Below are 57,671 nucleotides of genomic sequence, written 5' to 3'. Positions count from 1 at the left end.
AGTAAGAGGCTATCATGACAACTGAGACTTTCCTCGTGGAAATCGGCACAGAAGAATTACCGCCGAAAGCGCTTCGTTCTTTAGCCGAATCTTTTGCTGCTAATTTTACTGCTGAACTGGATAACGCAAATATCACTCATGGTGATGTATCTTGGTTTGCAGCTCCTCGCCGTTTAGCCATTAAAGTGGCTAATATGGCAAAATCACAAGCAGATAGAACCATTGAAAAACGTGGTCCTGCGATTGCTCAAGCATTTGACGCTGAGGGTAAACCAACCAAAGCTGCAGAAGGTTGGGCTAGAGGTAATGGCATTACTGTTGACCAAGCAGAGCGTTTATCAACAGATAAAGGCGAATGGTTATTTTATCGTGCAGAAGTAAAAGGTGAAGCTGTTAACCAATTACTGATTGGCATGGTAAGCAATGCATTATCAAAATTACCAATTCCAAAATTAATGCGCTGGGGCGATAAAGAAACTCATTTTGTACGCCCTGTTCATACTGTCACCTTATTATTAGGTGATACTGTTATTGATGGTGAAATTTTAGGTATCCAAAGCGATCGCGTTATTCGTGGTCACCGCTTTATGGGTGAAGCTGAATTCACTATTGATAATGCGGATCAGTATCCTGAAATTCTTTATGAACGCGGAAAAGTAATTGCTGATTACGAAACTCGTAAATCAATTATTCTTCATGACGCTCGTCTTGCCGCTGAAAAACTTGGCGGTATCGCAGATTTAAGCGATAGCTTAGTCGAAGAAGTCACTTCATTGGTTGAATGGCCGGTTGTATTAACAGCTAAATTTGAGGAAAAATTCCTTGAAGTTCCTGCTGAAGCACTGGTTTATACCATGAAAGGTGACCAAAAATACTTCCCTGTTTATGACAAGCAAGGTAAGTTGTTACCTAATTTTATTTTCGTCACTAACATTGAATCTTCTGATCCACAGCAGATCATTAGTGGTAACGAAAAAGTAGTACGTCCTCGCTTAGCTGATGCCGAGTTCTTCTTTAAAACAGACCGTAAACAACGTTTAGAAGATAACTTACCACGCCTTGAAACCGTATTATTCCAGAAAGATTTAGGCACACTGCGTGATAAAACAGACCGTATTCAAGCATTAGCAGGCTTTATTGCGGGTAAAATGGGTGCTGATGTTAATAAAGCAACTCGTGCGGGTTTACTGTCAAAATGTGACTTGATGACCAATATGGTATTCGAATTCACAGATACCCAAGGTGTTATGGGTATGCATTATGCTCGTCATGATGGTGAAGCCGAAGAAGTCGCTGTTGCATTGAAAGAACAATATCAGCCTCGTTTCGCGGGTGATGAATTACCGTCTAATCCTGTTGCTAGCGCCCTCGCTATTGCAGAGAAGATGGATACTCTTGCGGGTATTTTCGGTATTGGTCAACATCCTAAAGGGGATAAAGACCCATTTGCTCTGCGTCGTGCATCACTGGGTGTTTTACGTATTATCGTCGAGCAAGATTTACCGTTAGATATTGAAGAGCTGACACAAGAAGCGGTTCGCCTTTACGGTGACAAACTGACTAATAAAAAGGTGGTCAGTGACGTGGTTGAATTTATGTTAGGTCGTTTCCGTTCTTGGTATCAAGAACTGGGCTACAGCATTGATACTATTCAAGCTGTATTAGCTCGTCGTCCAACACAACCCGCTGACTTCAATGCTCGCGTTAAAGCAGTAACTTATTTCCGCACATTAGAAGAAGCCTCTGCATTAGCAGAAGCTAATAAACGTGTTTCTAATATCTTAGCGAAATCAGCGGATGTAAAACTGAATGACACCGTTTTAGCTTCTGTCTTAAAAGCACCAGAAGAAGTTCAATTAGCGGCTAATCTTTCTGTATTACAAGATAAATTGGCACCATTATTTGCAGAGCGCAAATACCAAGAAGCATTAGTTGAATTGGCATCATTACGTGATGTGGTCAATAACTTCTTTGATAAAGTCATGGTAATGGATGAAGACGAAGCTGTTCGTATCAACCGCTTAACCATGTTAAGTCAATTGCGTGAACTATTCTTAAAAGTCGCGGATATTTCTGTTTTACAATAAATTGTAAACCCCAGAAAACATAAACCGGCATTGTGATAACAATGCCGGTTTTTTATCAAATATCATTATTGTTACTTGAGTTATCTTTTAGAGGATGATGAACAAGCTCCATAATCCTTATCGATTCTCTATCAATGATATTCACAATAATATGTAATAAATTATCAATATCTTCTGCATGAAAAGATTCAATTTCCGTTTCTATTTCAATAGGAAAGCCATTTATTTTACTAAAACTATAACCAAATAATATAAATCCAGACTCACCAATTACGTTTACGTTATCAATATAAATAAGTCTTTCACTATTAATAAACTTAGGGCAATAATGATGATTATCTTTAAATAATATTTTAATTTTATTATTAGTGATCATTTCTAGTTTTTCGATAACTATACTTATTTTATTTTCTATTTGTTTTTTTATATCAATGATAGATGATGCCCTATCCAATGAAGCCTTTATCTTTTCAAAAAAATTATTTTCATCGTTCATGTGAAATCCTACAAAATATTGGATAATGATCAAACTTTTTAAAGAAAATATCATCGAGACAGTGATTATCATCATTTAGTATCCGATAAAAATCAATCTGCTCGAGATCTAACTTAAAACAATCTTCTTTTCCATATAAAAATGAAGAAGAGAAGATCATTTGATCAAAAACATACCATCGACTCATTGAAGCTGAATTATAATAATACGTACCTAAATTATTTGTTTTCTTATCAGACAAAAGATACCAAAATGGATTAAATAATAACTCTCTTTTCTTTTTTATTATGTGGTAATCTCTCGTTGCATATAATGTATTAATCATCGCATCAGAATAAGGCTCTGTATTATAATCTCCCATACAAATAATTTGAGTATCTTTTCCTTGGTTTTCAAATAGCTTATCAATACTATTTCTCAGTTCTTGGGCTGCTATACGTCTGATTTTATCATCAGCACTGAGCACTGATGGCCAGTGTGATAAAAAGAATGTGATCATTTTTTGATTTTCAATTTCTTTAAATAGAACGCTTACGCCTACTCTTATTGTTCTATTATCAGGCTGAAGTTTAGTTAAAAACTTACTTGAGATAAATACTAATTTATTTATATTGTACATTATAGATATATCAATAAATATACGCCCTATTTTTCCTGATAAATCGATATACTCCATATTTAATTCGCAAGCTAATTGTTTAAAATCTAGACTTTCTCTTCCTGAAGTTTCACAAAGTGCAACTATATCCAGTGTTCTTTTTTTTATCATTTTTCCAAGGTATTGTTTTGCTAATACAATATCTTCTATATTTATTTTCTTATTTGATCCTATTGGTGGAGATAATCCCATATTCCACCAGCATAAATTCAATTCCATTTTTATATATTATTCCATTAATAATAAATCATTCCTAAATATTACTAGTTATTACCTCACTAAAGTTTATTAACTTATCACAATGAATAAAAATAGAAAAAACAATAAAATAAATCAAAACAAATAAATATTTTAATTCACATTTAAATTATTAGTTTTTTATTAAATGAGAAGGTATCTTATTATTTAAGATCCTTCTCAATATATTATAAAATTTTACAGCCCAGTCTCTACCGTAAATATCTGGCGATAACCATCAACATCACGCATAAATGCAATATATTGGTCATCTGGAGAGAATACGACAGCATCGCTACTTGGTGCTTGTGCTGTTTTTTCTGTTAATCGAGTTAACTCACCCGTTTTCACATTACATAGCATCACGCTATTATCACAAATAAAGGTGAGGTATTGCCCGTTACTATTCCACGTAAAGGCTGATTGAATATCCCAATCCTGCGAGGTGACTTGCTTTATTTCTTTCGTACTTGGCGATACGGTATATAACTGCACAATACCGTTGTCATCTTTCATTAAAAAAGCAATCGCATCGCCTTGTGGCGAGCTTCTTAACCAGTGACGAGGCTGATTTAAAACACCCGCATATTTTCTATTTGCTGTATTTGTTAGGCGAACTTGATGGATCCCTTTAGCCACTGCTGGCATTGCTATGTCGGTTCCTGCCAGTGGTTTATCACCTTCAATACTAAAAGCATGATTGTCATCAGGTAAATCCACTAAGAAAATATCAGAAACTTTATCGCCATTCTCACTCACGGTATCGCCGATAAATGCAATAGCCCAACGTTGTTGTGAACCATCAGCCTTTGTATAACCTTGAGTACCAACCCAACACTCTTCATAAGCTTTATTAATTTCGTCGCTTCCTTTATGTGGATGAGCCACGGTTTGGCTTATCACGGTGCAGAAGTATTCACCATCATATTCACGAGGATGTTTCTTAGTAACGTTAACCGCTTTGAGAGGTACAGCGACAGCCACATTACGTTGATCATATTCGCCACCAAGTTCGTGCATAATATGATCATTGTAAGTAAAGCTTAAACGAGTACCGTCAGGGCTAAAGACATGAACGTGCGTGCCACCACGTAATGCACCAGCTTGATAAGGTGAAGTCAATGAACACGCATCAATATTAAATGCACGATTGTTTTCTGACTCATCAACAATCACCCCACGACGATGATGAAAGTCATAATGCCATTCATTATCTGGATTCTCTGGTCCATGAATAAACGCATAACGCACAGGCTCTGTTGGGCTTACTGTCGCAACTCCTACATGTGCCCCTTGTGTTGCTGTGTAAATTTTCTGTTGCTGTTTTGTTTTCGCATGAATTTTTTCTATGGTTAGACCTGTAAAAGATCCCCCATTGGGACGTACATCATAGACTAACCACTGGCTATCTGGTGTCCAAACATTTATATTAGTTAGCTGATGATGACGGCTATCAAACGTAATCTGGTGTTCCTGAAAAGACATATTTATCCTTATCGGGAAATAAATTTCCACATTATAAAAACTAATTAATTTTACCTGGCACTAAAAAAATTCAGTCGAGACTTTTTCGCAAGGTAATTATTCTATCCTCACTAAATAGTCAGAAAATTAGAAAATCATGTTACTTAGTGTTCTCTATATTATTGGTATTACAGCAGAAGCCATGACTGGTGCACTCGCTGCTGGTCGTCGTAAAATGGATGTTTTTGGCGTTATTATTATCGCCTCTGCAACTGCCATTGGTGGTGGCTCTGTCAGAGACATTCTACTCGGCCATTACCCGTTGGGTTGGGTAAAACACCCCGAATATATCGTCACTGTTGCATGTGCTGCTGTTATCACCATGTGGGTTGCACCTATGATGAAACACTTACAGCGACTCTTTCTTATTTTAGATGCCATTGGTCTAATGGTTTTCTCTATTATCGGCGCACAAATCGCACTCGATATGGACTATGGCCCAATTATTGCTGCTATTGCCGCGGTGATTACGGGTGCTTTTGGTGGTGTATTAAGAGATATGCTTTGTAATACCATTCCTCTGGTTTTCCAAAAAGAAATTTATGCCGGTATCGCTTTTGGTGCTGCGTGGCTTTATATGGGATTACTGTTTTATACACCGTTACCAAGAGACGTCATTATCATCATTACCCTAATTGCTGGGTTAACAGCTCGACTTCTCGCTATTCGTTATAAATTGGGCTTACCTGTCTTTAATTACGAGAATCAAGATTAACGAATCGCTGTTTTAACGACAGCGGTTCTTTTTGATTCTGTGGGGTATCTCAAAATATAATCTCTTTTCGCTATTGTGATAAAAGGTAATTCCTATCACTGAGCCTTTAATTGTATGTTAATATTGACATAGTTTAATTTTTCTCTTGTTTCTATATTAAGAAAATAGAATGTAATAAGAAAAAAATGGCCCTGTATTAAACATGGGCACTGTATGTCATTCATTGTATGTGTATACTATATGGGGGATTTGCTCCCTAAACATGTATTTATACTTAATTCTCCAGTCAAATTCAGAAAGTCATCATGATCCAAGGAACACTTTATATTGTTTCCGCTCCAAGCGGTGCGGGTAAATCAAGTCTTATTCAAGCGCTGTTAAAAACACAGCCTTTATATGACACACAGGTTTCTGTCTCTCATACAACCCGCCCAATGCGACCGGGAGAGAACCATGGTGAACATTACTTCTTTGTCACTGAAGAAGAATTTAAAAGCATGATAGACAGCGGGGATTTCCTCGAACATGCTTGTGTTTTTGGTAATTATTACGGAACATCCGGCAAAGTTATCAAAGAAATCTTAGCCAGTGGTGTCGATGTCTTTTTAGATATTGACTGGCAAGGCGCACAGCAAGTGCGTAAAGCGATGCCAGAAGCTCGCAGTATTTTTATTCTGCCACCGTCAAAAGAAGAGCTTTACCGCCGACTTCGTGGACGTGGGCAAGATAGCGAAGAAGTGATTACAAAACGTATGTCACAAGCTGTATCGGAAATGGAACATTTTAATGAGTATGATTATTTGCTGATTAATGATGATTTCAATACTGCGCTTGCTGATTTACAATCAATTATTCGTTCAGAAAAATTACGCCTTGATCGTCAAACGCTACGACATGGTGATTTAATCAGCAAATTATTGGCAGACTGAGTTAACTTTCAGTATTATGCCCAGTCATTTCGTTAATGGTGGAGTAACACAAATATGGCACGCGTAACCGTTCAAGACGCTGTAGAGAAAATTGGTAACCGTTTTGACCTCGTTCTGGTCGCAGCACGTCGTGCGCGTCAGTTACAAGTTGGCGCTAAAGATCCTTTAGTTCCAGAAGAAAATGATAAAATGACTGTTGTCGCGCTACGTGAAATCGAAGAAGGCCTGATTAACGGTAAAATTCTTGATGCTCGTGAACGTCAAGAGCAGCAAGAGCAAGAAGCAGCAGAATTACAAGCTGTTTCAGCGATTGCGGAAGGTCGTCGTTAATCGTTTTATAAAATAGGGGTAGGTCTGCCTTGTACCTGTTTGAAAGCCTGAATCAAATCGTTCAAAAATACTTGCCATCGGAGCAAGTTGAACAACTTAAAAAAGCCTTTATCGTCGCCCGAAATGCCCACGAGGGGCAAACTCGTTCAAGTGGTGAGCCTTATATTACTCACCCTGTCGCGGTTGCGTGTATTCTTGCAGATATGCGATTAGACCACCAAACGCTGATGGCGGCGCTGTTGCATGATGTTATCGAAGATACACCTGCAACCTTCCAAGATATCGAAAACCTCTTTGGTAGTACGGTCGCCGATCTTGTTGAAGGCGTGTCTAAACTTGATAAATTGAAGTTTAGAGACAAAAAAGAGGCTCAGGCTGAAAACTTCCGTAAGATGATTATGGCGATGGTAAAAGATATCCGCGTCATTTTAATCAAGCTGGCAGACCGAACTCACAATATGCGCACACTGGGATCGTTACGCCCAGATAAACGTCGCCGTATTGCTCGCGAAACACTCGAAATTTACAGTCCTCTTGCACACCGTTTAGGTATACACCATATCAAAACAGAGCTTGAAGAGCTGGGTTTCGAGGCGCTACACCCTAATCGCTACCGTGTAATCAAAGAAGTCGTTAAAGCCGCTCGAGGCAACCGTAAAGAGATGATTAATAAAATCCTCTCTGAAATAGAAGGTCGCCTGACAGAAGCGCATATCGAATGCAAAGTTAACGGTCGCGAAAAACACCTTTACTCTATCTATCGGAAAATGTTGTTAAAAGAGCAACGTTTTCACTCGATCATGGATATTTACGCCTTTCGCGTTATCGTGAAAGAAGTCGATACCTGTTATCGCGTTTTAGGTCAAATGCACAGTCTTTATAAACCACGCCCCGGTCGAGTTAAAGACTATATTGCAATCCCAAAAGCCAACGGCTATCAATCTCTTCATACCTCACTAATTGGCCCTCATGGAGTGCCCGTTGAAGTACAAATTCGTACTGAAGATATGGATCAAATGGCAGAAATGGGGGTTGCTGCACATTGGGCTTATAAAGAGCAAGGTGAACAACCGGGCACAACTGCACAAGTTAGAGCCCAACGCTGGATGCAAAGTTTACTTGAATTGCAACAAAGCGCGGGTAGCTCATTTGAATTTATTGAGAACGTAAAATCAGATCTCTTTCCTGATGAAATCTACGTTTTCACGCCAGAAGGTCGCATTGTTGAATTACCAACAAGTGCTACTCCTGTCGATTTTGCTTATGCTGTACACACAGATATCGGTCATGCCTGTGTAGGTGCAAGGGTTGATAGACAACCTTACCCACTTTCACAATCACTACGCACAGGACAAACCGTTGAAATTATTACTGCTCCGGGTGCAAGACCGAATGCAGCTTGGCTAAACTTTGTCGTCAGTTCAAGAGCTCGCTCTAAAATTCGACAACTTCTGAAAAACCTAAAACGTGAAGACTCTATTAATTTAGGTCGTCGTTTACTCAATCACGCATTAGGTGAGCACAAGCTTGCTGATATTCCAGCTGAAAATATTGAGCGCGAGTTGAAGCGTATGAAGCTTCATTCAATTGACGACTTAATGGCTGAAATTGGTTTAGGTAATACTATGAGTGTTGTTGTTGCGCGTAATTTATTGATTGATAGCCAAAATCAAGATGAGAACGCACAAACAGAAACATCTAATGATGAAACACCTAAACTCCCAATTAAAGGCGCAGATGGTGTATTAATCTCCTTCGCTAAATGTTGTCGCCCTATTCCGGGTGATCCTATCATTGCACATATTAGCCCGGGTAAAGGTTTGGTTATTCACCATGAATCTTGTCGTAATATTCGTGGTTACCAAAAAGAGCCTGAAAAATTCATGCCTGTCGAGTGGGATAAAGAGATCAACAGCGATTTCATCACTGAAATTAAAGTTGATATGATTAACCACCAAGGCGCTTTAGCAAACTTAACCGCAGCTATTAATGATGCAAACTCAAGTATTCAAAGTATGAATACAGAAGAGAAAGATGGCCGCGTGTATTGTGCTTTTATTCGCTTAACTGCGAAAGACAGAATTCAATTAGCCAATATCATGCGTAAACTTCGCATCATGCCAGACGTTCTGCGCGTTAGCCGTAATAAAAACTAGTCATGAATTCAATTCGATATGCCCGCATCTGCCAAATGATGGCGATGCGGCAGCCTGATCTTACTGTTTGCCTTGAAGAAGTGCATAAATCCCATAATGTTGCTGCTGTTATAAGAACGGCTGATGCTGTGGGGATCCCTAAAATTCATGCTATTTGGCCTGAAGAAAAAATGCGGATGTTAGTTTCTCCCGCCGCAGGAAGTAACAGTTGGGTCAATGTAGAAACTCATCCTACTATTACCGATGCGGTTAGCGCCTTTCGCGCCCAAGGTATGCAAGTTCTTGCGACTCATCTCTCAGATAAAGCAGTGGATTTTCGTGAGATTGATTACACTCGCCCAACTTGTATTATTATGGGGCAAGAAAAAACGGGTATCTCACAAGATGCTATCGCGCTTGCAGATCAAGATATTATTGTGCCGATGATGGGAATGGTACAATCCCTAAATGTTTCTGTCGCCAGTGCACTAATTTTATATGAAGCACAACGCCAACGTCAGGCTGCGGGTATGTATAATCGAACCGAAAGCACCTTAACGGAAGAAGAACAACAAATTCTTCTCTTTGAAGGCGGGTACCCAGTATTGGCAGAAGTTTCTCGTCGAAAAGGACTGCCTCGCCCATATATTAATGGCAACGGTGAGATTGAAGCACCTGAGTCATGGTGGGCTGAAATGCAAATGACGCAAAAACAACTTAGGAAATTAAAAAAGACGGAGTATTGATCCCATGAAAGGAAAACTGCTTGATGCAATCCCCTTAACCACTCTTCACGGCGTAGGTGCAAGTCAGGCAGACAAGCTGGCAAAAATAGGGCTTGTGACTATTGAGGATTTGTTACTCCACCTTCCTTTGCGTTATGAAGATCAAACGCACCTCTATGCTATCAGCGATCTCCTTCCCGGTATTCCTGCTACTGTTTCTGGCGAAATATTAAGAACTGAAGTGAGTTTTGGTCGGCGTAAAATGATGACTTGCCAAATTTCTGATGGCTCTGGAATTTTAACACTTCGTTTTTTTAACTTTACAGCAGCAATGAAAAACAACCTTGCTCAAGGTAAACAAGTCACTGCTTATGGCGAAGTTAAACGCGGAAGCCGAGGCCCAGAAATTATTCACCCTGAATACAAAATCAAAGTTGCAGGCGCTGAAGTTAAACTACAAGAAACGCTCACTCCCATCTATTCAACAACAGAAGGCCTACGCCAAACATCACTACGTAAATTAATAGAGCAAGCGTTAGCATTACTTGATACCTGTGCGATTAACGAGTTATTACCCGAGCAGTTTATTCATGGTTTACCCCCGCTCGCGACAGCATTACGTACGCTGCATAATCCTCCACCTGATATCGCTTTTGCAGAACTTGAGAAAGGACAGCACCCTACACAAAAAAGGCTAATTATTGAAGAATTACTAGCCCACAATCTAGGTATGCTCAATGCAAGAGCGGGTGCACAATCTTATCGTGCAGAGCCATTGTTTATGCCAAATACGTCAACATTACGTCAGCAATTTCTCGCATCACTCCCTTTTACTCCCACGAATGCACAACAACGTGTCGTCAATGAGATAGAAACAGATTTAGAAAAAAACTATCCGATGATGCGATTGATCCAAGGGGATGTAGGTTCAGGTAAGACCTTAGTTGCAGCACTAAGTGCATTACGTGCCATTGCTAATGGCAAGCAAGTTGCTTTAATGGCACCAACTGAATTATTGGCAGAGCAACACGCATTAACCTTTAAAAAATGGTTTGAGCCTTTTGGTATCCAAGTAGGTTGGTTAGCAGGAAAACAGAAAGGAAAAGCGCGTGAAACACAGCAAAATGCCATTGCAAATGGTGAAGTATCAATCATTATTGGAACGCATGCTATTTTCCAAGAACAAGTTAAATTTCACTCTCTAGCCTTAGTCATTATTGATGAACAACACCGGTTTGGTGTACATCAACGTCTCGCACTATGGAAAAAGGGTGAAGAGCAAGGCTTTCATCCCCATCAATTGGTGATGACAGCAACGCCGATCCCTCGAACATTAGCGATGACCGCCTACGCTGATATGGACACGTCTATCATCGACGAATTACCTCCGGGGCGCACACCTGTTACCACTGTCGCTATCCCTGACACTCGCCGTAATGACATTATTGAACGCATCAGGCTGGCTTGCACAGAAGAAAAACGGCAAGCCTATTGGGTATGTACTTTAATTGAAGATTCTGATGTTCTTGAAGCGCAAGCAGCCCAAGTTATCTATGATGAACTGACAATTGCACTCCCTGAAATCAAAGTGGGATTAGTACATGGGCGAATGAAACCCGCAGAGAAACAGGCCGTAATGGCCGCATTTAAAGAAAATGAGCTCCAACTTTTAGTTGCGACAACAGTGATTGAAGTTGGCGTTGACGTACCTAATGCAAGTTTAATGATCATTGATAACCCAGAACGTCTGGGGCTTGCACAATTACACCAATTACGTGGACGTGTAGGCCGAGGCGCTATCGCCTCTCATTGTGTTTTGTTATATAAAACACCACTCACACAAACAGCACGTTTGCGATTGCAGGTATTAAGAGATAGCAATGATGGTTTTGTGATTGCACAAAAAGATCTCGAAATCCGTGGTCCTGGTGAGCTTTTAGGCACTAAGCAAACAGGTAATGCACAATTTAAAGTCGCTGATTTATTACGCGACCAAGGACTTGTTCCTGAAGTTCAGCGTATCGCTCGTTACCTGCATCAACACTATCCTAAGCATTCTCAAGCCTTAATCGAACGCTGGCTACCTGCCAAGATACAATACAGCCAAGCGTAAGGTTACTCTTTTGCATGGCTTAGCGTGCGTTTAAACTCGCTTTGGATTGATCTCGAAATATTCGTAAATTAAATACCACATAGAAAAACACCTCAATGTCGATATCCAACATTGAGGTGCTCTTTAACGTTTTTGAAACTATTTTAATTTATAGCAACCAAACTACCCTGCCACTATTGGCGTAAAAAACGGTAGCATCAGATACAGTTTGATCACTATTGCATTCACAATATCAATAAAGAATGCACCGACCATAGGTACGACTAAGAACGCAAGATGAGACGGTCCAAAACGGTCTGTTACAGCTTGCATATTCGCAATCGCCGTTGGTGTAGCACCTAAACCGAAACCACAGTGACCTGCTGCTAAAATCGCGGCATCGTAATTTTTACCCATGACACGGAAAGTCACAAAAATTGCATACAGTGCCATTACACCTGCTTGAACACCGAGGATAACCAACATTGGTATCGCCAGTGACGCAAGCTCCCATAATTTCAAGCTCATTAATGCCATCGCTAAGAATAACGATAAACTCACGTTACCTAAGACTGATACCGCTCTATCAAAAACACGGTAGAACCCAAGCATTGAAAGGCTATTACTTAAAATAACACCAATAAACAGAACACACACAAAGGTCGGTAATGAGAATGCCGTACCTTCTAACAATTGAGAAAGGAACGTACCTGCCATTAAACAGATAGAGATCATCGCAATAGTTTCTAATAAAACCATTGAAGTGATCATTCGACCTGTTGTCGGCTTCTCAAACGCAGTTGGCATTTCATGATCGTCGGCACCTAATCCCGGTGTTGGGATATTCTTGATTAAGTAGCGTGCAACTGGACCACCAATCAATCCACCTAAAACTAAACCAAAAGTAGCACAAGCCATCGCCACTTCAGATGCACTCATAAAACCATAATTTTCAACAAAGGTTTTACCCCAAGCAGCCCCTGTACCATGACCACCCGATAATGTAATCGAGCCAGCCAGTAATCCCATTAATGGATCAAGGCCTAACATTTTCGCTAATGCAATACCGACTGTGTTTTGTACTAACAACAGCCCAACAACAACAAAGATGAAAATAAAAAGCGCTTTTCCTCCCGCTTTTAAGCTTGCGAGGTTTGCGTTTAAACCAATTGTTGCAAAGAAGGCCAGCATTAATGGATCTTTAAGTGAGAGATCAAAACTCACTTCCCAGTCCATAAAAGATTTGAATGCTAATAGAAGAACGGCTACAAGTAGCCCACCTGCAACGGGTTCTGGGATCGTATACCGTTCTAAAAAAGGAACAGATTTCACTAACTTACGTCCGATCAAGAGAACCAAAGTGGCCGCAACCAGCGTGCCATAAACATCAAGATGATACATTTATGTACCCCGTCTTATTTGTTAATTTTATATAAAAATACTACGACGCTAAGTTCATCCATAAACAACGCCAAAAGCAGGTATCCCCGATTAGAAAAAAAAACGGAGACAAACACAAGTTAAAACATATAAAAATGTGAGCGCCTCTTATGCATTTTGATAACATCATTTTTACGCAAACGATTGCTTTTGTGGCGCAGATCATTAAAATACCGTTTTTGCCGAATAAGAAATTCACACCATGGTTACTTCAGAAAATCAAAATTTGCCTAAAAATAGTGACGTTTCAATTAAAAAAAATAGCGAACTTCTTTTTGCTTTAGAAGAAAAACCGCCATTACCACAAACACTCTTTGCTGCTTGTCAACATCTTTTAGCCATGTTTGTTGCGGTTATCACGCCGGCTATCCTCATTTGCCAAGCATTAGGATTACCTGCACACGATACCCAACGCATAATCAGTATGTCTTTATTTGCATCAGGCATTGCCTCTCTGATTCAAATTCGGGCATGGGGACCGATAGGTTCAGGATTGTTATCAATCCAAGGAACAAGCTTTAACTTTGTTGCTCCGCTTATTATGGGGGGATTAGCACTTAAAAATGGCGGTGCTGATATTCCAACAATGATGGCAGCCCTTTTTGGGACATTAATGGTCGCCTCATTAACCGAAATTATCCTTTCTCGTGTACTTCACTTAGCAAGACGTATCATTACACCGTTAGTTTCAGGTGTCGTAGTGATGATAATCGGCCTCTCTTTAATTCAAGTTGGATTGACTTCTATCGGCGGTGGTTATGCAGCTATAGAGAATAATACCTTCGGTTCACCACAAAACCTGTTATTAGCAGGTTCTGTTCTTATCGTTATTATTTTACTTAATCGACAAAAAAATCCTTATTTACGAGTTGCTTCTTTGGTCATTGCAATGGCGGTAGGTTATGTTCTTGCTTGGGCTTTAGATATGTTACCCACTCCAGCAGAACATCAAGAAACACCTTTTATGACTATTCCTGAGCCGTTTTATTATGGACTGTCATTTGATTGGCATTTGCTTATTCCTTTAATGCTGGTGTTTATGATCACATCACTAGAAACCATTGGGGATATTACAGCAACTTCAGATGTTTCAGAGCAACCCGTCAGTGGCCCTTTGTATATGAAACGCATTAAAGGGGGCGTATTGGCTAATGGAATTAACTCCATGGTTTCTGCATTTTTCAATACCTTCCCAAACTCTTGTTTTGGTCAAAATAATGGTGTGATCCAATTGACGGGTGTGGCTAGTCGCTACGTAGGTTATGTTGTTGCCGCAATGCTCGTTATCTTAGGCTTATTTCCATTCGTTGCAGAATTTGTGCAAAGAATTCCTGAGCCAGTATTAGGCGGAGCCACATTAGTTATGTTCGGTACGATAGCTGCATCTGGTGTACGCATTGTCTCTAAAGAGGCATTAAACCGCCGAGCTATCATGATCCTTGCGATTTCACTTGCAGTCGGATTAGGCGTTTCACAGCAGCCTCAAATCTTGCAGTTTGCACCTGATTGGTTAAAAACATTGCTGTCATCAGGTATTGCTGCTGGTGGTTTAACAGCCATTATTTTAAATCTGATTTTTCCTCAAGAAAAATAGTTTACTTAAATAATGCAGGTTAAATGAAAAAGTAAAATACCCATTTTATTATAAATGGGTGCTTTACTTTTAATTATCGTCCAATGGCTGTTTTTTTAAATAACTCTCTTCTTATATTCGTTATTTAGTTATTTAAATCCTATTTAAGAGAGAAAAAATATGTCGACACATGCTCCACTCCCACATACTGCATCCCTTACCTATTTAAAAATACACTCATCTACATCAGAGCATGAAATCACGGATATTCGAGCCTTTTTAGTTCGCTTAATTGATAAAATTCAAGCACTATTTAATTCTAACCATGTTTTTAAATCTTTAAATAATAAAACTATTCCTGAATATAATTTAGCAATGACAATCAACGATGCTGTTAAATTTATTCAAAATGAAGATCTGAACAATAAAAATAAGCAGAACACTATTGGTCACCTAAAATACTCTTTTAAATATGTCGCTGAGCAGGCAAGAATCTCAACAAATCTCCACAATATTTATAGTTCAGGTGATTTTGAACCCAATGATATGATAACTCAGTTAATTAACTTTGTTAGACATGAAAAACAAACACCATCTTATTCGAGTCATCTGCTTAGTATTGCAACTACAGGAATAAAAACGATAAAAACAGCGCTTCAAGAGGCAAAGCCTTTTATCCACGATGGAATCCATGACTCAAAAAAGATTTCTCAAATCACTACAGATTTTGATTCATTAATACAAAAGATAGATAATTTGAATATATCAAATAATCAATGAACACATACTCAGAGAGTACTTGAGCGCAAATGAATTTTCAGGCATAACTGTATAATGTTTTGATGGAGTATAAAACAGGAGAAAGGTTATGCGCTGGCTGATGAAAAGTTTGGTATCTCTGATACTTATCGTTATTTTATTTATTATTATAATTTACGCTTTTATTCAGACTCAGTGGGGCGCACAAAAAACCAGTGAATGGCTGACACAATACACTGACTATGATATTCGCTTTTCAGGTATTGAGCATGATCTTATGCAACCCGAGCAAGTCATTGTTCATGATCTCCTCGTTAATCCTAAACAAGATAAAGCCACGGTATCCGCAAAGTCAGCACAAATCCGGTTTAATTGGCAATTTTTTACCACTCCTTCTCATCTGCAAAAAATTACATTAGAAAATGGCAATATTGATTTTGCAGACAAAACACCTTCAATACCGTTAAGCGCCGACATCTTACAATTTAAAAATATGGCACTAAGCAGTGAAAAAACTGATTTTTCTTTTGATGCCAAGAAAGTAACGGGAGGGATCACACCATGGATCCCGACATCAACCGACTTGATCGGAGCGGGCCATTTCCAATTTTCCATTGCTAACGGCATGATAAATAATAATGAATTCAGTAACTTTATTATTTCTGGGCAATATCAGCCGAATAGTATTCAAATAGAAAAATTAGGTACTCGCCTACTTAATGGCTCACTCTCCTTGAGTGGACAATATCAAGATAATCAATGGAAATTTGATGAAATTTATATGAATGGCTTGCGCTGGCAATCCTCGCAAACCTTTGACGAATTAATTCAGTCGCTCTCTGAATACCCCCGCATTAGCATAAGAGCACTCAATATTGTTGACTTTACTGCTGAAGGAAAACAGTGGGCAATCAGTGGTTTTGATGGGCAATTTTCTCAGTTTAAATGGGATAACGTGCTTTCATTTACAACTGGCGAGCTCAATACAAATGACGTTGTTTTTCAAGATGAACACTTCACTGATCTTATCGCAAAACTTAACCAGCAGAACAATCAACTCACTCTAGATAACCTCAGCCTACGCTATGAAAAAGGCTTAATTAAGCTTGCTGGTCATTGGGATCAAGACAATAAAACCATCACCATCCAAGATGCCACACTATCAGGCATTTTATATACACTACCTGAAAATTGGCTCACTTTTTTAGCTAAACCAATAGATAACAAGAGTAATATTCAAAATATCATTATTGAACAGTTATCTATTAATCAATCTATCTTGATTGATATCACACCAGAATTTCCATTCCAATTCACTAACTTAACAGGAAAACTGCAAAATTTAGTGGTTGCAAAAGAAGGTGAATGGGGATTATGGCAAGGTTCAGCCATGTTAAATGCCGATAGTGGTACGTTAAATCGCATTGAATTACGTCGCCCTGATTTAAAAATTGTCACTCAACAAGATAACGCTATTGTTGAGCAATATTCAGCATTTATTGGTGATGGCATTGTTCGAGGTTCAGCGGGTTTAGTGCAATCTAACCAACAGCGCCAATTTTCACTTATTGCTAATGGCCTAAATGTACCTTTATCAACGCCTTATACATTGGGTTTAAAAACAACCTACTCTGATGAAATAGGCCAATTCACACTAAAATTGAAAGGTGATTTACGTGCAAGCCCAGTGGCATCAACACTTAATGGCACATTAACGGGAAGTAAAGGTGAGCAACAAATACTCAACTCAGTGATACAAAATGGCGAGATAATTAATCACCTATAATATTGATCTTTCGCAGGAGCACGGATTGCTCCCTTTATAAAAAGCGTTACAATGCGCTATTGCCCTTTTCTTTATTGTGGAGTTTTCATGTCTGACGAAGATTTTTCCCCTGAAAAAATATCTTTAAATGTGTTTCAACAATCTCCTTTAACTGCACTTGAAGATAACAGCACACTGCTTGTGTGTGATGACAACAAAACTCCGTTGTTCTATTGCCTTTCTAAAGAAGACTATGATGCCTTGATTGAGCGAGTTATGGATGCCGAACTTGCAGCGATTGTACTTGAACGTCGCCAAAATAAATTAGATGAGCTTGATTTAGACTAATTTTACCGATGCAATAATTTCTCTTAAATAGAACAAACAAAAAACACCCTTTCAGGTGTTTTTTTGTTTTTATCGCATTTTTACTGATGAAATTAACGTTTTTTCTTTTTACGACCAGGCTGAACAAAACGCTTACGGGAATTATTTTCCGTTTCTTTAGTTTTTGTTTGAGGAATATGAATACCCAATGCTTTCGCATTACTACTGATTTGTTTTTTCGGCTTATTTTGCTTTGGTTTTGGTGGTGCTTCGGAAGTCGATTTTTCAATCGCTTCAAATAAAGTAATTAGTTCATCATCAGTCAGATCACGCCATTCACCAACAGGTAATCCCGATAAGCTCACATTCATAATGCGAATGCGTTCAAGCTTAGTAACTTCATAGCCAAAATATTCACACATACGACGAATTTGGCGATTCAACCCTTGAACTAAGGTAATACGAAACACCATCGGCGCTTCTTTCTTGACCTTACATTTCTTGGTTTTTTGTCCCATGATAGGAACACCAGCACCCATTCCATGAATAAACTCATCTGTGATCGGCTTATTCACTGTCACAAGGTACTCTTTTTCGTGATCATTACCTGCACGTAGGATTTTATTGACTAAATCACCGTGGTTGGTCAGAAAAATTAATCCTTGTGAATCTTTATCTAAACGCCCAATTGGGAAAATACGGGTACTGTGGTTAACATAGTCAACAATATTATCTTTTTCGCCATCATCTGTGGTACTCACAATGCCCACAGGCTTATTCAGCGCAATCAAAACCAGCTCAGAGTTATCCTGTGCTTCAATCAATCGACCATTGACTTTGACTTCATCGCCGGCAAATACTTGATCGCCAATACCGGCGCGTTTGCCATTAATAAGGACAAGTCCTTGCTCAATATAGCGGTCAGCCTCACGACGTGAGCAGATCCCGCTTTCACTGATATATTTATTAAGACGAGTAGATAAATTGGTGTCCATGCTTCCCTCCGTAAACTGCGAAATATACATCAATTGGATAGCGATAGAAACTCTATAACACCAGCATTCAAGAATAGATTTTTTATACTCTGTTTTTTTAATAAAAAACGCAGAAAATAGAGAAGATAACCCAAAAGAAAATAGTAATTTCCCTTTAAGTTACTCTAAAGATAGATAGTTGGATTAGCACTGCTTATTTTGTGAAGGTAAAACAATATAAGTACCACTAAAAACAGCACCGACACCTTCATCACCACAAATATCAACATCTAGCTTAATTCGTGCCTTGCTCCCCTTTGCTAGTCGCCCTAAATCGCCGCTTAAATTTTCCATGTCAGCAACGGCGGCAGGACGCCCTGATACTGGTTTGCGATAACGAATATGCGCATCCACCAACACAATATCACCTTGCAGCTTATGTTCTTGCATTAATAACCAAATCAAACCCCAACCTGTTAATGTTGCGAGTGAAAATTGGCTGCCTGCAAAAATAGTGTGGTGGGGGTTTTGGTTTCCCGCTTCAGGGATAGTGGTATAAAAACGGGTTCCTGTATATTGAGTAATACGTAACCCCATTTTTTCACTTAAAGGGATATGTTGATGCCATTGTTTTTGTAATTCCGCACACCAATCAGGTCGATGAAGAATATCATCTAAAGACTCAATACTTTTTTTCATAAAAAAGTGCTTAATGGGTGTCGTTTGAGGACCTGTCACTAAACCACAATTTTCATAACCTAATTTTTCAAAGAAGCTTACAGACTCTTCTCGTGCACTACACACGATCCGTTTTATACCTTCTTGGCGAGCCAATGACTCTAGTGCCATAGCAACAAGAGTACCTAAGCCTTTGCCTTGTGCGTCTGTACGTACTGCCATAAAACGGATAGCACCTTCGTTATCCGCATTAATATAAAGTCGCCCAATTGCAACTGGTTGCCCTGTTTCATCGACAACCATTTGGTGATGTGCGAGGGTATCATAGCCGTCTTTTTCAGAGCCTTCAGGTTGATGTAGCGGTTTACGAAGCATTTCCCAGCGAAAAGCATAATAGGCATCAAATTCTGCCTCTGTTTTTGGGGTTCGTAAATGGTACATATCTGAGCTCCTTTTAACATCACTGTCTGTTCGACTTTATACCTGCAACCAAAAGGTGACTGGGCCGTCATTAGTCAGTGTGATTTGCATATCCGCGGCAAATTGGCCTGTTTGTGTTTCTAAACCTTGTTGCTGACATTGTTCAATAAAGTAGTGATAGAGATTTTTCGCTAATTCTGGGGGCGCACCGTTGGAAAATCCTGGACGCATTCCTTTTTGTGTTTCCGCGGCAAGTGTGAATTGAGATACAACTAATAGACTACCACCCGCTTGTTGCACATTTAGGTTCATTTTGTCGTTTTCATCACTAAATATGCGATAGCCACAGACTTTTTCACATAATCTTTTCGCTTTCTGTTCGTTGTCGTCTTTCTCTACACCTAATAAAACCAATAAGCCTTGATGAATAGCGCCGACTGTTTCACCTGCAATATCCACTTTTGCCTGTGTCACTCGTTGAATTAACGCGATCATACTCTCTCCAAAATAAATCAATAAAAAAGGATAACAAATTCAATCCATTGTTATCCTTACAATAGCATTATTCTTCTACTGGGAGAGAAAAATCATAATCTTTGAAGTAATCAATGACGGTCTGCTTATCAATGACATGTACACCCTTCATACCCACAGCAATGGCTGCATCAACATTGGCTTTTACATCATCAAAGAAAACGGCATCTTGAGCTTCAACATCTTCAGATTCTAAAACATACTTAAAGAGTTCAGGATCGGGTTTTCTCATGCCAAGATCTTGCGACAGGTAGAGAAAATCAGCAGAAGCTGCAATTTCAGGATAGTGTTCTGGCCAGTAATCTTGGTGTAAACGGTTAGTATTTGATAACACCACAACCCGATGTCCTTGCTCTCTTAGTTTATTCATTATATCAATGACTTCAGGTCGTACTGCGATAAAAATAGCCTGCCATCCTTCAGCGAATTGCTCAAAGCTTAAGCTCATGCCAAGTTCTGAGTTAATTTCTTCAGCAAATTCGATATCTGTAATATTACCGCGTTCATGTAATTTAAAAACTTCACCTGCTGTGAAGTTCTTTTTTATGCTTGCTAATGGAACACCGCTAAGCTTACTCCATACTGCGAATACTCGGTTAAAATCAATATCAATAATCACATTACCCATATCAAAGATATAAAGCATAAATCCTCTCCATAATAGAAAACTCATTTTACTTTAATCATAAATCGCTTTACTGAACAGGCTTAAACACCAAAAAAGTACAATAATCACACTTAATTTTTTTGTAAAACAGAAAAACAGAAGAGGAAAAGACAAAAATGAGACTAGAAGCATCGTTATCGAGAATGGAATTATGAAGTGATGATAAAACGTTCTTTCCTCATTTATGTTTATACGATTTTAAAATCATCATGCAACTGCGCCCAATGTAATATTAATTTCTCTTTATGCTCATCAAGCATTGGAAGTTGTTGTAATAATGAAGGCCACTGCTCTCTTGCTTTTATAACTACATCACGTAAATGGGGTTTAATTGCAACCCAAGGTAAATCAGCTTTTTTAGCCTAACGCTCAAAATATCCCATTGAAATATCAAACCATTGCTTTGTTCCTGCCATATTTAAAGCAAGTTTATCCTCTTTGATATAGGGTTCTGTAAATACAACATCATATAAAGGTGATAATCGAGGTGAAATACGATCACGATAAATTAATGTCCAATTTTTTAAATGGGCATCACCATTACCCAATAAAATATTAATAAGTAATCTTCTAGCCATTTGTTGAATATCTTTTAAGCGTTCCGAACTTGTTTCATAAATAATTCTACCTATTTGCTCATAGTTAATTTTTTGATATTTATCCAACGGGAATAACCCGAATACTTGAGCAAAATCTTCTGTATGAATGCGCCCTTTCTGACTACGATCAAAACGTTTAATGCCATAGGCATATGGCTCATTTGGTAATTGAATATCAGGTAAATTTTTTAACTTATTGAATGCAATAAGTCTTATTTCGGGAATGTCAGCGCCAACACTTTCCGCTAATTTCATACAAGTATATTCATTAGCAGTAACACCTTTATGAAGAGTAGAAGGTGTTTTTATAATCCACATATCTTGTGAAGTATCTTCATCAATATAGTATCGACCTTTAATGAAAGATGATGAGAATTTAACCTGTACTCCTACTAATGAAAATTTCTTATCAACATGTTTAACATCAATTTGTAAAGGTTCTGTTGATAAACGATATTCAAGCGCCCAATCGGGAACTTCCCCTGCTTTTATCGGGGTTGCTAAAATGGCTCCTGGCAAATTTGTCCCTAAATAAGCAAGAATGGCAAATTCATTATCAATGTGGCATTTCAATACATCCGTAGTGTATTCCCTTAATATACCTTCAGGTAACAAATTAGATAGTACAGGCGAGATTTTCTGTGTTCGAATTTGAGGCTTAGTTAAATATCCAGGATCAAATAACTGTCTTAGTGTGAAAGTCGGTCGATCTTCTTTTGGCATATCGACAAAATGAGGATTGAACGTCAGTATATTTTTTCCACCAGCATAATGTGCAATAATCGCAACATTAATTCCATGTAGCTGAATATTAAGCCCTTCCACTTTCTCAACCTGTTTAATCATTGGCTATTCCTTTGTTTTAAACCAGAAATCGAGGTCATCTACATCATCGTTCAAATCAACTTCCCTTTTATTCGCTATTGTAGTGCCTACAATAGCTGAATTTACATTAGAATTTTTCGCATTAATTGATAACTCTAAATCTAATCCTTCTAACACCCTTAATAAGGTAGAGAGTTTAATATCATTGCCTGATTCTATGCGTTGGTATTGTTGTTGCTTCATACCAATACGTAGATACATATCTTTTTGCTCAATGCCTAATTTTTTACGTTGCTCTGCTATTAAACTAGCAATTTCATCAATCGTTTTCATATGTGCTTCGGAACTGTATTGGTTACTTGTACAATACTTTAGTTGTATTTCCAGAAAATACAACTCATAAGTTGTATCTAAATTACCAAACAACGTTTAAGTTGTATTTTATGCAAAAACAACACTTAAGTTGTAAATAAAAAAAGTGGGATATAAAGGGGAAATAAGGGAGTGATTAAGGAAAAACTTATGCGGTGGAAAATCAACCACCGCATTCGTCTTATAGTACTACTAGTACCACATACTCTAAATAATTTGAGTAACAGATACCGAGTATAAACTCAGGGCGCTAAACGCGCCCTAAGAATTATGTTATCAGAATAACGAATTAGTCTTTGCTACGGTAAGCACGACGACGATCGTTTTCTGACAGATAACGCTTACGCAGACGAATAGACTGCGGAGTGACTTCAACTAACTCATCGTCATCAATAAATTCTAACGCTTGTTCTAATGTTTGTTTCAGGTGTGGAGTCAGCGTTGTCGCCTCATCTGTACCAGAAGCACGCATGTTAGTCAGCTTTTTACCTGTTAAACAGTTTACTGTTAAGTCATTAGAGCGAGTATGAATACCAATTACTTGGCCTTCGTAAACTTCTGCACCATGAGTAACAAATAATTTACCGCGGTCTTGTAAGCTATACAGTGCGTAAGCAACGGCTTTACCTTGGCCATTAGAGATCATAACACCGTTATTACGGCGACCGATTTCACCTGGACGAACATCATCATAGTGACTGAATGTTGCATACAGTAAACCTGTACCTGATGTCATGGTCATAAATTCAGTACGGAAACCAATCAGACCACGGCTAGGAATAATGTAGTCTAAACGTACACGCCCTTTACCATCTGGTTGCATATCACGCATTTCGCCTTTACGCTCACCCATCGCTTGCATCACATCACCTTGGTGTTGTTCTTCAATATCGATAGTCACTTGTTCGAAAGGCTCTTGTTTACGGCCGTCAATATCACGGAAGATAACTTTAGGACGAGATACACCTAATTCGTAACCTTCACGACGCATATTCTCAATCAGAACTGACAGGTGAAGCTCACCACGACCTGATACACGGAATGCATCTGGATCCTCAGTTTCTTCTACACGTAATGCTACGTTATGGACTAACTCTTTTTTCAGACGATCTAAAATCTGACGAGAAGTCACAAACTTACCTTCACGACCACAGAAAGGTGAAGTATTAACACAGAAATACATGCTAACAGTTGGTTCATCAACGGCTAATGCAGGTAATGCTTCAACAGCACCTGTTTCGCAGATCGTATCAGAAATATTCAGTTCGCCTAAGCCTGTGATTGCGATGATATCGCCAGCTTCTGCTACTTCAACTTCAATACGTTCTAAGCCTAAGTGACCTAACACTTTGCCGACTTTACCGTTACGAGTATTACCTTCGCTATCAATGATAGTCACTTGCTGGTTAGGTTTAACCTTACCACGCTTGATACGACCGATACCGATAACACCCATGTAGTTGTTGTAGTCCAACTGAGAAATTTGCATCTGGAATGTACCTTCCAGATCCACTTTTGGTGGCTCTACATATTTGACAATAGCTTCATATAACGGAGTCATATCTTCAGCCATGTCATTGTAATCTGTTCCCGCAATACCGTTTAATGCAGATGCATAGATAATTGGGAAATCAAGTTGTTCGTCAGTTGCGCCTAAGTTTACGAACAGGTCAAATACCTGATCAACAACCCAGTCTGGACGCGCACCAGGGCGGTCAACTTTATTGATAACAACAATTGGTTTTAAGTTGTTAGCAAACGCTTTTTGTGTCACAAAACGAGTTTGTGGCATTGGGCCATCCATCGCGTCAACCAGCAATAAAACGCAGTCTACCATAGACATAACGCGTTCTACCTCACCACCGAAGTCGGCGTGTCCTGGGGTATCTACGATATTGATACGATAGTCATTCCATTTAATCGCTGTATTTTTCGCAAGAATAGTAATTCCGCGCTCTCTTTCGAGATCATTTGAGTCCATCACGCGCTCAGCAACGGTTTCACGTTCGCCGAACGTACCAGATTGCTGTAGTAATTTATCGACGATAGTTGTTTTACCATGGTCAACGTGGGCGATGATGGCGATATTACGCAAGTTTTCGATCACAAAATTTGCCTCAGGCATTGTAGAAATAAGCGCAGTATTGTACACGCTTTAGACGAGAGACTAAACAAGATCACAATAATGATTGCTTAACAATATGCAATTAATTGAATTGTGATCCTTTTCACGCCTCAGAATTTAGTAGCATCCGTTCAGTTGCACCAAAATAGTGCATCTAATTAGGCTTAATTTGCACCAACTTTGTGCAATAATTAAAAAATCACAGGAGATATTCTACACTAAACTTCATCAATACAGTATATATCCCTTTTTAGATAAGTTGGCATGCTTTTCGCAATAGAATTTAGGTGAGCAAAAAATTCACCGAAAAATGTGTAAGGCCACTGCACTCAATAAAACCATTCGCCAGGAGAGTTCCTATGTCCCTTGAACATGTGTTATCCATGATTGAAGAACATAAAGTTAGATATATTGACTTACGTTTCACTGATACCCGCGGTAAAGAACAACATCTTACTATTCCGGCTCATCAGGTTAACGATGATTTCTTTGAAGAAGGAAAAATGTTCGATGGTTCTTCTATTGGTGGCTGGAAAGGCATTAACGAATCAGACATGGTGCTGATGCCAGATGCAACAACTGCAATGCTTGACCCATTTTTCCAAGATCCAACTCTGATTATTCGTTGTGACGTTTTAGAACCGGGCACAATGCAAGGTTACGATCGCGACCCTCGTTCTATCTCAAAACGTGCTGAAGACTATTTAAAATCCAGTGGTATCGCAGATACAGTGCTGTTTGGGCCAGAACCAGAATTCTTCCTATTTGATGATATTCGTTTCAAAAACGATATTTCAGGTGCTTCTTACGCTATCAATGATATTGAAGCAGCATGGAACACAAATACTAAATATGAAGATGGCAACAAAGGCCATCGCCCTATGGTGAAAGGCGGTTATTTCCCACTGCCACCAGTTGATTCATCACAAGATATTCGTTCTACCATGTGTAACATCATGGAAGAAATGGGCTTAGTTGTTGAAGCTCATCACCATGAAGTAGCAACTGCGGGTCAAAATGAAGTGGCTACTCGCTTTAATACCATGACCAAAAAAGCAGATGAAACCCAAATTTATAAATACGTGGTACAAAACGTGGCTCACGTATTTGGTAAAACAGCGACCTTTATGCCAAAACCATTAGTTGGTGATAACGGTTCAGGTATGCACTGCCATATGTCACTGTCTAAAAATGGGGTAAACCTGTTTGCAGGTGATAAATACGGCGGATTATCTGAAATGGCGCTGTATTACATCGGCGGTATTATCAAACATGCTCGTGCATTAAATGCGTTTACTAACCCAACCACTAACTCTTACAAGCGTTTAGTTCCGGGTTTTGAAGCACCTGTAATGCTGGCTTACTCTGCACGTAACCGTTCAGCGTCAATTCGTATCCCAGTGGTTGCTAGCATGAAAGCGCGCCGTATTGAAGTACGTTTCCCAGATCCTTTAGCAAACCCTTATCTTGCGTTTGCTGCGCAGTTAATGGCTGGCCTTGATGGAATTATCAATAAAATTCACCCTGGTGATGCTATGGATAAAAACCTCTATGACTTACCGCCAGAAGAAGCGAAAGAGATCCCAACTGTCGCAGGTTCATTAGAAGAAGCATTAAATACATTAAATGCAGATCGTGAATTCTTAACCCGCGGTGGTGTATTTACTGATGATGCTATTGATGCTTATTTAGAATTATTACGTGCTGATGTTCAACGTGTACGTATGGCTCCGCATCCTCTTGAATTTGAAATGTATTACAGCGCTTAAGACTATTTTTATTGATAAACACTTAAGCCTAGATGTAAAACTGTTTTTTTTGCCGTGAAGCTATTTTGCCCATCTTCGGATGGGCACTTTTCTCCCATTTAAGGAGTCAGTCTTTTCACTTACGCATTGGTTCATTAATGTAATAAAGGTAAGATGCACTAAAATGGTGCAATGAGGTATTCAATATGGAAACGGCAGACTTACCTGACAACACATTAATTTTAGACTCATTGATACACTCTGTATTGGTTATCAACAAAGAGTTTATTATTTGCTACGCAAATCATTCTGCGTTACAGGTTTTAGCACAAAGCCGTCGAAAACTATTTGAAACGCCTTTTACTGCCCTTTTCAGCTATTACTCTTTTGATGCTGATTTAATGCGTGAAACATTAGCGAATGGACAAAGCTTTACCGACAATGAAGTGATATTGGTTGTAAATAACCAATCACACACAATGTCGCTCAGTGCCCAACCTATTTCCGAACAACATATTTTGCTGGAACTGGCGCCTATGGATAGTCAACGCCGGTTAAGCCAAGAGCAGATACAACAAGCACAGCAAATGGCTGCTAGGGAATTGGTTAGGGGGCTGGCACATGAAATTAAAAATCCGTTAGGAGGATTACGGGGCGCGGCTCAATTGCTGGCAAAATCCTTACCTGATCCTGCTTTAACGGAATATACGCAAGTCATTATTGAACAAGCCGATCGCCTACGCGTGCTGGTGGACAGATTACTTGGCCCTCAGCATCCTGGAACAAAAACACATCAGAGTATTCACCATGTTGTTGAGCGCGTTGCTCAACTTATTTCGCTCGAATGCCCTGAAAATGTCACCTTGCTAAAAGATTACGATCCCAGCTTACCCGAGTTATCACATTACCCAGATCAAATAGAACAAGTACTCCTAAATATTACACGTAATGCATTACAAGCCGTTGAAAAAACAGGTGGAACGATTATTTTACGTACCCGTACTGCTTTTCAAATCACACTTCATGGCGAACGTCATCGCCTTGCGGCTCGCATAGATGTCATTGATACCGGTGATGGCATTCCTCCTCATCTACAAGATACACTTTTTTACCCCATGGTGAGTGGTAGAGAAGGAGGTAATGGATTAGGACTCTCTATTGCCCGTAATTTAGTGGATCAACATGCAGGTAAAATTGAATTTACCAGTTGGCCCGGAAATACTGAGTTTTCTATTTATTTACCAATTAAGTAGGAGATAGCCAATGCAAAAAGGAAATGTATGGGTTGTTGATGATGACAGCTCTATTCGCTGGGTACTTGAACGTGCTATTTCTCGTGAAGGCATGTCTTGTAAAGCCTTTGAACATGCGAATGATGTGCTTAATGCACTCAATACAGAAATACCTGATGTGTTGTTATCAGACATTCGTATGCCTGATATAGATGGTTTATCTCTTTTAAAAATAATTAAAGAACAATATCCAACTCTGCCCGTTATTATTATGACGGCACATTCTGATCTTGATGCTGCCGTTAATGCCTATCAACAAGGGGCTTTTGATTACTTACCAAAGCCGTTCGATATCGATGAAACATTGGCATTAATTGACCGTGCCATTACTCATTATCGCGAACAAAAACAACCGAATACCGATGAAACCTTGCTGCAATCAGTTACAGATATGATTGGTGAAGCACCTGCAATGCAAGAGGTTTACCGTATTATTGGTCGGCTTTCTCGCTCCTCAATTAGTGTACTCATTAATGGGGAATCGGGGACAGGAAAAGAGTTAGTAGCACATGCATTACATCGCCACAGTCCAAGAGCTTCCTCTCCTTTTATCGCTCTAAATATGGCGGCAATTCCTAAAGACTTAATTGAATCAGAGCTTTTTGGTCACGAAAAAGGCGCATTTACAGGAGCATCTCAAGTACGCCAAGGCCGATTTGAACAAGCGAATGGTGGTTCACTGTTTCTTGATGAAATTGGTGATATGCCTCTTGATATTCAAACACGTTTACTGCGAGTTCTGGCTGAAGGGCAATTTTATCGAGTAGGTGGTTATGCCCCTGTAAAAGTCGATGTGCGTATTATTGCTGCGACACATCAAGACTTAGAAAGGCGAGTTCAAGCCGGTGATTTTCGTGAAGATCTCTATCATCGCCTCAATGTAATACGCATTCAGTTACCACCATTACGCGATAGAACCGAAGATATTCCCAGCTTAGCGCGCTATTTTCTGCAAAAAACAGCAAAAGAATTGGGTGTTGAAGCCAAAATTCTTCATCAGCAAAGTTTACAAATAATGATGGAATACAACTGGTCAGGTAACGTCAGACAATTAGAAAATGTGTGTCGCTGGTTAACGGTAATGACGGCAAGCCAAGAGATTATGCCTCAAGATTTACCACAAGAAATTCGCCAACCTGATGAAAAAGCCAAAAACATCAATCGAATTGCTTCTTCTCAACATTGGTCACAACATCTTTCATTATGGGCAGATGAAGCATTAGGAGAAGGGAAAGAAAACATCTTAACAGATGCTCTCCCTCAATTTGAACGCACACTATTACTCAGTGCCTTGGCATATACGCAAGGGCATAAACAAGATGCAGCAAGATTATTAGGTTGGGGCAGAAATACGCTAACCCGTAAATTAAAAGAGTTAGGGATAGAGGAATATTGATCCTCCACCCCATCATCCATTAAATTACACGCGAGAATTGACGTTGACGCATTTGATTTCGTAAATAGGTATCAAAACACATACAAATATTGCGAATAAGCAAACGTCCTCGTGGCGTAACTTGAATGCCGTCTACTGTTATTTCAACTAAACCGTCATCCTTCATTGGCACAAGTAATTCTAGATCTTCTTTAAAATAGTCATGGAAGGCGATATTGTGCATTTTTTCAATATCAGAAAAACGCAGACTAAAATTACAAATTAAGGTCTTAATCACATCACGGCGAATACAATCATCATTAGTCAGAGATAAACCTCGCCATAGTGCATTTCCTTCGCTATTAACTCGCGCATAGTACTCTTTCAATACTTTTTCATTTTGCGCATAGTTATCGCCTAACATACTTATTGCAGAAACTCCCATGCCTAATAAATCACACTCTTCATGAGTGGTATAGCCTTGGAAATTACGGTGTAAAATACCTTTACGCTGAGCAACCGCTAATTCATCATCAGGTTTAGCAAAGTGATCCATACCAATAAACTGATAACCGTTTGTTGTCAGGGTAGAAATTGTCTCTTGTAATATTTCTAACTTTTCTTCTGCTAAAGGGAGATCTTCATCTTTAATTTTACGCTGAGCCGCAAATAAATTAGGTAAGTGCGCATAATTGAAAACACTCAATCTATCTGGTGATAATTCAATAACGCGTTTTAATGTAAAGGCAAAACTCTCTTTAGTTTGCTTAGGTAAACCATAAATTAAGTCAATGCTGGTGGAGTGAAAACCCACGTCACGCGCACGCTCTACCAATGCAAAAATAAACGCTTCATCTTGCTCACGATTTACTTTTTGCTGCACTTCTTTATTGAAATCTTGCACCCCCATACTCAGGCGATTAAATCCTTCATGACGTAGATGGTCGATAACATCTAACTCAATTTCACGAGGATCAATTTCAATAGAGAGTTCTGCATTATCAACAAAATGAAAATGGTGACGTAATAGCGAAACCAATCGGCTAATTTGTTGCTTATCCAGAAAAGTAGGTGTCCCCCCACCCCAATGCATTTGAGTCACTTTTCTGTCTTTAAAATAGCGTGCTCTGTTAATAATTTCTTTTTCTAAAACATCAAGATATTCATCTGCTTTATGTTTATGGCGCGTAATAATTTTATTACAGCCGCAGAAATAGCAAAGCTTATGGCAGAAAGGAATATGAATATAAAGCGATAAAGGGCGCTCAAGATAGCGTTGAGTCGCTTTGATAAAATCATCATCGCCATATTGCTGATTAAACTCTAATGCTGTTGGGTATGATGTATAGCGAGGACCTGAATAGTTATACTTATGGATCAGGTCAAGATCCCAAATAATTGTTTGTTCTGACATGCCTCTACCTTCCAAAAGTGAACCGCTGATATTTCATACCAGCAAACAGACATTATGAATATCTGAAAGAATAGTGTAACCAATAAATCGGGAACTGAATATGATCGAAAGAGGTATCGTATAAATCCTTATCTTTTTATTGATAGGCGATAACACTCAAATATATGGCGTGATGTAAATCACATTATGTAAAAATAGTCTTATCCATTAAAGATATTCATGAATAAATTAAGTTTATTCAATATGTTAGTAGTTTTAATTCATCGTGAAATATTAGAAGAACACTTTTACGCCGAGTTTAAAACGATATATTACTCAAAATACGATTTAAATTAATTAAATATCTCGTTATATTAGTTTTATTATTTTTTTATTCCTTCTTAATTCGATGATTACAATAATAGTAACAATTATATCTTTACCTAAATTATAATATTACATATCCTAGAGACAAACATTGATTAATATCCAACTAAGTCGTGTTTTGATTTAAATTTGAGGACTATTTAAAGAATAAAGGTCGCTATATTACAAGGAAAGATAGCATCCCCCATACCTTATCTTATTCTCTTTGACGTTTCTCTTATTTAATCAGTCTCTTTTATATACCCGAATTATGGATTATTAACCACGGAAGGAAACGGACTAGCAACCAAGGATGGTTTATCTTTTCAATAACAACTCCTCTTTTTTATTTACTCTCTATTTCATATTTACTCTGTGATGAATATAGATAGTATTACTCAACATCAAATAAGAATAATTATTATCTGTAAATAAAATAAGGCTCTGCTTATTTTAAACTAATTAAACAGAACCTTTTCATTATTATGCTTATTTATTGCATTTGCTTATTTTGCATCTTTACCATAACTAGGAGAACGAGGGCCATATAGAATACCGTTCGCATTTCCTGCTGAAAGTAAACGTACACTTGTTATGCCTGCAATTTGGTAGCTTTTGTCTGATACTGTATTCACAATTTGATTCACAACAGCTGAAACCAACATCCCAACTAAACTACCTGATGAACCATCTGTTTCGGTACTTGATGCCGTTGCAGAACTACTCCACAACAAGCCACCATTACGAAGGTCAACAAGTTTAGCAGTAACAGTAACTCGCGTATCACTAGAAATAATTTGATATGACGTTCCAAACTCTGTGATATCTAAGTATAAAACAGCATCAGCACCAAAGATTTCACGTAGCTTATTAGGACTTACTGCATGAATATCCCCAGCCATGGATAAACCATTGTGCTTAAATGTCTCTTCAACGACAGCAACTGGGAAAACATAATATCCCGCTTCTGCCAAAGGATATGTCACTTGAGATAAGAAACTGTGCCCTGCTCCAACTTCCGTTGTGTGGTTTTGAGGCACTAAGACTAAAATGCTTTTTGGTTTACTCTGTTTAAATGCAGTGTAATCTGTTTTAACAGGCTGGGCGCACCCCGTTAATACCAACGCAAAAGCCAAGCAAATTAAAGTGAATAAGCGACTCATTTTTGCATTCCTTTATTTTTCATCAGGCGATCCATAAATTCCGCTGATTCAGGGTAAAGTACTTTTTCTTCATTAAATTCTGCCATCGCTAAATCTAACGCGCCCGTCGCACCATACAACATGCCTAAATGCGCATGTAATCCTGGCGGAATACCTAATGATTTAGCACGAGAAAGCTCAATACTTTTCTTCAATGCATCAATTTGTGCTTGAGGATCACTTTCACTTTGTTGATAGTGCTGATATACCACTTGTTGATAACTATCCCAGTTATAAAGTGGTTTAGGGCCACTTGCACAGCCCGTCAGTAATAATGCCCCAAAAATAAGGCTTATTAATGATTTAGACATCGTTATATCCTTATAAAGGTGCATTATTTTGAAGGCTGCCAAGCATTGCTCTCAATACCTGCAACTAAGTTATTAACCGCTTCACGAATAGCTAAATCAAGCACTTTACCGTTCAGTGTTGAGTCATAGCTTGCTGTTCCACCAAATCCAATGATTTCACGGTTAGAAAGCTCGTATTCACCCGCACCTTGGGATGAGAACACCACTTCTGATGTATTCACATTCACAACGTTTAAATTCACTTTTGCGTAAGCAACTTGTGTTTTACCGCGACCTAAAATACCGAATAATTGACGATCACCGACTTCTTTACGGCCAAATTCTGTCACGTCACCAGTGATCACATAAGTAGCGCCTTTCAATTGTTGGCTTTGCCCTTTAATGCCGGCTTCTTCTTTTAATTCAGATAAATTAGCTCTATCTAATACATTAAAACGCCCTGTTTGTTGTAAGTGCGTCATTAAAATAGTTTTGGATTGATTTCCTAATCTATCAACTCCATCAGAGAATATTCCATTCATATAACTAGAACGGTTATCAAACTTACCGATAGAAATCGCGCTCTTAGCGCCTGTATAAGTTGTGTTATAGGTTGCTACTTTAGCCACTTCTAAAGAGCGTGAAGATTCTGATGCACACCCTGCTAGTAATGAAGCAGAAATCATGATCAAACCAAACGATAATTTATTTAAATTCATATTAATAACCCAATAAAGGTGAAATAAACCCATAGATATTCATTCTATTAATTGAAGTAGAGTTGATATAAACGGAAATAATGCTTTTCAGTTTTAGCTCGTGGGAGCCCCCTTAAAACCCCAATAATAATAAGGTTAAAAGGCTATCAACTCTTATTTGATAATATAAAGGCAATTGATGATAGGGAGAATAGAAGATGGATGATAAAAATAATAACAAATAAATATAGAGATAAAATAGAGAATGCTTTATCTATTATTTTTTCAATATCCCTTAAGTCAGTTTAAAATTAAACCTATAAAAAAATGGAAGATAATTTATATTACTTGGCTATTTAATTAGCTCTTATAAAGTTCTTTATCTAAAACAACATCTAAATAATGTGTCATAAAAAACGTGATATAACCAATATTGGCTATATCACGCTCATGATTTTCGTTCTTTTTACCAACGAATGCGGCGGCAATAAATACACTATTAGCGTTTTTTTCCAAATGCGGCGGCTAAAGCATCACCCATTGCACTATTGCCTGCATTATTACCATTATTCATTGACTGGCGGTTATTACGAGCTGGTTTTTGCCCTTTGTTATTTCTAGCAGAATTCGTGGTATTTGATGATGATGGTTTTTTATCACTATCACCCGCGACTTCATCTAAACGCATAGTCAGTGCGATGCGCTTACGAGCTAAATCAACCTCAAGAACTTTGACTTTAACAATATCTCCGGTTTTCACCACAGTATGTGGATCTTCAATAAATCGATCTGCTAAAGAAGATATATGAACCAAGCCATCTTGATGTACACCAATATCAACGAATGCACCGAAATTAGTCACATTAGTTACAGTTCCTTCAAGGATCATGCCACTCACTAAGTCATTCATCGTTTCAACACCTTCAGCAAAGGTCGCTGTTTTAAACTCTGGACGTGGGTCGCGCCCCGGTTTTGCTAACTCTTTTAAGATGTCATTAATTGTTGGCAGACCAAACTGCTCCGTAATAAATGCTCTTGCATCCACTTGTGAAATTAAAGCGCTATTACCCATTAAATCATCAATTTTTTGATGGGTAGATTGCAGGATATTTTCAACAACAGGATATGCTTCAGGGTGAACCGTTGAGGCATCAAGCGGGTTTTTACCATCTCGAATACGTAGGAAACCAGCACATTGTTCAAAAGCTTTTGGTCCTAAACGTGCCACTTTGAGTAACTGTTTCCTATCAACAAAACGACCGTTTTCATCGCGCCAGCTAATAATATTTTGAGCAATAGAGTGGCTAAGCCCTGCAACACGCGTTAATAACGGTACTGATGCTGTATTTAAATCAACACCAACGCCATTCACACAGTCCTCAACAACAGTATCAAGTTTTCTTGCTAATAATGTTTGGCTAACATCATGCTGATATTGACCAACACCAATTGATTTAGGATCAATTTTCACAAGTTCAGCCAGAGGATCTTGTAAGCGACGCGCGATAGAAACCGCACCACGGATAGAAACATCTAAATCAGGGAATTCATTAGCCGCAAGCTCTGATGCTGAATACACTGATGCCCCTGCTTCACTAACAATCACTTTTTGTGCTTTCACTTCTGGATAGCGTTTTACTGTTTCAGCAAAAAAGCGCTCTGTTTCACGAGAAGCCGTACCATTACCAATCGCGACCAACTCAACATTATGCTTAATACATAACGCTGCTACACTTGCTGCCGCTTTATCTGCTTGTCCTGTATGTGGATAAATTGTATCTGTGGCAATTAATTTACCCGTGCTATCAACAACCGCAACTTTAACACCAGTACGTAAACCAGGATCAAGCCCCATTGTGGCACGCATGCCGGCAGGTGCTGCCATCAATAGATCATTAAGGTTACGAGCAAAAACATTAATCGCTTCTTCTTCCGCTTTTTCTCGTAATTGGCTCATGAGTTCTGTTTCAATATGCATTAAAACTTTTATGCGCCAAGTCCAGCTTACAACGGCTTTACGCCAGCTATCTGCGGGTTGATTATTTAAACGTAATCCTAAATGCTCTGTAACCAGTTGTTCACCGTAGCTCTCTTTCGGTGCTTCTTCAAATTGTGGGTCGGGATTAAGCGATAATTGAAGAACTCCTTCATTTCGACCACGAAACATAGCTAATGCGCGGTGAGAGGGTACATTAGCAATAGGCTCATGGTGATCAAAATAATCACTAAACTTCGCGCCTTCAGCTTCTTTACCTTCAATCACTTTGGCAACAAGGTGCGCATTTTTCCATAGATATTGACGAACTTTCGCCAATAATCCGGCATCTTCTGAAAAACGCTCCATTAAAATATAACGCGCACCATCTAAAGCGGCTTTCGTATCATCAACACCTTTTTCTGTGTTGATATAAGCAGCCGCTGCTTCTTCTGGATTATTTTGTGGTTCATTCCACAGTAAATCTGCTAAGGGTTCTAATCCATTTTCAATCGCAATTTGACCACGAGTACGGCGCTTAGGCTTATAAGGAAGATAGAGATCTTCAAGTTCTGTTTTACTTTGAGTTTCATTAATTGAAGAACGCAGTTCTGGTGTCAGTTTCCCTTGTTCTTCAATTGATTTTAAAATTGTTTGGCGGCGATCGTTGAGTTCCCGTAAGTAACCGAGGCGAGTTTCTAATTGACGTAATTGCGTATCATCTAATCCGCCTGTGACCTCTTTACGATAACGGGCAACAAATGGCACCGTATTCCCTTCATCCAGTAACGTTATAGCCGAAAGGACTTGCTGGGGCTTAACAGAGAGCTCATCTGCAATAATTCGGCTTAATGATTCATTCATAAAATATTTACCTACCGAGAGGAATAGTTAAAAAAGATGGCTATTATACACGCAGAGCATTAAAAAAATTTGGCAAATTTCCTATCTAGCTCGACAATTATGAGGAAATTAACAGATTATTTTAACATTCACGCTATAGTACCTTTATGAAATTCAATGTTGATGATAGTTTTTATTCGTAATGGCAAAAAGTAACTATATTACTCGTGATGGCTGGTATGCCTTAGACAAAGAGCTAAAATATCTTTGGAAAGAAGAGCGCCCTCGTGTCACACAATCGGTTTCAGAAGCAGCGGCTCAAGGTGACCGTTCAGAAAATGCTGAATATATTTATGGAAAGAAGCGATTACGTGAAATTGATAGACGTGTTCGTTTTTTATCAAAACGTCTTGATGAACTAAAAATCGTTGACCCAGATCCTCGCCAAGAAGGAAAAGTCTATTTTGGTGCTTGGGTCACGCTTGAAGATGATGACGAAAATGTCAAAACCTTTAGGCTTGTAGGTCCCGATGAATTTGATCCAGCAAAACAGTGGATTTCTATTGATTCTCCTGTTGCCAGAGCGCTTATTGGTAAGCAAGTTGATGATGAAATTAGCGTGCAGACACCAGGTGGTGAAGTTAATTACTGCGTATTATCTATCAAATATCATTCGGAATAAGATAAATAAATAGTTTTATCCCCTTCGCTAGGGCTAATGAACAAGTTTTATCTATAAATTATTAACATTTATTCTTTGGTTTTGGTTTAATATTCTTATCAATGATAGAATTCGCTAATAAAAGCATTTGCACTTCGGGAGCTTAAAAAATGCAAGAAAGTTATAAAGTGCTAATCGTGGATGATGATTTACGTCTGCGTTCACTCTTAGAGCGCTATTTGACAGAGCAGGGTTTTCAAATCCGTACTGCTGCAAACGCTGATCAGATGGATCGTCTGCTCACTCGCGAATCTATCCATCTTATTGTGCTCGATTTAATGCTTCCTGGTGAAGATGGCTTATCTATTTGCCGTCGCTTAAGAAGCCAAAACAACCCTATCCCTATTATTATGGTTACTGCAAAAGGGGAAGAGGTTGATAGAATTGTCGGACTTGAAATCGGTGCTGATGATTACATCTCAAAACCCTTCAATCCAAGAGAATTACTGGCACGTATTCGCGCAGTTCTTCGTCGTCAAGCAAATGAATTGCCGGGCGCTCCTTCACAAGATAACGCCATTATCTCTTTTGGTAAGTTCAAGCTAAACCTTGGTACTCGTGAAATGTTCCACGAAGAAGAGCATATGCCTTTGACAAGTGGTGAATTCGCTGTACTGAAAGTACTGGTATCTCACCCTCGTGAACCACTTTCTCGTGATAAATTAATGAGCCTTGCTCGTGGTCGTGAATACAGTGCAATGGAGCGTTCAATCGATGTCCAAATTTCACGTTTACGTCGCATGATTGAAGAGGATCCAACACATCCTCGCTATATTCAAACAGTTTGGGGACTTGGTTACGTTTTCGTTCCTGATGGAACCAGCGTTCAATGAGAAGGCTGAGGCTTTCACCCCACAATAAACTGACACGCTCGTTATTTCTGGTTATCTCGCTACTTTTTTTTAGCTTGATAGCCAGTTATATCGTTGTGCAGCACCTTATTGTAGGGCCAAGCCTTCAGCAATTTAATAAAGTTTTAGCGTATGAAATACGCACATTAATGCCTGAAGAGCTTATTTTAGTTGATGGCACCCCACTTAAAATCTCTCCTGCTTTACGCAATAAAATTTATAACGAACTCGGTATCTCTTTTTTTGATAAAGATGCCGCAGTTGAAGAAGGGCTTCATTGGGCAAAAATCGATGACGACTTAAGTGAGCAGATGTCTGAACATCTGGGAGGAAAAACAGAGATCTGGATTGAAAATACGCTAGAATACCCTGTGTTATGGGTTAATACGCATATGTCTCCCTCACTTTGGATCCGTGTTCCACTCACTGAATTAGGGCAAAACTTCTTACTGCCAGTTTACCGACAAGCGATTATTTTTATTATTATCGTTGTCGCTTTTTTCTGGCTTTATAGCCGTTTTCAAAATCGCCCACTCAATGAAGTCGAGTACGCTGCCCGTCGCATCGGAAAAGGCGTTATTCCTCCTCCTATTCCTGAATCTGGCTCTTCTGAAATGCGCTCAATTATTCGTGCCTTTAACCAGATGTCATCAGGAATTCGCTCACTGGATAATGATAGAACGCTGGTTATGGCTGGTGTTAGCCATGACTTACGTACACCACTGACGCGAATTCGTCTAGCAACTGAAATGATGAGCCCCGAAGATAGTTACCTTGCAGATTCTATCAATAAAGACATCGAAGACTGTGATGCTATTATTGGGCAATTCTTAGACTATATGCGCACTGGTAAAGAAATGTCTTTAGAACTGTGTGATATGAATAATCTATTACAAGAAGTCATTTCAGCTGAATCTAATTCCGGAAAAATTAGTGAAGAGCATCTTCATCCTGAACCCATTAATATCACAGCTAACCCTATTGCTGTAAAACGAGCACTTGCCAATATGGTTGTAAATGCCACTCGCTATGGCAATGGCTGGATAAGTGTTTCAAGTGGAAAAAATGAAGAATATGCTTGGTTCCAAGTTGAAGATGATGGCCCCGGCATTCCACTAGAAGATAGACAACGCCTTTTCCAACCTTTTGTTCAAGGTGAACAAGCACGCAGCTCAACAGGTGCGGGTTTAGGATTATCCATTATTCGCCGTATCATGGATGCCCACGGTGGCTATGTTGAACTTGATGATAGCGTTAAAGGCGGATTATTAATTCGAGCTAACTTCCCATTAAAAGAACGCGAAGATGAGGATGATTAGTCCACTCTATTTCAAGTATTGAAGTGTATTTTATTACACCATTCCCATTCTAATTTCTCTCCTCCTATAAATATTTCATCATTTTTTCGCTTTGTCATAAAACTGTCACAATTAAGACATTTAATTGTCATCAAACTGACCTATTGTCTGTGCGTACCGTAACCGAAGTTGATAGATGTCGAAAATTATTCTACCTATCCCACAGGAGGGATTATGAAACTGATGCGTACCACCCTGACTAGTGTCATTGCCGCTGCGTTTTCAATGACCGCTCTTTCTGCGCAGGCAACGACCTCGCTGACTGGTGCTGGCGCAACGTTCCCTGCCCCAGTTTATGCTAAATGGGCAGATTCCTATCAGAAAGAAACGGGTAACAAAATTAACTACCAAGGCATTGGCTCCTCTGGTGGTGTTAAACAAATCATTGCAAATACTGTTGATTTTGGTGCTTCTGATGCGCCATTAGCAGATGAAAAATTACAAGCTGACGGTTTATTCCAATTCCCTACCGTGATTGGTGGCGTTGTTATGGCAGTAAATATTCCTGGTATCAAATCAGGTGAACTGACCTTAGATGGCGACACTATCGGTAATATCTATCTAGGCAAGATCCAAAAATGGAACGACCCTGCCATCACTAAACTTAATCCAGGCGTAAAATTACCAGAGCAAAATATTGCGGTTATTCGTCGTGCTGATGGTTCAGGAACATCTTTCGTTTTCACTAGTTACTTATCAAAAGTTAATAGCGCATGGAAAGATGAAGTTGGCGCTGGCTCTACCGTTAAATGGCCGACAGGCTTAGGTGGAAAAGGGAATGATGGTATCGCTGCATTCGTTCAACGTGTACCTGGTTCAATTGGTTATGTTGAATATGCTTACGCGAAACAAAATAATCTTGCTTATACTAAATTAGTCACAGCTGACGGCGAAGTAATCGCACCAACAGCTGACAGTTTCAGTGCTGCGGCAAGAAAAATTGATTGGAGCAAAAGCTTTGCACAAGACCTGACTAACCAGAAAGGTGAAAACGCATGGCCGATTACTTCAACCACCTTTATCTTAGTGCATCAGAAACAGCAAAATGCAGAAAAAGGTAAAGAGGTGCTGAATTTCTTCAACTGGGCTTACGACAAAGGTAATCAAGAAGCGAAAAACCTAGATTACGCCGTATTGCCAACCGAAGTTGTAGAACAAATTCGTGCAGCGTGGAAAACAAGCATCAAAGACAGTAATGGTAAACCGATTTACTAATAAAACGGCAACCATTAAGAGATAAGTTAACGTTCACCCCCTGCTAAAACAGGGGGTAATAAATTAAAAGAGGCTTTATGGCCGAGCACACAACGGTAATAAAGGCCCCTAGTAAACGAGGGGACGTTATTTTCAGCGCACTGGTTCGTCTAGCTGCGTTGATTACGCTTTTGCTTTTAACAGGTATCATTGTTTCACTGATTTTCGCCTCATGGCCAAGCATTCAACAATTCGGCCTTTCATTCTTATGGTCGAAAGAGTGGGATCCTCCGGCTCAGGAATTTGGTGCACTAGTGCCTATTTACGGCACCATTGTTACCTCAGTCATCGCACTGGTTATTGCTGTTCCTGTCAGCTTTGGTATCGCTCTTTTCTTAACTGAATTAGCCCCTAATTGGTTAAAACGCCCGTTAGGTATCGCTATTGAGTTACTCGCCGCTATTCCAAGTATTGTTTATGGTATGTGGGGACTATTTGTCTTCGCACCACTCTTTGCAACCTATTTCCAAGAGCCAGTAGGCAATGTGCTTTCTTCCATTCCTATCGTTGGCGAGCTTTTCTCTGGTCCCGCTTTTGGTATTGGTATTCTGGCAGCAGGGGTTATCCTTGCTATCATGATCATTCCTTATATCGCATCTGTCATGCGCGATGTATTTGAACAGACGCCTGTTATGATGAAAGAATCTGCATATGGCATCGGCTGTACAACCTGGGAAGTGATTTGGAATATCGTTCTACCTTATACCCGTAATGGGGTTATTGGTGGAGTGATGCTGGGATTAGGTCGCGCCTTAGGTGAAACCATGGCGGTAACCTTTATCATCGGTAATACCTACCAATTAGATTCTGCATCACTGTTTATGCCAGGTAACAGTATTACCTCTGCATTAGCCAATGAATTTGCAGAAGCAGAAACAGGGTTACATACTGCGGCATTAATGGAATTAGGGCTTATCCTGTTTGTCATCACCTTTATCGTCCTTGCGATTTCTAAGTTTATGACATTACGTTTAGCAAAAAATGAAGGAGCGCGCTGATATGTCAAAAACATCCTCTTCTTCATTACAAGTTCAAACAGAAAACGAACTGCGTGTACGCCATAAACGCCAGCTTTGGCGTCGTCAAAAAAACCGTATCGCACTGTTTTTATCTGTCTCTACTATGGCATTTGGTCTTTTCTGGTTAACGTGGATTTTATTCTCTACGTTCACCAAAGGCTTTGATGGCATGTCACTTGCACTTTTTACTGAAATGACACCTCCGCCAAATACTGATGGTGGTGGATTGGCGAACGCCATTGTCGGTAGTGGATTACTGATTTTATGGGCGACAGTGATTGGAACACCGTTAGGTATTCTTGCAGGGATTTATCTTGCTGAATATGGTCGTCGTTCATGGCTTGCTGAAACTACACGTTTTATTAACGATATTTTGCTGTCAGCACCATCCATCGTTGTCGGACTCTTTGTCTACACCATTGTTGTTGCACAGATGCAGCACTTTTCAGGATGGGCTGGAATTATCGCATTAGCGTTACTGCAAATTCCTATCGTGATTCGTACCACTGAAAATATGTTGAAGTTAGTACCAGATAGCTTACGTGAAGCCGCTTACGCACTAGGCACACCAAAGTGGAAGATGATCTCTAAAATCACCTTAAAAGCCTCGGTATCAGGCATTATCACAGGTGTTTTATTAGCGATTGCACGTATTGCCGGTGAAACTGCACCACTGTTATTTACTTCACTATCAAATCAATTCTGGAGCACAGACTTAAACGAACCGATAGCTAACTTACCTGTCACTATCTTTAAGTTCGCCATGAGTCCTTTTGCACAATGGCAAGAGCTTGCTTGGGCTGGCGTATTACTTATCACCCTCTGTGTTCTATTTATTAATATTATTGCGCGCGTGCTGTTTGCTAAACGCAAGCACGGTTAACGCAGAAAGTTAAGCAAGAGAGACGTTGAATGATTATGGCTAATGATAACGCAGGAAATAAAATTCAAGTTCGTGATTTGAACTTCTACTACGGTAAATTCCATGCGCTGAAAAATATCTCTTTAGATATTGCCAAAAATAAGGTAACTGCATTTATCGGCCCTTCTGGCTGTGGTAAATCGACCTTACTGCGTACTTTTAATAAAATGTATGAGCTTTATGGCGAACAACGTGCCGAAGGTGAAATTCTGTTAGATGGCAACAATATCCTGACAGATAAGCAAGATATCGCCCTATTACGCGCCAAAGTTGGGATGGTATTCCAAAAACCAACACCATTCCCGATGTCTATTTATGACAATATTGCCTTTGGTGTGCGCTTATTTGAAAAATTGTCTCGCGCTGATATGGACGAACGTGTTCAGTGGGCGTTGACTAAAGCCGCATTATGGAACGAAACCAAAGATAAATTACACCAGAGTGGATATAGTCTCTCTGGTGGTCAGCAACAGCGTTTATGCATCGCTCGTGGTATCGCAATCCGTCCTGAAGTTTTATTACTGGATGAACCTTGTTCTGCTCTCGACCCTATCTCTACTGGTCGTATTGAGGAGCTGATTAGCGAACTCAAATCAGAATATACCGTGGTTATCGTGACCCATAACATGCAACAAGCGGCACGTTGTTCTGATTACACTGCATTTATGTATTTAGGTGAGTTAATTGAATTTAGCGATACGGATACGTTATTTACGCGTCCTGCGAAAAAACAAACTGAAGATTACATCACTGGGCGTTATGGCTGATAACGAGGCAATAAATGGATAATTTAAATCACAATAAGCATATTTCTGGTCAATTTAATGCTGAGTTAGAGCATATCCGTACCGAGTTAATGGTTATGGGTGGGCTTGTTGAAGAGCAACTGAAAAAAGCCATTACAGCAATGCATAATCAAGACCAAGCATTGGCAAATGAGGTTATTCAAGGTGACCATAACGTCAATATGATGGAAGTCGCCATTGATGATGCGTGTATGCGAATAATTGCTAAACGCCAACCAACAGCAAGTGACTTACGTTTAATTATGGCGATATCAAAAACAATCGCTGAGCTAGAACGTATTGGTGATGTTGCTGAAAAAATCTGTAAAACGGCGCTTGAAAAGTTTTCACACCAGCATCAACCTCTGCTCGTAAGCTTAGAATCTTTAGGTCAACATGCCATACAAATGCTTCATGATGTTCTTGATGCGTTTGCGCGTATGGATTTGGATGAAGCTGTACGCATCTATCGTGAAGACGCTAAAATTGATAACGAATATGAGGGTATCGTCCGTCAATTAATGACTTACATGATGGAAGATCCTCGCACCATTCCAAGTGTGCTAACCGCACTATTTTGTGCGCGTTCAATTGAACGCATTGGCGACCGTTGCCAGAACATTTGTGAGTTTATTTTCTATTACGTAAAAGGTCATGATTTCCGCCATTTAGGGGGCGACCAAGTAGAAAAAATGCTCACAAAAAGTGACGACAACAACACCTCTAAATAAATTTCTCTCTCTTTTTCTTCTTTTCAAAACAGCGGCGCTTATGTCGCTGTTTTTTTTATTCACTCATAAATTAATACCATTCTAGCTCAACGCTTTTTCTCACCTTATTCCTTAAAAGCATATCCATATCAATTTTTATTATTTTATGAACTTAGATCAACTTGATAGCGTGATATCCAACATAACGATGATAATTCTTTTCTTTGGGGTGAATAATGAAATTACGTGTTTTGGCAACCGCATTAATTGCAGGCTCGGTGCTTTTCTCTGGTATTGCAAAAGCAGATAAACTCGATGATATAAAAAAAGCAGGTGTAGTACGTATCGCGATTTTTGATAGCAATCCTCCTTTTGGATTTATTGATCCTCAAACCAAAAAACTCGCAGGTTATGATGCTGATATCGCCAATGAGATCGCCAACGATTTAGGTGTAAAACTGGAACTACGTCCAACAAACCCAGCAAACCGTATTCCACTTTTAAGTTCTAAGAAAGTCGATTTAATCGCAGCTAACTTCACCATTACCGATGAACGCGCTAAGCAAGTTGACTTTTCTGTTCCTTACTTTGCAACCGGACAAAAATTTATTGCACGTAAAGGCGTTTTAACTAATCCAGAACAAATTCACTCACTGCGTATTGGTGCCGATAAAGGTACCGTTCAAGAAATCACTTTACGTGAACGCTATCCTGATACCAAAGTTATCTCTTATGACGATACACCACTCGCTTTCGCTGCATTACGTAACGGTAACGTACAAGCTATCACACAAGATGATGCAAAATTAGTGGGTTTATTAGCAAATCTTCCTGATGCCATTAAAGCAGACTTTGAAGTGTCATCATTTAGCATTACACGTGAATACCAAGCTGTTGCAGCAGCTAAAGGTGAAGAGCGTTTAATTAATGAAATCAATAAAACGCTATTAAGATTGGAAAAAGAAGGCAAAGCAGACGAGATCTACAATCGTTGGTTTGGTCCTGAAACAAAATCAGCACAACCTCGTGGCGACTTTAAATTTGCCCCATTATCAGAGCAAACACCACAATCTTGATCCTTAAAGCGTAATAACTTTCTTCTTTTAAAAACAAAGTTATTCCTTTATTAAAACACCTACCCCGCTTCTGCGGGGTTTGGTGTCTACAATAGGTCTATTATATGTTTGAGCAATTTCTTTCACATTACCTTCTTGAGCCACACTATTTAAGCTGGCTCTGGAGCGGTTTTCTAATCACCTTGCTTATCTCTTTTTGGACTATTGTCATTGCAACATTAATGAGCTTCGCCCTTAGTGCTGCAAGAGATAGCGCTTTTGCACCATTACGCTGGTTAGCCACAGCTTATACTTCACTGTTTCGTAATACTCCATTGTTAGTTCAGCTATTCTTTTGGTATTTCGCATCAGGAGAAATTCTGCCACAAAGCGCCATGATATGGTTAAACACACCTCATGAGATTGTATTCTTAGGTATAACGCTTGCTTGGCCTTCTTTTGAGTTTTTAGCTGGCATTGTGGGTCTGACATTTTATTCAACGCCATTTATTGCCGAAGAGCTAAGAGCCGGCATTCAAGGTGTTAAGCAAGGGCAAAAATATGCCTCTTTAGCTCTCGGCTTAACACAGTGGCAATCTATGCGTTATGTGATTTTACCTCAAGCTTTTCGTATTGCTCTGCCGCCTTTACTGGGTCAATACATGAATGTGATAAAAAACTCATCACTGACTATGGCTATTGGTGTTGCGGAGCTTTCTTATGCATCAAGACAAGTCGAAACAGAATCATTACGTACCTTTGAAGCCTTTGGTGTCGCAACCATTCTTTATATTGCGGCAATAGCCTTAATGGAAGCTTGGGGACAATGGCATCAGCAACGTAAATTAGCACAAGGGTATTAATATGGACTTTACTGTTATTGCTGATAACTGGCAGTACTTACTCTTTGGTACTTATCCTGACGGGCCTTTAGAAGGTGCCGCGCTAACCGTCTTTATCAGTATCATTGCTGGTATTGCATCTATTATTTTAGGCACATTAGGTGGTATTGCGCTGGCAATGCTCAGAGGTGTTTGGGTTAACCTTTTTGCGGCTTTTTTAGGCTTTTTCCGTGCTATTCCCGTCATTATGTTGATATTTTGGGTCTATTTTCTATTGCCCGTTGTATTGGGAATGGAAATACCTGAAATCACCACAGTCATTTGTGCACTCGCTTTAATTACATCATCTTATATTGCGCATGGTGTCAAAGCGGGTATTTTAGCGATTGGCAAAGGGCAATGGCAGGCTGGCTTATCTTTAGGATTTAACCGCTGGCAAGTGTTGTGGTACATCGTATTACCTCAAGCATTGCGAATGATGGTACCTTCATTTATTAATCAATGGATAGCCTTAATCAAAGATACCTCTTTAGCTTATGTTGTGGGTGTGGGTGAACTCTCTTTCTTAGCAACACAAGTTAATAATCGCAGCATGGTTTATCCAATGGAAGTCTTTCTATTTGTGGCTTTTATCTATTTTATTCTCTGTTTCTCATTAGAGATTATTGCAAATAGAGTAGCTAAATTATTCTCGACACAAAAAGAGAAACGCTCTTTTTGGCAAATGGTGTTACCGTTTAGAAAAAAATACTTCACTGCAAAAAGTTTAAGTTAATAATATAAGAGGCTAAAGAAATTTAGCCTCTTTATTATGTTTAATTTAAACAAAACCAAATTTATACTAATAACGACATAGCTTTGGTGATACCACATAAGTATTTGATTTAGCTGAAGGTCCCTTTTTACAAATAAAATATCCCTGAGAGACAAGATCGTATCTCACATAAAGATTAAAAAAAATGCCAAATGGAATACCAAAAATGAAGATTAACATGGTGACTATCGCAAATTTGTTATTAATTTTTATTATTTTTTCTTTTATAGCGGACATCAGCAATAGGTAAAATAGATAACAAAAAAAAGGTGATAGAAAAGGTATACTTGCAGTGACAAAAGAAAAATCTATTTTTTCTGCTAGAAAAAAATAATTAGCATAATCTCCTAATGAGGAAAAAACACAGAAAAGAAAGAGAGGGATAAAAATAAACGAAATTAAATATATTTTATCTTTAGTTTCAATATCCATAATTAATGACACCTATTTAATGATCTAACATAGAGATTAGATTCTGTAAAAGTGCTTTTCTCACAAATAAAATAACCTTTAGAAAGCAGATCTTTTTCAACATAGTGAGAAAAGAAAAAGCTAAAAAAAACACCAAAAATAAAAAATAAGAGAAAAGAGAGCATTATTTTTTTACTTCCTTTTATTGTCCTCTTTTTGGATGGTGGAAAAACCAATAAATAGAGAAGATAAAAAACTGCAGGTACCGTAAATAAAAAAACAGATATTTTGAATGAGGATCTAATCTCTTCAGCGAGAGAAAAATAATGAATATAACTTTCTATTGAAATAAATAGCTCAATAGAGAAAACAACGAACAAAAAGCCTGAAACTACATAGATTATCGTTATGATATTTTTACCTGACATTCCCTATCTCCTTTTCTATTCCTAAAAAAATCTCCGCGTATATCATTAAGTACTTATTTCTGTACTTAAATCACTAAATTGTGTATAATTCAACCAAAATAGATACAACTCACTGGATAATAAGATGAAAACGATAAATTATACAGAAGCAAGGCAGAACTTAACTTCAATTATGAATGAAACAATTGATGATAGAGTACCCATCATGATCACTAGACAAAAGGGTATTCCATGTGTTCTTTTATCTCTTGATGAATACCAAGCACTAGAAGAGACAGCTTATCTGTTACGATCTCCCGCGAATGCTCGTCATTTGCTCGATTCAATTGATGAACTGAACCAAGGTAAAGGTATAGAAAAGGATATAAAGGAATGAAATTAATTTTTTCTGAGCAATCATGGAGTGATTATCTTTATTGGCAACAAATAGACAAGAAAATAATTAAACGCATTAACGAACTCATAAAAGATATAAAAAGAACACCATTTAGCGGAATAGGTAAACCAGAACCATTAAAGCATAATTTAACTGGGTTTTGGTCAAGACGGATCACTGATGAACATCGACTTATCTATCGTGTTACAGATTCCGCTATAGAAATTGCATCATGCCGATACCATTATTAAATCCCTCACAAGTATCCAACTTTATCGCTAAAGGATCTCAATTTATTTTTCGGCTTCATGTTTAACTCCTTACGCAATCGATTACTTTTTTAGGTGCAGTTCTGGTTTTATTTGTGTAGGATAAAGCGAAAAACATTTTTTTTGGGATCTTTTGTCTATGAGCATGTCATCACCAAATTCTGATTCACAGGGTTTGCTCCAACGAGTGTTTAAGCTACAAGAACACGGTACAAACGCTCGCACTGAACTGATTGCGGGTATCACGACTTTCTTAACGATGGTTTATATTATCTTCGTTAACCCTCAAATCCTCGCTGCTGCCAATATGGATATCAAAGCCGTCTTCGTGACGACCTGCTTAATTGCGGCTTTTGGTAGTATTTTAATGGGACTAGTGGCAAATTTACCTATTGCGGTTGCCCCTGCAATGGGTCTAAACGCTTTCTTTGCCTTTGTCGTTGTTGGCGCAATGGGCTATTCATGGGAAGTCGCTATGGGTGCGATTTTCTGGGGTGCAGTAGGGCTATTTTTACTAACACTCTTTCGTATTCGTTATTGGATAATTGCCCACATTCCACTAAGTTTACGTGTTGGTATTACCAGTGGTATCGGGCTGTTTATCGCCATGATGGGGCTAAAAAACTCCGGTATTATTATTCCTAACAACGATACCATCGTCACTATTGGTAATTTTGCCTCTCATAACGTGTTATTAGGTGCATTAGGCTTTTTTATTATCGCCATTCTTGCCGCTCGTAATATTCATGCCGCAATTCTTATCTCAATTGTTATCACCACTGTCATTGGTCTTCTCTTAGGGGATGTTCAATATCAAGGTATCTTTGCAATGCCTCCTTCTATCACCACTGTTGTTGGTAAAGTGGATATTGTCGGCGCGTTAGATATCGGCCTTTCTGGTGTAATTTTTGCCTTTATGTTGGTTAACTTATTTGACTCATCAGGCACTTTAATTGGCGTCACTGATAAAGCAGGTTTAACTGATGACAAAGGCAAGTTTCCACGCATGAAACAAGCATTATATGTCGATAGCTTAAGCTCTGTTGCAGGCTCGGCAATGGGGACATCTTCTGTCACAGCCTTTATCGAAAGTACTTCAGGGGTTTCTGTTGGCGGTCGTACTGGTTTAACTGCGGTTGTTGTCGGTATTCTTTTCTTACTCGCGATCTTCTTATCACCACTTGCAGGCATGGTGCCAAGCTACGCAACGGCTGGCGCTTTAATTTATGTCGGTGTATTAATGACATCCAGTTTAACGCGCGTGAAATGGGATGACTTAACAGAATCTGTTCCAGCCTTTATCACCGCGGTAATGATGCCATTTAGCTTCTCAATTACCGAAGGTATTGCGCTTGGTTTTATTGCCTATTGTGTGATGAAAGTGGGTACATTCCGCTGGAAAGAAATTAACCTATGTGTTGTGATTGTTTCACTGCTGTTTATTTTAAAAATATTACTTATAGATACTCATGTTATTGATTTGAATAATTTATTCTAACACTCAATAAATTAAGATCATTATGATAATGACAAAACGGCACCAATAAAGTGCCGTTTTTTATAAAAAAAGAGGTGATTATGCACGTGCTTCTACAAGTAGATTTTCCGTATCATGGCCCTTTCGGTGATGAAATGACACAAGCAATGGATGCATTATCTGCATCAATCAACCAAGAGCCTGGCTTTATTTGGAAAATTTGGACTGAAAATAAAGAAACACAAAAAGCGGGAGGTATTTATCTTTTTGATTCAAAAGAAAACGCTCAAGCTTATTTAGATAAACATAGTGCTCGATTAAAATCTTTTGGTATTCCAGAAGTACGTGGCGATATATTTGCAGTAAATCAGGCGTTAAGCTTAAAAAATCAAGCCTCTTTTTTGGCTAAGTAGCTAAAAGCACAAGTGTTATATATCACTTGTGCCTTTCTATTTTCTGCAATTACTCTACTTTTGTGGGCAATAACAAACCAAAAATAGCAGAATCAGAGACTTCATCACCGACTATCCAACGCTGTTTAAGATATCCTTCTTGTTCAAAACCTAATTTCGCTAACAACGCAGCTGATGCTTTATTATCTGGGTGGATATCGGCTTCTAAACGGCGAACAGATAGATGTGTTTGAAGATACTCAATAAACGCAACCATAGCTTCTTTCATAACACCTTTGCCTTGATAAGCCGTATCAAGGCAATACCCTATTTCGCCACGTCGTGAATTAGGGTAATGATTAAAGAAAACACACATACCCATAAGCGCATTTGTTGTTTTATCTATCACTGCTAAGCGCAGATACTCTTTTCTTTCCATATGCGTGATATCTTGAATGATATCTTCCTGCGCTTCTTGCAGTGATTGCCAAGGGAGATGGCTCCAGTAGCGCGTCACTTCAGGTGAACTCATGATCTTAAACCAATTTTCAGCATCCCCCATTTCAAAAGGGCGCAATCTCAATCTTTCTGTTTCAACCTGAATATCAGCGTAACGCATCTCTACTTTTCCTTATGTGTTTTTGGAGCCACAAAAGCAATACAAACCGGCTCGGTAATGGCATCTGGTTCAGCACGAAACATTATCTCTTGAGTATCGGCTATTTTTAAACTCGGCCAGTGCTTTAATCCTTCATCAAAATGTGCTTTTTCACAGTAATAGCCAACTTCACTCACCAATACGACGCCTTTTTCTTCTAATTGTTGAAGTGTGATATGTCGATTATAAATATTAGGAGGTTGCACATTCTCTTCTAACACCCAAGGCTGCGAAGATAATGGTCTATCTTTGCCATAAAAAGTTACCCATTCATGCATATACTCGCCACCCACATACGCAAGTGGCGTGTGATAATGCTGATGCCAAGCTTGTTCAACATCTTGCACAAAGGTTTTTACGCCAATAAATTTTTGACCTGCATTACGCACATTAGCTGCTTGAACGACAGTATAACCAGAAACAACCAACATACCGAAAACACCTAAACCATACAGTGCACCACGTAATGAACGTTTAGGCATTACACTAATTGAGCCGACAAAAAGCGCAGTTGCAATAGACATAAAGGGTTGTAGCCACTCGCTAATACGACCCCCTTCATGAAAACTAAACCAAATAAAAATAATCGTTAATGGAAACAGCAAAATAAAATTGAGTAATTGGCTATCTTTAGAAGCAGACCAACTTACACGTCCACCATAAAAACGTAAAATTCCCCACATTAAAATCACAGGGTAAAAAACGGTCAGCGCAGCGCGAGTTGTACGTAAATTAAAACGGTTTTCAATTTGTGAGTCGACCCATTTAAACGCTGCAAAATCGGTTTGCCATAACCAAATAAAATTAGGAATAACAAAAGCAAGCCAAATAGCTAATGCTAAATAGAAATAAGGAGAGCGATAACTTGCTCGAACTTTAGGAACAAAAAGGCTTGATAAAAACACAGAACCAATAAAAGCTAATGATGAATATTTCCCCATTGTGGCAATACCCATCGTAATCGCGAAGCCAATCCAATATTTTTGATTGTCATTAATGGCACAAAGGAAAAAATAGAACGCCCATGCCCAACAACCAACTAGAATATAGTTATCGTTATAAGGGATAATATCAAAGTTGATAACGCCAGATAAATTAAGCGCCAACATAGCAAACCAAGCTAGGTTAGTATTTTGTGTCAACTTGTAGGCTAAGTTCCAAACACCTAGTAGCCCAACAGCAATGACAATAAAGTGGATAAAATACCAATAAAAGCTAAAATCGATACCGCCATAAATAGCGGGTGTCATTATAAAACCCACAAACCAAGGATTTTTGGGGGAACCCCACCCTCCGTTAGTGCCCCAATTGACAGCCTCAACGGCATCATAAGGCACAGTAGGGTCAAAAAGATAACTCACTAAGATCCAAAGGGTCGCATAACCAATAACCCACCAATATACTGGTTTACGTAATTGTGTAGATGATAATGTCATAATAAATAGAAATTTAAGTTAATTAATTTAATTTAGTCGTTAATTGACGCCACAACACAGTAAAGTATAGTGAAATGAACCGCACATTGTACGTGAGCAAAAATTAAATTGTCTTAAATTTGCGCTTTTATTGAAAATTTGTTTCTGATAGATTGCGCAACCAAGAAGATCACTATCGAGTTACCATTATGAATATGATTAAAAGAAAGCCCGCAGCTAAAGCACGTAAGAAATCGCGTGAAGAGCTGAACGCGGAAGGACGTGAACGTAAACGTCAAAAGAAACACCGTGGCAATCCTGCCGGTAACCGTCAGCAGGAAGCGGAAAACAAACAGCAAGCGAACAATACAGCGCCGAAAGATCCACGTATTGGTAGTAAAAAACCGATCCCTCTGATTGTGGGCGATGCACCAAAAGTTGCGAAGAAAAAACCTGCGCCAGTTAAAGTAAAACCAGTTCGTTTAACACCAGAGCAAGAGTTAGACCTATTAGAAAACGATGCACGTTTAGATGAACTACTGTCTCGTCTTGAAAACGGTGAAAAACTCAATGCAGAAGAACAGGCTTATACTGAGAAAACCCTTGATCGCATTGACGAATTAATGGTTGAGCTAGGTATTGAGTTTGAAGATGATGACGATGAAGAAAAAACTGAAGACATCATGCAATTACTGAAAGGTAAATAATCAAAAGGCTAATCATTTACCTTTATTACCTTACATCTAACGGATATCAATAACTTATTGATATCCGTTATTTTTTATAGCTCGATCTCTGTTTTACTTTTCATTAATACTGATTATTAACAATAGATTAAATAACCCTCTCAAGCTCAGATAACTCCATCTATTCCTCTCTGGTTATCCCTGATATCCTATTTTTCTATCTTTAATATACGAGTGATAAAAAATATGGATAACAGACAGCAGTACTTAGATATCGCAGCCGGGCAAGGAGAAAAAGTGCCCTCTCGTATAGTGGCCTTCCCTGCACAGCCACTAAACTATGCACTTATTGAACAACGCCTAGAAGAACAGACTGATTACACTGATGGTGAGATAAATTATCTAAGTGAAAATATTGACGATGGTTTTTTCTATCGTTGCCAACATGGTGACGACGAGTTACATTTTTTTGTCTGTCTTTATCCTCGTGATGAAGATTACGAAATACGTCCAATGTATTCGACTGACGAGCTTACACCACAACTACTCGCGCATGCGAATGCGACAACTCAAGATTTATTATTAGAAACACTTTTTACTGAAACCTTGCATCCTTTAGCAAGCTATCGCCATCAACTGAATTTTCTTAATATCATCGCACCTGAAATGGTCTTAGCGTTAGATGAATCTGCGGCAGGTAAAGCATTAACACCTGAGTGGATCCGCTTCCAATTAGAAACACCCGATCTCTATCCTGAAGTAGAAAGCTTATATGTTATTCATGCTGTCTATGACACAGAAAATGATCCACCAACCATGTTCTGGTTCCATACTCATGGATTAGCGCGTTGTGGCTTAACAGAAGTCGATTTAGTGATCCCAAGTATGCTTGAATCTTACTATGGTATTCCTGATCTCTTCCGCTGCTTTGTTAACAACAGTATTAATCATCGCCAAATTGAATTTGGTGAACCGATGCTTTGTGGTCAAACATCATCAGGCTTAGAGTATCTTGTCGCATTACCTTTTGAAGAAGGTATCCGCCATATTAATCAAGCAACACCTCTCGAAAACCTTAGACCTTTAGAAGAGATGCGTTATGACACGCAAGGTGCACCAAACGGCGTTTTCTTGGGTGATTTAGCCGATCGTGATGAATATCATCAACATCCTTCGTCTATGCTATTTAGAACCAATGAAGAAAATCCTGTTTTAGAAACCTTCTTTAAAGGTTATGAAGAGCAACAAGCGATGATGCTACTGCGTAGCAATGAAGAAACTTATGAGATGTCTGAAAAAGCCAAGCGACGTTGGGAATACTTCGTTTCTATGTTTGATAACTACAATCAACCACCTGTTGAGAAAAAAAGCGGTTTTCTCTCCAAGTTATTAGGAAAAGACAAACCCGAAGAAACCGAGAACCCGTGGCAGTTTATGATCAAGTTCGGCATTCCTTATGGTGAAGAGGAAGAAAAAGAGCTAGAGCATATGTGGTTTGTGCCACAATCTCGTGATGGAGACACGGTTTATGCAAAATTACTCAACGTGCCTTTTTATGTTGAGGATATGCAAGAAGGTGAAATCTATCCTATCAACACCGCATTAATCACTGATTGGGTTGTTTCATACGAAGATGATAGTTATACCCCTAACAATATTTACCAACTTTTTAGCCACCAGCAAACTCACTAATTAGCAGGTATTTCACAATAACAACGCGAGCTTTTCACTTAAGCTCGCGATCTTCATATTCTTGAAATCTACTTTTATATTGTGAACCGTTAATATCATTAGTTGATTGTTATTTTGTTGCTACACTGACATTTCAATCCTTCACATTCTGTTTTTGTCTAGTAACAGATAAGGTAAACAGTCCATTTTCATCTCAATATCTTTTCTCTGATTGATTTAAATCAAGTGCAGATACGCGTAGACTAGGCTAAATTATACCCAATAAGGATAATTATAATTCTCATTAGCATTAAAAATATTTATTATAATTAACCTGACTATTATTATGTGAATTCTCATACACGTTAATACTTATCAGTATCATTGTTTTTTGTATCAATATTCGTGGAAGGACGATTATGTCTCTGATCCCAAATCACAGTTATAAAATCTTGAGCTACTCACCTCAGATTAGCCCTGCATACAGACAGAAATTATTATCTTTAGGTATGTTACCTGGCGCTGTGTTTAACGTTATTCGTATCGCTCCATTGGGTGATCCTATTCAAATAGAAACACACCGAGTATCCCTAATTTTGAGAAAAAAAGATCTCGCACTCATTAATCTTAGCGAAGTGGTTCATAACGAAAAATAATCGTTATTTCTCATTCAACCAGGCAAGACAACTATTGGCATCACTATTATGACTCCTCTCACTATAGGCCTTATCGGTAATCCCAATGCCGGTAAAACAACACTCTTTAATCAGTTAACAGGCTCTCGCCAGCGTGTGGGTAACTGGGCAGGTGTAACGGTCGAACGCAAAGTTGGTCGTTTCACAACTGCAAATCATAAAATTGAGCTCGTCGATTTACCCGGAACTTACTCTTTAACGACAATCTCAGAACAAACATCGCTTGATGAGCAAATTGCCTGCCATTTTATTTTAAGTAATGAAGCAGACATGCTGATTAACGTGGTTGATGCATCAAATCTTGAGCGTAACCTCTATCTGACATTGCAACTGCTTGAGCTTGGTATTCCGTGTATCGTGGCATTAAACATGCTTGATATTGCTGAACACCAAGATATGCAAATTGATATCAAGGCACTTTCAGAGCAACTGGGTTGCCCTGTTATTCCAATGGTTTCAACCAAAGCATCGGGGATTGATAAACTCAAAGAAGCCATTGATACCTTCCCTGCTGAAAAGAAAAAACCACAAGAATTACTGACCTCTTATCCAATATGGTTACTTAATGAAGTCGAAGCATTAGCTGAAAAAATTAACCATGATGAGTTTAATTTACAGCAACGTCGTTGGATGGCATTACAGTGTTTAGAAGGGGATATCTATACCCATCAACGCGCCCAAGTCACGACAGAAGATATCAAAACCATTCGTCAACGTATTCAGGACGAACACAATAATGAGCCTGAATTAGTCATTGCTGATGCCCGTTATCAAAATATTGAACGCATCTGCCACGCTGTGATTAATATGGAGTCCATTAAGCCGAATGTTTTGACACAAAATATCGATAAAGTGATATTAAACCGTTGGTTAGGCGTACCTATCTTCCTGTTTGTTATGTATTTAATGTTCGTTCTAGCAATTAACATTGGTGGTGCATTACAACCTGCTTTTGAAGGTGGCTCTGAAGCTATCTTTATCCATGGTATTCAATGGATTGGCGCAACCTTTAACTTCCCTGAGTGGCTGACCATTTTCCTTGCTCAAGGTATCGGTGGTGGTATTAATACGGTACTTCCATTAGTGCCACAAATCGGGATGATGTACCTGTTCTTATCTATCCTTGAAGACTCTGGTTATATGGCACGAGCTGCATTTGTGATGGATAGATTAATGCAGGCACTCGGCTTACCGGGTAAATCTTTTGTTCCTCTCATTGTTGGCTTTGGTTGTAACGTTCCTTCTATTATGGGTGCGCGTACACTGGATGCACCAAGAGAGCGATTGATCACCGTATTGATGGCACCGTTTATGTCCTGCGGTGCGCGTTTAGCTATCTTTGCGGTATTTGCGGCAGCTTTCTTTGGTAAAAACGGCGCAAGCGTTGTTTTCTCACTTTATCTTTTAGGTATTGTGGTTGCTATTCTTACTGGTTTGTTGTTAAAACACACCATTATGCGCGGTGAAGCCTCACCTTTTGTGATGGAACTGCCGGTTTATCACGTTCCTCACGTTAAAACCTTACTGTTACAAACATGGCAACGTCTGAAAGGCTTCGTGGTACGAGCGGGTAAAGTCATTATTATTGCCAGTATGTTTATTGGTGCGTTAAACAGCTTTACCTTCTCAGGTAAACCTGCGGATAACATCAATGATTCTGCATTAGCTTCTGTCAGTAAGGTGATCACACCATTACTGCAACCTATTGGTGTTGACAATGATAACTGGCAAGCAACGGTTGGTTTAGTCACTGGTGCAATGGCGAAAGAAGTGGTAGTGGGAACATTAAATACCCTCTATACCGCAGAAAGTATTACCAATGAACCTTTTGATCCTGAAGAATTCGACCTTTGGGGCGAAATTGGTGACGCTTTTGGTGAAACATGGGATAGCTTAAAAGAAACCTTCACTCTAGCTGCGCTTTCTAATCCAATTGAAGCAAGCAAAGGTGATGGCGAAATGGATACCGGTACCATGGGCACCATGGGCGCTAAATTTGGTTCAGGCATTGCCGCATACAGCTACTTAATCTTTGTTTTACTGTATGTACCTTGCGTTTCCGTAATGGGCGCTATCGCCCGTGAAACAAGCCGTGGCTGGATGACTTTCTCTATTCTTTGGGGATTAAATATTGCTTACTCATTGGCAGCCCTGTTCTATCAAGTGGCAACCTTTAGTGAACATCCACAAAGCAGTGGTATCACCATTGCTGCCGTGGTTATCTTCAACTTAATTTTATTTATCTTGTTGCGTAATGCGCGTAGTCGCTTAACAATTAACTTAAGCAATAAGCCTTCATTGGCTAAACAATGTTGTTCAAAAGGTAGTTGTCACTAAGTGACAAAGGAAAAGTAAGATGGCAAGTCTGATAGAAGTACGTGATTGTATCGCCCTTAATGGTCGAGCCGATGCCCGTCTTATCAGCCATCAACTCAATATGCCTGAACCTTTGGTGCAAGCAATGTTAGAGCGGCTCACATTGATGGGTAAGCTTGAAGAGGTGGATGTAGAAGATTGCCTCACAGGCAGTTGTAAAAGTTGCCCAGAGGCAACCGCCTGCCAGACAAAGCTTTATCAATTACGCTAATACGTGATAAAAACCAAACCCCTATTTTGAACTGACCCCAGTTTATTGGACAGTTTAAATTAGTTAGGTAAAGACTGAGTTCGGTATTGAACTGGACTCAGTCCTTT

Annotated in this window: 55 protein-coding genes (1 of these 55 running past the window's edge); 35 read left to right on the top strand and 20 right to left on the bottom strand. The window is 39.0% G+C overall.

Annotated features, from left to right (window positions below):
- Both glyQ and glyS read left to right on the top strand, forming a co-directional pair.
- Positions 1-5, top strand: partial view of a glycine--tRNA ligase subunit alpha gene (glyQ, locus tag CBE70_RS13100; protein ID WP_004246832.1) — the 3' end only. The gene continues 901 nt to the left of window position 1, outside the view; the window shows 5 of its 906 coding nt (coding positions 902-906); its start codon lies beyond the left edge, outside the window; it ends in the stop codon at positions 3-5.
- A gap of 9 nt (positions 6-14) precedes the next feature.
- Complete coding sequence (gene glyS / locus CBE70_RS13095) at positions 15-2,087, top strand: glycine--tRNA ligase subunit beta (RefSeq protein WP_100159692.1); 2,073 nt, start codon at positions 15-17, stop codon at positions 2,085-2,087.
- A 55-nt stretch (positions 2,088-2,142) separates the two neighbouring features.
- Here the strand turns inward: glyS and CBE70_RS13090 are convergent, their stop codons facing one another.
- The 3 genes from CBE70_RS13090 to CBE70_RS13080 all read right to left on the bottom strand — a co-directional run bounded on the left by CBE70_RS13090 (position 2,143) and on the right by CBE70_RS13080 (position 4,963).
- Positions 2,143-2,583, bottom strand: a complete 441-nt coding sequence (locus CBE70_RS13090; protein ID WP_100159691.1) for a hypothetical protein — start codon at positions 2,581-2,583, stop codon at positions 2,143-2,145.
- A complete protein-coding gene (locus CBE70_RS13085) occupies positions 2,573-3,460 on the bottom strand; it encodes an endonuclease/exonuclease/phosphatase family protein (protein WP_100159690.1) in 888 nt (295 codons plus the stop codon). The genes CBE70_RS13090 and CBE70_RS13085 overlap by 11 nt, the downstream gene beginning before the upstream one ends.
- 216 nt (positions 3,461-3,676) lie before the next feature.
- Complete coding sequence (locus CBE70_RS13080) at positions 3,677-4,963, bottom strand: DUF3748 domain-containing protein (protein WP_100159689.1); 1,287 nt, start codon at positions 4,961-4,963, stop codon at positions 3,677-3,679.
- A 136-nt stretch (positions 4,964-5,099) separates the two neighbouring features.
- On the opposite strand from CBE70_RS13080, the gene CBE70_RS13075 reads away from it, so the two are divergent.
- From CBE70_RS13075 to recG, 6 genes are all read left to right on the top strand, one after another.
- Entirely contained in the window at positions 5,100-5,717 is a 618-nt protein-coding gene (locus tag CBE70_RS13075; protein ID WP_088494339.1) for a trimeric intracellular cation channel family protein, read from the top strand.
- 305 nt (positions 5,718-6,022) lie between these two features.
- On the top strand, positions 6,023-6,646 hold the full coding sequence (gmk, locus tag CBE70_RS13070) for a guanylate kinase (RefSeq protein WP_023583250.1): 624 nt from the start codon (positions 6,023-6,025) through the stop codon (positions 6,644-6,646).
- 54 nt (positions 6,647-6,700) lie between these two features.
- Entirely contained in the window at positions 6,701-6,976 is a 276-nt protein-coding gene (rpoZ, locus tag CBE70_RS13065; RefSeq protein WP_006534607.1) for a DNA-directed RNA polymerase subunit omega, read from the top strand.
- A gap of 29 nt (positions 6,977-7,005) precedes the next feature.
- Positions 7,006-9,132, top strand: a complete 2,127-nt coding sequence (spoT, locus tag CBE70_RS13060) for a bifunctional GTP diphosphokinase/guanosine-3',5'-bis pyrophosphate 3'-pyrophosphohydrolase (protein WP_100159688.1) — start codon at positions 7,006-7,008, stop codon at positions 9,130-9,132.
- Between the two features lie 2 nt (positions 9,133-9,134).
- Complete coding sequence (trmH, locus tag CBE70_RS13055) at positions 9,135-9,857, top strand: tRNA (guanosine(18)-2'-O)-methyltransferase TrmH (protein ID WP_100159687.1); 723 nt, start codon at positions 9,135-9,137, stop codon at positions 9,855-9,857.
- Between the two features lie 4 nt (positions 9,858-9,861).
- Entirely contained in the window at positions 9,862-11,949 is a 2,088-nt protein-coding gene (gene recG / locus CBE70_RS13050) for an ATP-dependent DNA helicase RecG (protein WP_100159686.1), read from the top strand.
- A 162-nt stretch (positions 11,950-12,111) separates the two neighbouring features.
- Here recG and gltS read toward each other — a convergent pair whose 3' ends face one another.
- Complete coding sequence (gltS, locus tag CBE70_RS13045; protein ID WP_098941680.1) at positions 12,112-13,329, bottom strand: sodium/glutamate symporter; 1,218 nt, start codon at positions 13,327-13,329, stop codon at positions 12,112-12,114.
- Between the two features lie 241 nt (positions 13,330-13,570).
- On the opposite strand from gltS, the gene CBE70_RS13040 reads away from it, so the two are divergent.
- The 4 genes from CBE70_RS13040 to CBE70_RS13025 all read left to right on the top strand — a co-directional run bounded on the left by CBE70_RS13040 (position 13,571) and on the right by CBE70_RS13025 (position 17,813).
- Positions 13,571-14,962 carry a uracil-xanthine permease family protein gene (locus tag CBE70_RS13040; RefSeq protein ID WP_100159685.1) on the top strand — a complete coding sequence of 464 codons (1,392 nt, stop codon included), beginning with the start codon at positions 13,571-13,573 and terminating at the stop codon, positions 14,960-14,962.
- Positions 14,963-15,121: 159 nt separating this feature from the next.
- Positions 15,122-15,721 (top strand): hypothetical protein, encoded by a 600-nt coding sequence (locus CBE70_RS13035; protein ID WP_100159684.1) that lies wholly within the window; start codon positions 15,122-15,124, stop codon positions 15,719-15,721.
- Positions 15,722-15,809: 88 nt separating this feature from the next.
- Positions 15,810-17,486, top strand: a complete 1,677-nt coding sequence (locus CBE70_RS13030; protein ID WP_100159683.1) for an AsmA family protein — start codon at positions 15,810-15,812, stop codon at positions 17,484-17,486.
- A gap of 87 nt (positions 17,487-17,573) precedes the next feature.
- The gene (locus CBE70_RS13025; RefSeq protein ID WP_088494331.1) at positions 17,574-17,813 is read left to right on the top strand and encodes a hypothetical protein; all 240 of its coding nucleotides are present in this window, start codon (positions 17,574-17,576) and stop codon (positions 17,811-17,813) included.
- Between the two features lie 92 nt (positions 17,814-17,905).
- Here the strand turns inward: CBE70_RS13025 and rluF are convergent, their stop codons facing one another.
- The 7 genes from rluF to typA all read right to left on the bottom strand — a co-directional run bounded on the left by rluF (position 17,906) and on the right by typA (position 24,986).
- Positions 17,906-18,787, bottom strand: coding sequence for a 23S rRNA pseudouridine(2604) synthase RluF (rluF, locus tag CBE70_RS13020; protein ID WP_098941675.1), 882 nt, complete (start codon positions 18,785-18,787; stop codon positions 17,906-17,908).
- A 183-nt stretch (positions 18,788-18,970) separates the two neighbouring features.
- A complete protein-coding gene (gene fabY, locus CBE70_RS13015; RefSeq protein WP_100159682.1) occupies positions 18,971-19,885 on the bottom strand; it encodes a fatty acid biosynthesis protein FabY in 915 nt (304 codons plus the stop codon).
- 36 nt (positions 19,886-19,921) lie between these two features.
- Complete coding sequence (dtd, locus tag CBE70_RS13010) at positions 19,922-20,359, bottom strand: D-aminoacyl-tRNA deacylase (protein WP_100159681.1); 438 nt, start codon at positions 20,357-20,359, stop codon at positions 19,922-19,924.
- 67 nt (positions 20,360-20,426) lie between these two features.
- Positions 20,427-21,044, bottom strand: a complete 618-nt coding sequence (yihX, locus tag CBE70_RS13005) for a glucose-1-phosphatase (protein ID WP_100159680.1) — start codon at positions 21,042-21,044, stop codon at positions 20,427-20,429.
- A 383-nt stretch (positions 21,045-21,427) separates the two neighbouring features.
- Entirely contained in the window at positions 21,428-22,510 is a 1,083-nt protein-coding gene (locus CBE70_RS13000; protein ID WP_332835633.1) for a type II toxin-antitoxin system HipA family toxin, read from the bottom strand.
- Between the two features lie 3 nt (positions 22,511-22,513).
- Positions 22,514-22,822, bottom strand: coding sequence for a helix-turn-helix domain-containing protein (locus tag CBE70_RS12995; protein ID WP_100159679.1), 309 nt, complete (start codon positions 22,820-22,822; stop codon positions 22,514-22,516).
- Positions 22,823-23,150: 328 nt separating this feature from the next.
- A complete protein-coding gene (typA, locus tag CBE70_RS12990) occupies positions 23,151-24,986 on the bottom strand; it encodes a ribosome-dependent GTPase TypA (protein WP_088494327.1) in 1,836 nt (611 codons plus the stop codon).
- Positions 24,987-25,345: 359 nt separating this feature from the next.
- Here typA and glnA point away from each other — a divergent pair, with 359 nt between their 5' ends.
- From glnA to glnG, 3 genes are all read left to right on the top strand, one after another.
- Positions 25,346-26,755, top strand: a complete 1,410-nt coding sequence (gene glnA / locus CBE70_RS12985) for a glutamate--ammonia ligase (protein WP_088494326.1) — start codon at positions 25,346-25,348, stop codon at positions 26,753-26,755.
- Positions 26,756-26,940: 185 nt separating this feature from the next.
- Entirely contained in the window at positions 26,941-27,987 is a 1,047-nt protein-coding gene (glnL, locus tag CBE70_RS12980; RefSeq protein WP_100159678.1) for a nitrogen regulation protein NR(II), read from the top strand.
- A gap of 10 nt (positions 27,988-27,997) precedes the next feature.
- Complete coding sequence (glnG, locus tag CBE70_RS12975; protein ID WP_100159677.1) at positions 27,998-29,422, top strand: nitrogen regulation protein NR(I); 1,425 nt, start codon at positions 27,998-28,000, stop codon at positions 29,420-29,422.
- Between the two features lie 19 nt (positions 29,423-29,441).
- Here glnG and hemN read toward each other — a convergent pair whose 3' ends face one another.
- The 5 genes from hemN to CBE70_RS12950 form a co-directional block, all read right to left on the bottom strand.
- Positions 29,442-30,815 (bottom strand): oxygen-independent coproporphyrinogen III oxidase, encoded by a 1,374-nt coding sequence (gene hemN / locus CBE70_RS12970; RefSeq protein ID WP_100159676.1) that lies wholly within the window; start codon positions 30,813-30,815, stop codon positions 29,442-29,444.
- A gap of 851 nt (positions 30,816-31,666) precedes the next feature.
- Positions 31,667-32,323: a DUF799 domain-containing protein gene (locus CBE70_RS12965; protein WP_100159675.1), complete on the bottom strand. Its 657-nt coding sequence runs from the start codon at positions 32,321-32,323 to the stop codon at positions 31,667-31,669.
- On the bottom strand, positions 32,320-32,673 hold the full coding sequence (locus tag CBE70_RS12960) for a DUF4810 domain-containing protein (protein ID WP_100159674.1): 354 nt from the start codon (positions 32,671-32,673) through the stop codon (positions 32,320-32,322). Before CBE70_RS12960 ends, CBE70_RS12965 begins: the two co-directional genes overlap by 4 nt.
- Positions 32,674-32,696: 23 nt before the next feature.
- Positions 32,697-33,371: a CsgG/HfaB family protein gene (locus CBE70_RS12955; RefSeq protein WP_100159734.1), complete on the bottom strand. Its 675-nt coding sequence runs from the start codon at positions 33,369-33,371 to the stop codon at positions 32,697-32,699.
- 478 nt (positions 33,372-33,849) lie between these two features.
- A complete protein-coding gene (locus CBE70_RS12950) occupies positions 33,850-36,189 on the bottom strand; it encodes a Tex family protein (RefSeq protein ID WP_100159673.1) in 2,340 nt (779 codons plus the stop codon).
- Between the two features lie 181 nt (positions 36,190-36,370).
- Here CBE70_RS12950 and greB point away from each other — a divergent pair, with 181 nt between their 5' ends.
- The 11 genes from greB to CBE70_RS12895 all read left to right on the top strand — a co-directional run bounded on the left by greB (position 36,371) and on the right by CBE70_RS12895 (position 46,460).
- Positions 36,371-36,850: a transcription elongation factor GreB gene (gene greB / locus CBE70_RS12945; protein ID WP_006534574.1), complete on the top strand. Its 480-nt coding sequence runs from the start codon at positions 36,371-36,373 to the stop codon at positions 36,848-36,850.
- A 149-nt stretch (positions 36,851-36,999) separates the two neighbouring features.
- On the top strand, positions 37,000-37,722 hold the full coding sequence (gene ompR / locus CBE70_RS12940) for an osmolarity response regulator transcription factor OmpR (protein WP_023583230.1): 723 nt from the start codon (positions 37,000-37,002) through the stop codon (positions 37,720-37,722).
- Positions 37,719-39,059, top strand: coding sequence for a two-component system sensor histidine kinase EnvZ (gene envZ, locus CBE70_RS12935; RefSeq protein ID WP_100159672.1), 1,341 nt, complete (start codon positions 37,719-37,721; stop codon positions 39,057-39,059). Before ompR ends, envZ begins: the two co-directional genes overlap by 4 nt.
- A 213-nt stretch (positions 39,060-39,272) precedes the next feature.
- On the top strand, positions 39,273-40,313 hold the full coding sequence (gene pstS, locus CBE70_RS12930) for a phosphate ABC transporter substrate-binding protein PstS (protein WP_100159671.1): 1,041 nt from the start codon (positions 39,273-39,275) through the stop codon (positions 40,311-40,313).
- A 77-nt stretch (positions 40,314-40,390) separates the two neighbouring features.
- Positions 40,391-41,350, top strand: coding sequence for a phosphate ABC transporter permease PstC (gene pstC / locus CBE70_RS12925; RefSeq protein WP_100159670.1), 960 nt, complete (start codon positions 40,391-40,393; stop codon positions 41,348-41,350).
- A 1-nt stretch (position 41,351) separates the two neighbouring features.
- Complete coding sequence (pstA, locus tag CBE70_RS12920; RefSeq protein WP_088494317.1) at positions 41,352-42,254, top strand: phosphate ABC transporter permease PstA; 903 nt, start codon at positions 41,352-41,354, stop codon at positions 42,252-42,254.
- A 29-nt stretch (positions 42,255-42,283) separates the two neighbouring features.
- Positions 42,284-43,060: a phosphate ABC transporter ATP-binding protein PstB gene (pstB, locus tag CBE70_RS12915; RefSeq protein ID WP_006534565.1), complete on the top strand. Its 777-nt coding sequence runs from the start codon at positions 42,284-42,286 to the stop codon at positions 43,058-43,060.
- Positions 43,061-43,074: 14 nt separating this feature from the next.
- Positions 43,075-43,809 (top strand): phosphate signaling complex protein PhoU, encoded by a 735-nt coding sequence (gene phoU / locus CBE70_RS12910; RefSeq protein WP_100159669.1) that lies wholly within the window; start codon positions 43,075-43,077, stop codon positions 43,807-43,809.
- A gap of 215 nt (positions 43,810-44,024) precedes the next feature.
- Complete coding sequence (locus tag CBE70_RS12905) at positions 44,025-44,864, top strand: ABC transporter substrate-binding protein (RefSeq protein ID WP_100159668.1); 840 nt, start codon at positions 44,025-44,027, stop codon at positions 44,862-44,864.
- Positions 44,865-44,968: 104 nt separating this feature from the next.
- Positions 44,969-45,706, top strand: coding sequence for an amino acid ABC transporter permease (locus CBE70_RS12900; protein WP_100159667.1), 738 nt, complete (start codon positions 44,969-44,971; stop codon positions 45,704-45,706).
- Position 45,707: 1 nt separating this feature from the next.
- Positions 45,708-46,460, top strand: coding sequence for an amino acid ABC transporter permease (locus CBE70_RS12895; protein WP_100159666.1), 753 nt, complete (start codon positions 45,708-45,710; stop codon positions 46,458-46,460).
- A gap of 66 nt (positions 46,461-46,526) precedes the next feature.
- Here CBE70_RS12895 and CBE70_RS12890 read toward each other — a convergent pair whose 3' ends face one another.
- A complete protein-coding gene (locus CBE70_RS12890) occupies positions 46,527-46,931 on the bottom strand; it encodes a DUF1240 domain-containing protein (RefSeq protein WP_100159665.1) in 405 nt (134 codons plus the stop codon).
- A gap of 2 nt (positions 46,932-46,933) precedes the next feature.
- Complete coding sequence (locus CBE70_RS12885; RefSeq protein ID WP_100159664.1) at positions 46,934-47,338, bottom strand: DUF1240 domain-containing protein; 405 nt, start codon at positions 47,336-47,338, stop codon at positions 46,934-46,936.
- 124 nt (positions 47,339-47,462) lie between these two features.
- Between CBE70_RS12885 and yefM the strand changes: the two genes are divergently transcribed.
- The 4 genes from yefM (at position 47,463) to CBE70_RS12865 (ending at position 49,873) form a co-directional block, all read left to right on the top strand.
- Positions 47,463-47,714, top strand: a complete 252-nt coding sequence (gene yefM / locus CBE70_RS12880; RefSeq protein ID WP_100159663.1) for a YoeB-YefM toxin-antitoxin system antitoxin YefM — start codon at positions 47,463-47,465, stop codon at positions 47,712-47,714.
- Positions 47,711-47,965 carry a Txe/YoeB family addiction module toxin gene (locus CBE70_RS12875; protein ID WP_100159662.1) on the top strand — a complete coding sequence of 85 codons (255 nt, stop codon included), beginning with the start codon at positions 47,711-47,713 and terminating at the stop codon, positions 47,963-47,965. The genes yefM and CBE70_RS12875 overlap by 4 nt, the downstream gene beginning before the upstream one ends.
- 163 nt (positions 47,966-48,128) lie before the next feature.
- Positions 48,129-49,481 carry an NCS2 family permease gene (locus CBE70_RS12870; protein ID WP_157926011.1) on the top strand — a complete coding sequence of 451 codons (1,353 nt, stop codon included), beginning with the start codon at positions 48,129-48,131 and terminating at the stop codon, positions 49,479-49,481.
- An 80-nt stretch (positions 49,482-49,561) separates the two neighbouring features.
- Positions 49,562-49,873, top strand: a complete 312-nt coding sequence (locus tag CBE70_RS12865) for a monooxygenase (RefSeq protein WP_100159660.1) — start codon at positions 49,562-49,564, stop codon at positions 49,871-49,873.
- A 49-nt stretch (positions 49,874-49,922) separates the two neighbouring features.
- On the opposite strand, the gene CBE70_RS12860 is transcribed toward CBE70_RS12865, so the two are convergent.
- Complete coding sequence (locus CBE70_RS12860) at positions 49,923-50,471, bottom strand: GNAT family N-acetyltransferase (protein ID WP_100159659.1); 549 nt, start codon at positions 50,469-50,471, stop codon at positions 49,923-49,925.
- Between the two features lie 2 nt (positions 50,472-50,473).
- Entirely contained in the window at positions 50,474-51,946 is a 1,473-nt protein-coding gene (locus CBE70_RS12855; RefSeq protein WP_100159658.1) for a glycosyltransferase family 39 protein, read from the bottom strand.
- A gap of 188 nt (positions 51,947-52,134) precedes the next feature.
- On the opposite strand from CBE70_RS12855, the gene yihI reads away from it, so the two are divergent.
- The 5 genes from yihI to CBE70_RS12830 all read left to right on the top strand — a co-directional run bounded on the left by yihI (position 52,135) and on the right by CBE70_RS12830 (position 57,564).
- Positions 52,135-52,632, top strand: a complete 498-nt coding sequence (gene yihI, locus CBE70_RS12850; RefSeq protein WP_100159657.1) for a Der GTPase-activating protein YihI — start codon at positions 52,135-52,137, stop codon at positions 52,630-52,632.
- Between the two features lie 225 nt (positions 52,633-52,857).
- Positions 52,858-54,303, top strand: a complete 1,446-nt coding sequence (locus tag CBE70_RS12845; RefSeq protein WP_100159656.1) for a DUF4026 domain-containing protein — start codon at positions 52,858-52,860, stop codon at positions 54,301-54,303.
- 398 nt (positions 54,304-54,701) lie between these two features.
- The gene (gene feoA / locus CBE70_RS12840; RefSeq protein WP_036914344.1) at positions 54,702-54,938 is read left to right on the top strand and encodes a ferrous iron transporter A; all 237 of its coding nucleotides are present in this window, start codon (positions 54,702-54,704) and stop codon (positions 54,936-54,938) included.
- A 48-nt stretch (positions 54,939-54,986) separates the two neighbouring features.
- On the top strand, positions 54,987-57,314 hold the full coding sequence (feoB, locus tag CBE70_RS12835) for a Fe(2+) transporter permease subunit FeoB (RefSeq protein ID WP_100159655.1): 2,328 nt from the start codon (positions 54,987-54,989) through the stop codon (positions 57,312-57,314).
- A gap of 19 nt (positions 57,315-57,333) precedes the next feature.
- A complete protein-coding gene (locus CBE70_RS12830) occupies positions 57,334-57,564 on the top strand; it encodes a FeoC-like transcriptional regulator (RefSeq protein ID WP_100159654.1) in 231 nt (76 codons plus the stop codon).
- Positions 57,565-57,671: the final 107 nt, after the last annotated feature.

Origin of the sequence: Proteus columbae (genome assembly GCF_002777965.1) — a bacterium.
GTDB lineage: Bacteria > Pseudomonadota > Gammaproteobacteria > Enterobacterales > Enterobacteriaceae > Proteus > Proteus columbae.
This window is presented reverse-complemented; position numbering and strand designations above follow the sequence as displayed.

Bases quoted from the DNA above. Each gene is read 5' to 3' on its own strand.
- glyS (WP_100159692.1), top strand. From the start codon at position 15: ATGACAACTGAGACTTTCCTCGTGGAAATCGGCACAGAAGAATTACCG.
- CBE70_RS13090 (WP_100159691.1), bottom strand. From the start codon at position 2,583: ATGAACGATGAAAATAATTTTTTTGAAAAGATAAAGGCTTCATTGGAT.
- CBE70_RS13085 (WP_100159690.1), bottom strand. From the start codon at position 3,460: ATGGAATTGAATTTATGCTGGTGGAATATGGGATTATCTCCACCAATA.
- CBE70_RS13080 (WP_100159689.1), bottom strand. From the start codon at position 4,963: ATGTCTTTTCAGGAACACCAGATTACGTTTGATAGCCGTCATCATCAG.
- CBE70_RS13075 (WP_088494339.1), top strand. From the start codon at position 5,100: ATGTTACTTAGTGTTCTCTATATTATTGGTATTACAGCAGAAGCCATG.
- gmk (WP_023583250.1), top strand. From the start codon at position 6,023: ATGATCCAAGGAACACTTTATATTGTTTCCGCTCCAAGCGGTGCGGGT.
- rpoZ (WP_006534607.1), top strand. From the start codon at position 6,701: ATGGCACGCGTAACCGTTCAAGACGCTGTAGAGAAAATTGGTAACCGT.
- trmH (WP_100159687.1), top strand. From the start codon at position 9,135: ATGAATTCAATTCGATATGCCCGCATCTGCCAAATGATGGCGATGCGG.
- recG (WP_100159686.1), top strand. From the start codon at position 9,862: ATGAAAGGAAAACTGCTTGATGCAATCCCCTTAACCACTCTTCACGGC.
- gltS (WP_098941680.1), bottom strand. From the start codon at position 13,329: ATGTATCATCTTGATGTTTATGGCACGCTGGTTGCGGCCACTTTGGTT.
- CBE70_RS13040 (WP_100159685.1), top strand. From the start codon at position 13,571: ATGGTTACTTCAGAAAATCAAAATTTGCCTAAAAATAGTGACGTTTCA.
- CBE70_RS13035 (WP_100159684.1), top strand. From the start codon at position 15,122: ATGTCGACACATGCTCCACTCCCACATACTGCATCCCTTACCTATTTA.
- CBE70_RS13030 (WP_100159683.1), top strand. From the start codon at position 15,810: ATGCGCTGGCTGATGAAAAGTTTGGTATCTCTGATACTTATCGTTATT.
- CBE70_RS13025 (WP_088494331.1), top strand. From the start codon at position 17,574: ATGTCTGACGAAGATTTTTCCCCTGAAAAAATATCTTTAAATGTGTTT.
- rluF (WP_098941675.1), bottom strand. From the start codon at position 18,787: ATGGACACCAATTTATCTACTCGTCTTAATAAATATATCAGTGAAAGC.
- fabY (WP_100159682.1), bottom strand. From the start codon at position 19,885: ATGTACCATTTACGAACCCCAAAAACAGAGGCAGAATTTGATGCCTAT.
- dtd (WP_100159681.1), bottom strand. From the start codon at position 20,359: ATGATCGCGTTAATTCAACGAGTGACACAGGCAAAAGTGGATATTGCA.
- yihX (WP_100159680.1), bottom strand. From the start codon at position 21,044: ATGCTTTATATCTTTGATATGGGTAATGTGATTATTGATATTGATTTT.
- CBE70_RS13000 (WP_332835633.1), bottom strand. From the start codon at position 22,510: ATGATTAAACAGGTTGAGAAAGTGGAAGGGCTTAATATTCAGCTACAT.
- CBE70_RS12995 (WP_100159679.1), bottom strand. From the start codon at position 22,822: ATGAAAACGATTGATGAAATTGCTAGTTTAATAGCAGAGCAACGTAAA.
- typA (WP_088494327.1), bottom strand. From the start codon at position 24,986: ATGCCTGAGGCAAATTTTGTGATCGAAAACTTGCGTAATATCGCCATC.
- glnA (WP_088494326.1), top strand. From the start codon at position 25,346: ATGTCCCTTGAACATGTGTTATCCATGATTGAAGAACATAAAGTTAGA.
- glnL (WP_100159678.1), top strand. From the start codon at position 26,941: ATGGAAACGGCAGACTTACCTGACAACACATTAATTTTAGACTCATTG.
- glnG (WP_100159677.1), top strand. From the start codon at position 27,998: ATGCAAAAAGGAAATGTATGGGTTGTTGATGATGACAGCTCTATTCGC.
- hemN (WP_100159676.1), bottom strand. From the start codon at position 30,815: ATGTCAGAACAAACAATTATTTGGGATCTTGACCTGATCCATAAGTAT.
- CBE70_RS12965 (WP_100159675.1), bottom strand. From the start codon at position 32,323: ATGAGTCGCTTATTCACTTTAATTTGCTTGGCTTTTGCGTTGGTATTA.
- CBE70_RS12960 (WP_100159674.1), bottom strand. From the start codon at position 32,673: ATGTCTAAATCATTAATAAGCCTTATTTTTGGGGCATTATTACTGACG.
- CBE70_RS12955 (WP_100159734.1), bottom strand. From the start codon at position 33,371: ATGAATTTAAATAAATTATCGTTTGGTTTGATCATGATTTCTGCTTCA.
- CBE70_RS12950 (WP_100159673.1), bottom strand. From the start codon at position 36,189: ATGAATGAATCATTAAGCCGAATTATTGCAGATGAGCTCTCTGTTAAG.
- greB (WP_006534574.1), top strand. From the start codon at position 36,371: ATGGCAAAAAGTAACTATATTACTCGTGATGGCTGGTATGCCTTAGAC.
- ompR (WP_023583230.1), top strand. From the start codon at position 37,000: ATGCAAGAAAGTTATAAAGTGCTAATCGTGGATGATGATTTACGTCTG.
- envZ (WP_100159672.1), top strand. From the start codon at position 37,719: ATGAGAAGGCTGAGGCTTTCACCCCACAATAAACTGACACGCTCGTTA.
- pstS (WP_100159671.1), top strand. From the start codon at position 39,273: ATGAAACTGATGCGTACCACCCTGACTAGTGTCATTGCCGCTGCGTTT.
- pstC (WP_100159670.1), top strand. From the start codon at position 40,391: ATGGCCGAGCACACAACGGTAATAAAGGCCCCTAGTAAACGAGGGGAC.
- pstA (WP_088494317.1), top strand. From the start codon at position 41,352: ATGTCAAAAACATCCTCTTCTTCATTACAAGTTCAAACAGAAAACGAA.
- pstB (WP_006534565.1), top strand. From the start codon at position 42,284: ATGATTATGGCTAATGATAACGCAGGAAATAAAATTCAAGTTCGTGAT.
- phoU (WP_100159669.1), top strand. From the start codon at position 43,075: ATGGATAATTTAAATCACAATAAGCATATTTCTGGTCAATTTAATGCT.
- CBE70_RS12905 (WP_100159668.1), top strand. From the start codon at position 44,025: ATGAAATTACGTGTTTTGGCAACCGCATTAATTGCAGGCTCGGTGCTT.
- CBE70_RS12900 (WP_100159667.1), top strand. From the start codon at position 44,969: ATGTTTGAGCAATTTCTTTCACATTACCTTCTTGAGCCACACTATTTA.
- CBE70_RS12895 (WP_100159666.1), top strand. From the start codon at position 45,708: ATGGACTTTACTGTTATTGCTGATAACTGGCAGTACTTACTCTTTGGT.
- CBE70_RS12890 (WP_100159665.1), bottom strand. From the start codon at position 46,931: ATGGATATTGAAACTAAAGATAAAATATATTTAATTTCGTTTATTTTT.
- CBE70_RS12885 (WP_100159664.1), bottom strand. From the start codon at position 47,338: ATGTCAGGTAAAAATATCATAACGATAATCTATGTAGTTTCAGGCTTT.
- yefM (WP_100159663.1), top strand. From the start codon at position 47,463: ATGAAAACGATAAATTATACAGAAGCAAGGCAGAACTTAACTTCAATT.
- CBE70_RS12875 (WP_100159662.1), top strand. From the start codon at position 47,711: ATGAAATTAATTTTTTCTGAGCAATCATGGAGTGATTATCTTTATTGG.
- CBE70_RS12870 (WP_157926011.1), top strand. From the start codon at position 48,129: ATGTCATCACCAAATTCTGATTCACAGGGTTTGCTCCAACGAGTGTTT.
- CBE70_RS12865 (WP_100159660.1), top strand. From the start codon at position 49,562: ATGCACGTGCTTCTACAAGTAGATTTTCCGTATCATGGCCCTTTCGGT.
- CBE70_RS12860 (WP_100159659.1), bottom strand. From the start codon at position 50,471: ATGCGTTACGCTGATATTCAGGTTGAAACAGAAAGATTGAGATTGCGC.
- CBE70_RS12855 (WP_100159658.1), bottom strand. From the start codon at position 51,946: ATGACATTATCATCTACACAATTACGTAAACCAGTATATTGGTGGGTT.
- yihI (WP_100159657.1), top strand. From the start codon at position 52,135: ATGAATATGATTAAAAGAAAGCCCGCAGCTAAAGCACGTAAGAAATCG.
- CBE70_RS12845 (WP_100159656.1), top strand. From the start codon at position 52,858: ATGGATAACAGACAGCAGTACTTAGATATCGCAGCCGGGCAAGGAGAA.
- feoA (WP_036914344.1), top strand. From the start codon at position 54,702: ATGTCTCTGATCCCAAATCACAGTTATAAAATCTTGAGCTACTCACCT.
- feoB (WP_100159655.1), top strand. From the start codon at position 54,987: ATGACTCCTCTCACTATAGGCCTTATCGGTAATCCCAATGCCGGTAAA.
- CBE70_RS12830 (WP_100159654.1), top strand. From the start codon at position 57,334: ATGGCAAGTCTGATAGAAGTACGTGATTGTATCGCCCTTAATGGTCGA.